The organism is Streptomyces sp. NPDC029139 (assembly GCF_055564335.1).
The window spans coordinates 1-57671 of record NZ_JBVHWN010000012.1 but is presented as its reverse complement, the minus strand read 5'-3'; the positions used below and the strand labels follow the sequence as shown (position 1 = coordinate 57671).

Annotated in this window: 45 protein-coding genes (1 of these 45 running past the window's edge); 29 read left to right on the top strand and 16 right to left on the bottom strand. The window is 72.6% G+C overall.

From position 1 onward, the window contains the following. Positions 1–118 carry the 3' end of a bifunctional DNA primase/polymerase gene (locus ACZ4VW_RS24460; protein WP_467965845.1) on the top strand. The gene continues 350 nt to the left of window position 1, outside the view, so 118 of the gene's 468 nt are visible here — the last part of the coding sequence; the start codon falls outside the window, past its left edge; it ends in the stop codon at positions 116–118. A 67-nt stretch (positions 119–185) separates the two neighbouring features. Further along, entirely contained in the window at positions 186–2003 is a 1818-nt protein-coding gene (locus ACZ4VW_RS24455) for a chitinase (protein ID WP_467965842.1), read from the top strand. Here the strand turns inward: ACZ4VW_RS24455 and ACZ4VW_RS24450 are convergent. Both ACZ4VW_RS24450 and gabT read right to left on the bottom strand, forming a co-directional pair. Continuing rightward, complete coding sequence (locus ACZ4VW_RS24450; RefSeq protein ID WP_467965840.1) at positions 1969–2418, bottom strand: phosphatase PAP2 family protein; 450 nt, start codon at positions 2416–2418, stop codon at positions 1969–1971. The two genes, ACZ4VW_RS24455 and ACZ4VW_RS24450, sit on opposite strands and share 35 nt — an antisense overlap. Before the next feature lie 409 nt (positions 2419–2827). Then, positions 2828–4162 (bottom strand): 4-aminobutyrate--2-oxoglutarate transaminase, encoded by a 1335-nt coding sequence (gabT, locus tag ACZ4VW_RS24445; RefSeq protein WP_467965838.1) that lies wholly within the window; start codon positions 4160–4162, stop codon positions 2828–2830. A gap of 217 nt (positions 4163–4379) precedes the next feature. Between gabT and ACZ4VW_RS24440 the strand changes: the two genes are divergently transcribed. The 12 genes from ACZ4VW_RS24440 (at position 4380) to ACZ4VW_RS24385 (ending at position 22526) form a co-directional block, all read left to right on the top strand. Further along, positions 4380–6854: an ATP/GTP-binding protein gene (locus tag ACZ4VW_RS24440; RefSeq protein WP_467965836.1), complete on the top strand. Its 2475-nt coding sequence runs from the start codon at positions 4380–4382 to the stop codon at positions 6852–6854. A gap of 81 nt (positions 6855–6935) precedes the next feature. After that, positions 6936–8495 carry a PucR family transcriptional regulator gene (locus ACZ4VW_RS24435; protein WP_467965834.1) on the top strand — a complete coding sequence of 520 codons (1560 nt, stop codon included), beginning with the start codon at positions 6936–6938 and terminating at the stop codon, positions 8493–8495. A 103-nt stretch (positions 8496–8598) separates the two neighbouring features. Beyond that, the gene (locus ACZ4VW_RS24430; RefSeq protein WP_467965832.1) at positions 8599–9558 is read left to right on the top strand and encodes an EamA family transporter; all 960 of its coding nucleotides are present in this window, start codon (positions 8599–8601) and stop codon (positions 9556–9558) included. A 349-nt stretch (positions 9559–9907) separates the two neighbouring features. Beyond that, on the top strand, positions 9908–11353 hold the full coding sequence (locus ACZ4VW_RS24425; RefSeq protein WP_467965830.1) for an aldehyde dehydrogenase family protein: 1446 nt from the start codon (positions 9908–9910) through the stop codon (positions 11351–11353). Positions 11354–11541: 188 nt separating this feature from the next. Then, positions 11542–13467, top strand: a complete 1926-nt coding sequence (locus ACZ4VW_RS24420; protein ID WP_467965828.1) for an acyl-CoA dehydrogenase family protein — start codon at positions 11542–11544, stop codon at positions 13465–13467. A 265-nt stretch (positions 13468–13732) separates the two neighbouring features. Further along, positions 13733–15112: a 3-phosphoshikimate 1-carboxyvinyltransferase gene (gene aroA / locus ACZ4VW_RS24415; RefSeq protein ID WP_467965826.1), complete on the top strand. Its 1380-nt coding sequence runs from the start codon at positions 13733–13735 to the stop codon at positions 15110–15112. Positions 15113–15137: 25 nt separating this feature from the next. Continuing rightward, entirely contained in the window at positions 15138–16406 is a 1269-nt protein-coding gene (gene dxr, locus ACZ4VW_RS24410; RefSeq protein ID WP_467965824.1) for a 1-deoxy-D-xylulose-5-phosphate reductoisomerase, read from the top strand. After that, positions 16403–17707, top strand: a complete 1305-nt coding sequence (locus ACZ4VW_RS24405) for a M50 family metallopeptidase (protein ID WP_467965822.1) — start codon at positions 16403–16405, stop codon at positions 17705–17707. The genes dxr and ACZ4VW_RS24405 overlap by 4 nt, the downstream gene beginning before the upstream one ends. Before the next feature lie 113 nt (positions 17708–17820). Continuing rightward, positions 17821–18978, top strand: coding sequence for a flavodoxin-dependent (E)-4-hydroxy-3-methylbut-2-enyl-diphosphate synthase (ispG, locus tag ACZ4VW_RS24400; protein ID WP_467965820.1), 1158 nt, complete (start codon positions 17821–17823; stop codon positions 18976–18978). A 189-nt stretch (positions 18979–19167) separates the two neighbouring features. Further along, positions 19168–20013, top strand: coding sequence for a GNAT family N-acetyltransferase (locus ACZ4VW_RS24395; RefSeq protein ID WP_467965818.1), 846 nt, complete (start codon positions 19168–19170; stop codon positions 20011–20013). 28 nt (positions 20014–20041) lie between these two features. Further along, the gene (locus tag ACZ4VW_RS24390) at positions 20042–20596 is read left to right on the top strand and encodes a GNAT family N-acetyltransferase (RefSeq protein ID WP_467965815.1); all 555 of its coding nucleotides are present in this window, start codon (positions 20042–20044) and stop codon (positions 20594–20596) included. Between the two features lie 229 nt (positions 20597–20825). Beyond that, complete coding sequence (locus tag ACZ4VW_RS24385; RefSeq protein WP_467965813.1) at positions 20826–22526, top strand: proline--tRNA ligase; 1701 nt, start codon at positions 20826–20828, stop codon at positions 22524–22526. Between the two features lie 164 nt (positions 22527–22690). Here the strand turns inward: ACZ4VW_RS24385 and ACZ4VW_RS24380 are convergent, their stop codons facing one another. The 4 genes from ACZ4VW_RS24380 to ACZ4VW_RS24365 are packed head-to-tail and all read right to left on the bottom strand — an operon-like array spanning position 22691 to position 25678. Then, positions 22691–23698 carry a slipin family protein gene (locus ACZ4VW_RS24380; protein ID WP_467965811.1) on the bottom strand — a complete coding sequence of 336 codons (1008 nt, stop codon included), beginning with the start codon at positions 23696–23698 and terminating at the stop codon, positions 22691–22693. Positions 23699–23751: 53 nt separating this feature from the next. Then, positions 23752–24651 (bottom strand): aminoglycoside phosphotransferase family protein, encoded by a 900-nt coding sequence (locus ACZ4VW_RS24375; protein WP_467965809.1) that lies wholly within the window; start codon positions 24649–24651, stop codon positions 23752–23754. 32 nt (positions 24652–24683) lie between these two features. After that, entirely contained in the window at positions 24684–25100 is a 417-nt protein-coding gene (locus ACZ4VW_RS24370) for a ferritin-like domain-containing protein (protein WP_467965807.1), read from the bottom strand. Beyond that, positions 25097–25678: a hypothetical protein gene (locus ACZ4VW_RS24365; protein WP_467965805.1), complete on the bottom strand. Its 582-nt coding sequence runs from the start codon at positions 25676–25678 to the stop codon at positions 25097–25099. Before ACZ4VW_RS24365 ends, ACZ4VW_RS24370 begins: the two co-directional genes overlap by 4 nt. Positions 25679–25831: 153 nt before the next feature. Between ACZ4VW_RS24365 and rimP the strand changes: the two genes are divergently transcribed. The 9 genes from rimP to ACZ4VW_RS24320 all read left to right on the top strand — a co-directional run bounded on the left by rimP (position 25832) and on the right by ACZ4VW_RS24320 (position 37760). Next, positions 25832–26338, top strand: a complete 507-nt coding sequence (gene rimP / locus ACZ4VW_RS24360; protein WP_467965803.1) for a ribosome maturation factor RimP — start codon at positions 25832–25834, stop codon at positions 26336–26338. A gap of 2 nt (positions 26339–26340) precedes the next feature. After that, complete coding sequence (nusA, locus tag ACZ4VW_RS24355; RefSeq protein ID WP_467965801.1) at positions 26341–27348, top strand: transcription termination factor NusA; 1008 nt, start codon at positions 26341–26343, stop codon at positions 27346–27348. A gap of 119 nt (positions 27349–27467) precedes the next feature. Next, on the top strand, positions 27468–27731 hold the full coding sequence (locus tag ACZ4VW_RS24350; protein ID WP_467965799.1) for a YlxR family protein: 264 nt from the start codon (positions 27468–27470) through the stop codon (positions 27729–27731). A gap of 147 nt (positions 27732–27878) precedes the next feature. After that, on the top strand, positions 27879–30980 hold the full coding sequence (infB, locus tag ACZ4VW_RS24345) for a translation initiation factor IF-2 (protein ID WP_467965797.1): 3102 nt from the start codon (positions 27879–27881) through the stop codon (positions 30978–30980). 147 nt (positions 30981–31127) lie between these two features. Beyond that, positions 31128–31421, top strand: coding sequence for a DUF503 domain-containing protein (locus ACZ4VW_RS24340; RefSeq protein ID WP_355116172.1), 294 nt, complete (start codon positions 31128–31130; stop codon positions 31419–31421). A gap of 29 nt (positions 31422–31450) precedes the next feature. Next, positions 31451–31903, top strand: a complete 453-nt coding sequence (gene rbfA / locus ACZ4VW_RS24335; RefSeq protein ID WP_467965795.1) for a 30S ribosome-binding factor RbfA — start codon at positions 31451–31453, stop codon at positions 31901–31903. Further along, positions 31900–32799 (top strand): tRNA pseudouridine(55) synthase TruB, encoded by a 900-nt coding sequence (gene truB, locus ACZ4VW_RS24330; protein ID WP_467965793.1) that lies wholly within the window; start codon positions 31900–31902, stop codon positions 32797–32799. The genes rbfA and truB overlap by 4 nt, the downstream gene beginning before the upstream one ends. 286 nt (positions 32800–33085) lie before the next feature. Then, entirely contained in the window at positions 33086–36772 is a 3687-nt protein-coding gene (locus tag ACZ4VW_RS24325) for a serine protease (protein ID WP_467965791.1), read from the top strand. Positions 36773–36803: 31 nt separating this feature from the next. Next, a complete protein-coding gene (locus tag ACZ4VW_RS24320; RefSeq protein WP_467965789.1) occupies positions 36804–37760 on the top strand; it encodes a bifunctional riboflavin kinase/FAD synthetase in 957 nt (318 codons plus the stop codon). Between the two features lie 113 nt (positions 37761–37873). Here ACZ4VW_RS24320 and ACZ4VW_RS24315 read toward each other — a convergent pair whose 3' ends face one another. After that, positions 37874–39094, bottom strand: coding sequence for a cytochrome P450 (locus ACZ4VW_RS24315; protein WP_467965786.1), 1221 nt, complete (start codon positions 39092–39094; stop codon positions 37874–37876). 249 nt (positions 39095–39343) lie between these two features. On the opposite strand from ACZ4VW_RS24315, the gene ACZ4VW_RS24310 reads away from it, so the two are divergent. Then, entirely contained in the window at positions 39344–40477 is a 1134-nt protein-coding gene (locus ACZ4VW_RS24310; protein ID WP_467965784.1) for a type III polyketide synthase, read from the top strand. Between the two features lie 45 nt (positions 40478–40522). Further along, the gene (locus ACZ4VW_RS24305; RefSeq protein WP_467965782.1) at positions 40523–41656 is read left to right on the top strand and encodes a hypothetical protein; all 1134 of its coding nucleotides are present in this window, start codon (positions 40523–40525) and stop codon (positions 41654–41656) included. A gap of 32 nt (positions 41657–41688) precedes the next feature. Here ACZ4VW_RS24305 and ACZ4VW_RS24300 read toward each other — a convergent pair whose 3' ends face one another. From ACZ4VW_RS24300 to eccE, 8 genes are all read right to left on the bottom strand, one after another. Further along, positions 41689–42732 (bottom strand): ABC transporter ATP-binding protein, encoded by a 1044-nt coding sequence (locus tag ACZ4VW_RS24300; protein ID WP_467965779.1) that lies wholly within the window; start codon positions 42730–42732, stop codon positions 41689–41691. Beyond that, positions 42729–43694, bottom strand: a complete 966-nt coding sequence (locus ACZ4VW_RS24295; RefSeq protein WP_467965777.1) for an ABC transporter ATP-binding protein — start codon at positions 43692–43694, stop codon at positions 42729–42731. Before ACZ4VW_RS24295 ends, ACZ4VW_RS24300 begins: the two co-directional genes overlap by 4 nt. Next, positions 43691–44581 (bottom strand): ABC transporter permease, encoded by an 891-nt coding sequence (locus ACZ4VW_RS24290; protein WP_467965775.1) that lies wholly within the window; start codon positions 44579–44581, stop codon positions 43691–43693. The genes ACZ4VW_RS24295 and ACZ4VW_RS24290 overlap by 4 nt, the downstream gene beginning before the upstream one ends. Beyond that, positions 44578–45639 carry an ABC transporter permease gene (locus ACZ4VW_RS24285; RefSeq protein ID WP_467965773.1) on the bottom strand — a complete coding sequence of 354 codons (1062 nt, stop codon included), beginning with the start codon at positions 45637–45639 and terminating at the stop codon, positions 44578–44580. The genes ACZ4VW_RS24290 and ACZ4VW_RS24285 overlap by 4 nt, the downstream gene beginning before the upstream one ends. A 4-nt stretch (positions 45640–45643) precedes the next feature. Beyond that, positions 45644–47497 (bottom strand): ABC transporter substrate-binding protein, encoded by a 1854-nt coding sequence (locus tag ACZ4VW_RS24280; protein ID WP_467966125.1) that lies wholly within the window; start codon positions 47495–47497, stop codon positions 45644–45646. Between the two features lie 180 nt (positions 47498–47677). Further along, complete coding sequence (locus ACZ4VW_RS24275; RefSeq protein ID WP_467965771.1) at positions 47678–50818, bottom strand: SCO5717 family growth-regulating ATPase; 3141 nt, start codon at positions 50816–50818, stop codon at positions 47678–47680. A gap of 238 nt (positions 50819–51056) precedes the next feature. Next, on the bottom strand, positions 51057–51878 hold the full coding sequence (locus tag ACZ4VW_RS24270; RefSeq protein ID WP_467965769.1) for a hypothetical protein: 822 nt from the start codon (positions 51876–51878) through the stop codon (positions 51057–51059). Further along, positions 51878–53191 (bottom strand): type VII secretion protein EccE, encoded by a 1314-nt coding sequence (gene eccE / locus ACZ4VW_RS24265; protein WP_467966123.1) that lies wholly within the window; start codon positions 53189–53191, stop codon positions 51878–51880. The genes ACZ4VW_RS24270 and eccE overlap by 1 nt, the downstream gene beginning before the upstream one ends. A gap of 190 nt (positions 53192–53381) precedes the next feature. Between eccE and eccB the strand changes: the two genes are divergently transcribed. The 4 genes from eccB to ACZ4VW_RS24245 all read left to right on the top strand — a co-directional run bounded on the left by eccB (position 53382) and on the right by ACZ4VW_RS24245 (position 57089). Beyond that, entirely contained in the window at positions 53382–54938 is a 1557-nt protein-coding gene (gene eccB, locus ACZ4VW_RS24260) for a type VII secretion protein EccB (protein ID WP_467965767.1), read from the top strand. A gap of 13 nt (positions 54939–54951) precedes the next feature. Then, entirely contained in the window at positions 54952–56202 is a 1251-nt protein-coding gene (gene mycP, locus ACZ4VW_RS24255; protein ID WP_467965765.1) for a type VII secretion-associated serine protease mycosin, read from the top strand. Positions 56203–56395: 193 nt separating this feature from the next. Beyond that, positions 56396–56737 carry a WXG100 family type VII secretion target gene (locus ACZ4VW_RS24250; RefSeq protein WP_467965762.1) on the top strand — a complete coding sequence of 114 codons (342 nt, stop codon included), beginning with the start codon at positions 56396–56398 and terminating at the stop codon, positions 56735–56737. Between the two features lie 58 nt (positions 56738–56795). Beyond that, on the top strand, positions 56796–57089 hold the full coding sequence (locus tag ACZ4VW_RS24245) for a WXG100 family type VII secretion target (protein ID WP_467965760.1): 294 nt from the start codon (positions 56796–56798) through the stop codon (positions 57087–57089). A 69-nt stretch (positions 57090–57158) separates the two neighbouring features. Here the strand turns inward: ACZ4VW_RS24245 and ACZ4VW_RS24240 are convergent, their stop codons facing one another. Continuing rightward, positions 57159–57404 carry a DUF397 domain-containing protein gene (locus ACZ4VW_RS24240; RefSeq protein WP_467965758.1) on the bottom strand — a complete coding sequence of 82 codons (246 nt, stop codon included), beginning with the start codon at positions 57402–57404 and terminating at the stop codon, positions 57159–57161. Between the last annotated feature and the right edge of the window lie 267 nt (positions 57405–57671).

The following is a 57671-nucleotide window of genomic DNA, read 5'->3' as shown; positions in this document are numbered from 1 at the left end:
GCGCTGGCTGATCCCGCCCGACGGCAGCGGGACGCTCACGGACAGCTCGCTCCTTGAGCTGGCGATGCACGAGGCGGCGGGCCGACTGGCGCGCGGTCAGGGGGAACAGAGGTCTTGACCACTTGATTGGTCTGGACCATGCTGTGGCGCGCTCCACCTCGATTCCCCCACCCCCGGAGGCAGTTGTGGACCGCGGCCCCTCACGCACCAGATCCCTCGTCCTCGCGCTGGCGGGCGTCCTCGCCGCCGGCGGAATCGTCGCCCTCACCCCCGCGGCCCAGGCGGCCGACACCGACCTCGCACGCAACGGCGGCTTCGAATCCGGAATGGACGGCTGGAGCTGTACGGCGGGCAGCGGAGCCGTCGTCGCCTCGCCCGTGCACGGGGGGACGAAGGCGCTGCGGGCGACACCCGCCGGCAGCGACCACGCCAAGTGCTCCCAGACCGTCACTGTCCGGCCGAACTCCACGTACACGCTGAGCGGCTGGGTGCGCGGCAGCTACGTGTACCTCGGCGCGTCCGGGACCGGCACCACCGACGTCTCCACCTGGACGCAGTCCGCCCCCGACTGGCAGAAGCTGAGCACCACCTTCACCACCGGGGCCTCGACGACCTCCGTGACGATGTACACCCACGGCTGGTACGGCACGGGCGCCTACCACGCGGACGACCTCTCGCTCACCGGCCCGGGCGGTACCCCCGTCGAGATTCCCGCGGCCCCCGCCGGGCTCACCGTGGCCGGCTCCCCGACCTCCTCGTCGGTGGCGCTGAGCTGGGCCCCGGCCTCCGGCGCGACCTCGTACCGGCTGTACCGGGACGGCCTCCCGACGGCGACGGTCACCGGCACCTCGGCCACCGCGACGGGCCTCGCGCCCTCCACCTCGTACACCTTCCGGGTCTCGGCCGTGAACAGCGCGGGCGAGTCGCCGCCGTCACCGCCGGTGACGGCGACCACGGCGGCCGGCGGCGGGAACCCGGGCGGCGGACTCCCCGCCCACGCGCTCGTCGGCTACCTCCACGCGAGCTTCGCCAACGGCTCCGGCCACACCCGGATGGCCGACGTCCCCGACTCCTGGGACGTCATCAACCTCGCCTTCGGCGAACCGACCTCGGTGACCTCGGGCGACATCCGCTTCAGCCTGTGCCCACGCACGGAATGCCCGACCGTGGAGTCACCCGAGGAGTTCAAGGCGGCGATCAAGGCCAAGCAGGCCGCCGGCAAGAAGGTCCTGATCTCCATCGGCGGCCAGAACGGCCAGGTGCAGCTCTCGACCACGGCCGCCCGGGACGCCTTCGTCTCCTCCGTCTCGAAGATCATCGGCGAGTACGGGCTCGACGGCCTGGACATCGACTTCGAGGGCCACTCCCTGTCCCTCCAGACCGGCGACACCGACTTCCGCAACCCGACCTCGCCGGTCGTCGTCAACCTGATCTCGGCGGTGCGGACCCTCAAGGCGAAGTACGGCTCCGGCTTCGTCCTGACCATGGCCCCGGAGACCTTCTTCGTCCAGCTCGGCCACCAGTACTACGGCTCCGGCCCCTGGGGCGGCCAGGACCCGCGCGCCGGCGCCTACCTCCCGGTCATCCACGCCCTGCGCGACGACCTCACCCTGCTGCACGTCCAGGACTACAACTCGGGCCCGATCATGGGCCTCGACGGCCAGTACCACTCCATGGGCGGCGCGGACTTCCACATCGCCATGACCGACATGCTCCTCGCCGGCTTCCCGGTCGCCGGCAACACCGACCGCGTCTTCCCGCCCCTCCGCCCGGACCAGATCGCCATCGGTCTCCCCGCCTCCCCCCAGGCGGGCAACGGCCACACGACCCCGTCCGAGGTGAACAAGGCCCTGAACTGCCTCACGAAGAACACCGACTGCGGCACCTACCGCACCCACGGCACCTGGCCGGGCCTGCGCGGCCTGATGACCTGGTCGATCAACTGGGACCGGTTCAACGGCGGGGAGTTCAGCCGGAACTTCGACGCGTACCGCTGGAGCTGAGGGCCAGGAGCGGCAACCCCAGGCAGAGGCCGGCCAGTACGTCCAGGGGCCAGTGGTAGCCGCGCAGGATCAGGCCGGTCCCCGTCAGTGCCGTCAGGACGGCCGCGACGGGGATCAGCCGGTTCGAGACCAGGAAGGCCGCGCCGAAGTAGGCGATCATCGCCGTGGCCGTGTGGCCCGACGGGTAGTAGCCCGCGGCCCACGGCTCCAGCGGGCCCGGACGGGCCGTCCACTCCTTCATGGGGATGACCAGCGCCGGTACGAGAACCATCGCGAGGCCCGCGTACAGCGCCTGGGCGCGACGGCCGCGGAAGACCGCGTACGCCATCGCGCAGCCGAGAACGGGGAGCGCGACCGTCAGATTGCCGAGATCGGCGCCGAGTTCGGAGAGCCGGCGGGGGACCGTGTCCACCACGGCGCGCGAGACGCGCTCGTCCAGCCGGGCGAGCGGCCCTTCGACGAGGACCTGCCAGGTGACGACGGCGAGCAGAACGACCGCCGAGAAGACAGCCGGCCTCCCCGGAACAGGGGGGGTGGTTCCGGGGAGGCCGCCTTGACCGGGCTGCCGCGCGCCCCGGGGGGTGTGGGGCGGGCGGCCATCCGATCGGTGAGGAGTTCCGGAGCCAGAGGCTCCAGCGGTGTGCGCGAAGGCACGGCCAAGGCGGGGCTGGGGAGGCTCCGCCCTGGAGTCGCCTGCAGTTTCCTGCGAGCGGGGTGTTTCTCTCATCTGCAGAAACCGTACGGCAGAGAAAGGGGGACCGACAGCCGGATCTCCATCCCGCCATCGGCCCCCCACAGCTTCTTCACACCGTGTGCCGTACGCCTCAGATTCCGGCGAACGCGTTCTCGATGATGTCGAGGCCCTCGTTCAGCAGGTCCTCGCCGATGACCAGCGGCGGCAGGAAGCGCAGCACGTTGCCGTAGGTGCCGCAGGTCAGGACCAGCAGGCCCTCGGCGTGGCAGGCCTTCGCCAGCGCGCCCGCGGCCTCCGGGTTCGGCTCCTTGGTGGCGCGGTCCTTGACCAGCTCGATGGCGATCATGGCACCGCGCCCGCGGATGTCACCGATGGCGTCGAACTTCTCGGCCATCGCCGACAGGCGGGCCTTCATGACCGACTCGATCTTCTTCGCCTTGGCGTTGAGGTCGAGCTCCTTCATGGTCTCGATGGAGCCGAGCGCACCGGCGCAGGCCACCGGGTTACCGCCGTAGGTGCCGCCCAGGCCACCACCGTGGACGGAGTCCATGATCTCGGCGCGGCCGGTGACGGCGGCGAGCGGCAGGCCGCCCGCGATGCCCTTGGCGGTCGTGATCAGGTCGGGGACGATGCCCTCGTCCTCACAGGCGAACCACTGGCCGGTACGGCAGAAGCCGGACTGGATCTCGTCGGCGACGAAGACGATGCCGTTGTCGTTGGCGAACTTCACGATCGCCGGCAGGAAGCCCTTGGCCGGCTCGATGAAGCCGCCCTCGCCGAGGACCGGCTCGATGATGATCGCGGCGACGTTCTCGGCGCCGATCTGCTTGGTGATGTTGTCGATCGCCTGGGCGGCGGCCTCGGGGCCGCAGTTCTCCGGGCCGGTGGGCCAGCGGTAGCCGTAGGCGACCGGCACGCGGTAGACCTCGGGCGCGAACGGACCGAAGCCGTGCTTGTACGGCATGTTCTTCGCCGTGAGCGCCATGGTGAGGTTGGTGCGGCCGTGGTAGCCGTGGTCGAAGACGACGACGGCCTGGCGCTTGGTGTACGAGCGGGCGATCTTGACCGCGTTCTCGACGGCCTCGGCGCCGGAGTTGAACAGCGCGGACTTCTTGGCGTGGTCGCCCGGGGTCAGCTCGGCGAGCGCCTCGCAGACCTCGACGTAGCCCTCGTACGGCGTGACCATGAAGCAGGTGTGCGTGAAGTCGGCGAGCTGCGCGGCGGCGCGGCGGACCACGGCCTCGGCGGAGGCGCCGACGGAGGTCACGGCGATGCCGGAGCCGAAGTCGATGAGGCGGTTGCCGTCGACGTCCTCGATGATGCCGCCGCCGGCCTTCGCGGTGAAGACGGGCAGCACGGAGCCCACGCCGCCGGCCACGGTGTCGAGGCGGCGGGCCTGAAGCTCCTGCGACTTCGGACCGGGAATGGCGGTGACGACGCGCCGCTCCTGCGGGACAGCGTTCATGCGGGGCTCCTGGGGGTGTTCTGGACGCACTTGTGGGTTTCTTCCGCAGGCTAGGCGCGGGGGAGGGGCGCGGGCATGCGCCGATCGGGAGTGTTGGGGGGTGTGTCGTTGTCCGCGATGGACATGGCGACGCGGAAACCGCTCCGGGGCGGCCCGTGCCGACTAGATTGACGGTGGCACAGACGCGGCGACCTGGCTGGTCAGGGGGCAGGGGTTCATGGAGACCGAAGGCACGTACGAGTCACGCGACGCGCTCGGCGGAGCGGCGCCGCGTCCGGCACCCGGGTCCCCGCCCTCCGTCCCTCCGCACGTCCCACCCGTTCCCCCGCACGTCCCACCGGCCCCGCCCGTTCCGGGTCAGACCCCGCCGGTTCCGGCTCAGGCCCCGCCGGCCCCCCTCGCTCCGCCCTCGCCCCCGGCGTCGCAGGCGCCCGCCCGCCCGCCCGTCGTCGCCTGGCTGGACGCGCCGCGCACCGAGGCGGGCCTCGGTATCTGGCGGTACCGGCACGTGCCCGCCGAGCCGCCCCGCGAGCCGACGCGCCTGGCGCCCATCACCATCGCCGGGCTGCTGATCCCCCTCGCCCTCGGACTCTTCCTGTGGTCCGCCTACCGGCGCGGCACCGTCCCGTACCTCTGGGTCCCCCTGCAGACGCTCACCCCCGAGGACTGGTGGTACGCGGGCACCACCTCCCCCCGCGACTGGCACGGCGCCGAGGCGCACGTCGTCTACAGCGGCGTCTTCTTCGGCCTGCTCGTGTTCGCGATCGCCCGGCTCGGCTCGTGGGGCGCGGTGACCCGGCACTTCCTCGACCGGTTCCGTCCGCCCGTCCGGGCCGCGCTCACGGCCGCGGGAGCCCTCGTCGCCCTCGCCTTCGTCTGGCCGGAGGCCTTCGGCGCGGGCTGGGAGCCGCTTCCGGTCGCCAAGCCCGTGCTCTCCCTCGCCGCCCTGCTCGGGGGCGGGTACGACACGCTCACCTCACCGTTCCTCGTGTACCTCCTGTACACGCTGATCACCGCGGCCGTGGTGTGGCCATTCGCCCGGATCGGCGGCTGGGCGGCCTTCGTCCGCCAATGGCGGAGCCGCTCCGCCGACACCGCGCCCTCCCCGAGCGCCGCCCCGCAGACCCCCCGTTCCCAGTGGCCCCGGCTCCGCGCCGTCGGGGAACAGCGCGCGGCCGATCTGCTCACCGGCGAACTGCTCTCCGGCCGGATGAACGACGTCGACTGCGCCCGGGTGCGCCGGGCCTGGCGGCAGGCGGAGAACGACGCCCGGCGCCGCGCCTCCTTCGTCGACACCGTGCTCCGCCAGGGCGCCGCCGCCGGAGCACACCCCTCGGGCGCCCGTGACCTGCCGCACCGGGCGTCCACCCATGACCTGCTCGCCGGCCAGGTCAGGATCGGCCGGTACGTCGCCGAGGAGCGCAACCCGTTCGCCTACCACGGCGCCGGCCTGGCCCTCGACCCCGAACTGCTCGGCACCTCGTTCCTCGCGGTCGGGCCCTCCGGCGCCGGCAAGACCCGCTGCCTCACCGGGCCCGTCGTCGAGTCGCTCACCCTCCAGGCCCTCACCGGCGGCTGCGCCGTCGTCGCGGTCGGCGCCGCCGGGGCGCCGCTCGGCCCGGACGAGGCGTACGACGTCGTGGTCCGCCTCGGCGACCCGGCCTCCCCGTACGACCTCGACCTCTACGCGGGCGCGAGCGACCCCGACGAGGCCGCCGCCTTCCTCGCCGAGGGCCTCGTCGGCGACGTCGAGGGCGTCGAGACCCGGCGCGCCGCCACCGCGCTCGCCCAGCTGATCGGCCCCTACCGGGCCGCGTACGGCCACTTCCCGACCGTCCCGGCGCTGCGCGAGCTGCTCGAAGCGCGCCCCGAGACGCTCCGGGCGCTGCTCGACCTGCTGCCGCCGGACGGTGCGGAGGGGATGCGCCGCGAACTGGACTCCCGTATCCGGCAGGTGGGAACCGCCACCGACGTGGGCCCCGCGCTCGCCGACCGGCTCGCGTCCCTCGACCGGCCCGCGTTCGCCGACTTCTTCGGCGCCGGCAGCGACGTACGGCCGCTGTCCCTGCGTGCCGTCGCCCAGCACCCGCTCCGCGTGCGGGTCATGCTGCCGGAGGGCGGGCACGAGGAGGCCTCACGGCTGCTCACCCGGCTGCTCCTGGCCCAGTTCCAGACGGTCACCCGGACCGACACCGGACGCGCGCACTTCGTCTGCCTGGTCCTCGACGACGCGGCGGGCGCCCTCACCGCCGGCACCGTGCGCGGACTCCAGCACCTGCGGCCGCGCAACGCGGGCGTCGTCCTCTCGCTGCGCACCCTCGCGGAGGTGCCCGAGGCGCTGCACGGTCCACTCCTCGCCGTGGTCGGCTGCCGGATGGCGTTCGCCGGCATCACCACCTGGGACGCCCGGGCCTTCGCCGAGACGTGGGGCACCGAACGGGTGGAGGTCACCGAGGTGGCCCGGCACACGGTCTTCGCGGACCAGCCGATGACCCGTGCCTTCCACGCCCTGCGCAAGCTCGTCACCGGAAAGGCCGTGACCACCGACGCCGTCACCGTACGAGAGGTCGAACGCGAACGCTGGTCCGCCTCCGACCTCGCCCACGCCGTCCCCGCCGGCCACGCCGTGCTCTCCCTCACCCATGTGCGCGGCGAGCACACGCCACCGCTCCTCGTGGACCTGCGGAGCTGACGCGGGACGTGGTGGGCCCTGGCACAATCGGGGGCGCCGTTCGTCGGAGCGGCCTCCCTCCGCTCAAAGGTACGACGGTCCATGCCGCCCACCCTCGCCTCCCTCGTCCAGCACTCGGCCCTCAAACTCACCGTCCGCGCGGGTGAGGACCGCCTCGACACCCCCGTGCGCTGGGCCCACGTCAGCGAGCTCGCCGACCCCGTCCCGTACATGGAGGGCGGCGAGCTGCTGCTCACCACCGCGCTGACCCTGGACGCGGAGGACTCCGAGGCGATGCACCGCTATGTCCGGCGGCTGCTCGCCGCGGGCGTGGTCGGGCTCGGCTTCGCGATCGGCGTCAACTACGAGGACATCCCGCCGGCCCTCGTCGAAGCGGCGCGGGCCGAAGGGCTGCCGCTCCTCGAAGTGCCCCGGCGCACACCGTTCCTGGCCATCAGCAAGGCCGTCTCCGCGGCGATCGCGGCCGATCAGTACCGGGCCGTGACGGCCGGGTTCGAGGCTCAGCGCGAGCTGACCCGCGCCGCGCTCGCCGAGGGCCCGGACGCGGTGGTCGCCCGGCTCGCGGCGCACGTCGACGGCTGGGCGGCGCTGTACGACACCTCCGGCACCGTCCTCGCCGTGTGGCCCGAGTGGGCGGCGCGCCGGGCCGCCCGGCTGACCCCGGACGTCGAACGGCTCCGCGAGCGGCCCGCCCCGGCGAGCGCGGTGGTCGGTGGCACCGAAGACCGGGTCGAGCTGCAGTCGCTGGGCACCGGGCGGCGGGTCCGTGGCGCGCTGGCGGTCGGGACCGGAGCGCCGCTGGGCACGGCGGAACGGTACGCCGTGCACTCCGCCATCGCCCTGCTGACGCTGACCACCGAGCGCTCGCGCTCCCTGCAGGCCGCCGAGGGGCGGCTCGGCGCGGCGGTGCTGCGGATGATGCTGTCGGGCCAGCCGGACCACGCCCGGGCCGTGGCCGGGGATCTGTACGGCGGGCTCCTCGACGCGCCCTTCCGGCTGCTGATCGCCGAACCCGCCGCGGGGGAGCGGGAGGGCGAACCGCCGCTGCCGGTGCTGGCCGAGGGACTGGAGGCGGCCGCCGCCCGGGCGGGCGAGACCGTGCTGACCGTCCCGGAGGGCGAGGAACGGCTCCTCGTCCTGGCCGGCGACGGCGGCGCTGTCGTCGCGGCCTGCCAGGGGTACGCGGAGCGGGACGCGGAGGAGGCCGGTGTCGTCGTCGGCCTCTCGGCCCCCGCGGGGCCGATCGCGGCGGCGGCCGCGTACAAGCAGGCCGAGCAGGCGTTGTCGGTGGCCCGGCGGCGCGGGCGCGCACTGGTCGAGCACGAGGACCTGGCGGCCGGCTCGGTCCTTCCCCTGCTGGCCGACGACGCGGTCCGCGCCTTCGCCGACGGCATGCTGCGCGCCCTGTACGAGCACGACGCCACCGGACGCGGCGACCTCGTGGCCTCCCTGCGGGCCTGGCTCTCCCGCCACGGCCAGTGGGACGCGGCGGCGGCGGACCTCGGCGTCCACCGCCACACCCTGCGCTACCGGATGCGCCGCGTGGAGGAGATCCTGGGCCGGTCACTGGACGACGCCGACGTCCGGATGGAGCTCTGGCTGGCCCTCAAGGCCACGAGCACGGACACGGAGGAGCGCTGAGCGGCCGGGAAGGCCCCGCCATCCGCTCCGAACACGCCACTTCCTGCCCGATCACGGGCAAAAACATTGATCACTCGCCGCGGAACTCCTTACTCTCCAGGACATGACACACCCCGCGGCCGATCCCGCCTCCGACCGACGCGTCTCCCACCCCGCACCCGCCGCCCGCACCCCCCGCCGGATCTCCGGCGCCGTCTGGGCCGCCCTCGGGATCGTGTACGTCGTCTGGGGTTCCACCTACCTCGGGATCCGGATCGTCGTCGAAACCATGCCGCCGTTCCTGTCCGCCGGACTCCGCTTCGTCGTCGCCGGCCTCCTCCTCGCCGGGCTGATCGCCTGGCGTCAGGGCCCGTCCGCGCTCCGGATCAACCGCGCCCAGCTCGGCTCCGCCGCACTCGTCGGACTGCTCCTCCTCCTCGGCGGCAACGGCCTGATCGTCCTCGCCGAGACCTCCGTCCCCTCCGGTCTCGCCGCCCTGCTCGTCGCCGTCGTACCCGCCTGGGTCGTCGTCCTCAAGGCCGTCTTCGGACAGCGCCCCACCGCGGGCGGCGTCGCCGGCGTCCTCCTCGGCCTCGCCGGGCTCGCCGTCCTCACCCTCCCGGGGCTGAGCGGCGACGTCCGCATCAGCGGCGTCCTGCTCGTGATCGTCGCGACCCTGCTGTGGTCGGTGGGCTCGTTCTCGTCCGCCCACATCCCGATGCCCGCCAACCCCTTCACCGCCAGCGCGTACGAGATGGTCGCCGGCGGCCTCGGCTGCGCCGCGCTCGGACTGCTCCGCGGCGAGCAGCACGGCCTCGACCTCGCCGCGATCTCCACCCGTTCCTGGACCGCGCTCGCGTACCTGATCGTCTTCGGCTCGGTGATCGCCTTCACCGCGTACGCCTGGCTGCTGCAGACCGCTCCGCTCTCCCTCGTCGCCACCTACGCGTACGTCAACCCCGTCGTCGCCGTCCTCCTCGGCGCCCTCGTCCTGAGCGAGGCCCTCACCTGGCCCATCGCGATCGGCGGCGCCGTCGTCGTGGCCGGCGTCTGGCTGATCGTCTCGACGGAACGCAGAGGCTGACGCGGGGAAGGGTCCGTCGCCCGGCGCACAGGTGACGTACGAAAGGTCCGTCGCCCGGCGCACAGGTGACGTACGAAGGGCCCGGCAGTCGGCGCCAGGTGACGTACGAAGGGCCCGGCAGTCGGCGCCAGGTGACGTACGAAGGGTCCGACCCCCGACGCACCGGACGATCCGCCACCTGACGTCCGGGAACCCGGTTCGCTCGGCCGAGGAACCACTCCGCTTCGGCCAATCCGGCGAGACGGGCACGCCCACCACTCCACACCGGACAAACGACCGCACGCCCCCTCGGCCCTACCGTGGTGGCACCGAGACATTCGATCGATCGACACGAAAGGGCCGGGACGCAATGACTGCCACCCACGCCTTCTGGCTCGCCGGCCGCGAGGCCACCGGCGAGGACACCTTCGACGTCACCTCCTCCTGGGACGGCCGGCTCGTCGGCAGGGTGAGCGTGCCCACCGAGGCCCAGGTCGAGGAAGCGGTCGCCGCCGCGCACGCCGTCGTCGACGAGTTCGCCGCCACCCCGGCGCACGTCCGCGCCGCCGCCCTGGACCACGTGTCGAAGCGTCTCGCCGAGCGCACCGAGGAGATCGCCCAGGTGATCTCCGCCGAGAACGGCAAGCCCATCAAGTGGGCCCGCGGCGAGGTCGGCCGCGCCGTCTCCGTGTTCCGCTTCGCCGCCGAGGAGGCCCGCCGCTTCAACGGCGGCGAGGCCCAGCGCCTCGACACCGAGGCCGGTGGCGTCGGCCGTCTGGCGATCACCCGCCGCATCCCGAAGGGTGTCGTCCTCGGCATCGCGCCGTTCAACTTCCCGCTGAACCTCAGCGCCCACAAGGTCGCCCCGGCCATCGCCGTCGGCGCCCCCATCATCCTCAAGCCGGCCCCGGCCACCCCCATCTCGTCCCTGATCCTGGGCGAGCTGCTGGCCGAGACCGACCTGCCCGCCGGCTCCTGGTCCGTCCTGACCGTGCCGAACGACCGGATGCCCGCCCTCGTCCAGGACGAGCGCCTCCCGGTGATCTCCTTCACCGGCTCCGACAAGGTCGGCTACGCCATCCAGGAGTCCGTGCCGCACAAGCACTGCACCCTGGAGCTCGGCGGCAACGCCGCCGCCGTCGTCCTCGGCGACTGGGCCTCCGAGCAGGACCTGGACTGGGCGGCGAGCCGTATCGCCACCTTCTCCAACTACCAGGGCGGCCAGTCCTGCATCTCCGTGCAGCGCGTGATCGCCGACGCCTCGGTCTACGACCGGCTCGTCCCGAAGATCGTCGCCGCCGTCGAGGCCCAGGTCACCGGTGACCCGACCGACGCCACCACCGACGTCGGCCCGCTGGTCGACGAGAACGCCGCCAAGCGCGTCGAGTCCTGGGTCGACGAGGCCGTCCAGGCCGGGGCGAAGCTCCTCACCGGCGGCAAGCGCGAGGGCGCGACCTACGCCCCGACCGTCCTCACCGACCTCCCGGCCGACGTCACCCTGGCCCGCGCCGAGGTCTTCGGCCCGGTCCTCACCATCGCCAAGGTCGACGGCGAGGCCGAGGCCTTCGCCGCCGTCAACGACTCGGACTTCGGCCTCCAGGCCGGCGTCTTCACCCACGACCTGCAGACCGCCTTCCGCGCCCACCGCGCGCTGGAGGTCGGCGGCGTGATCATCGGCGACGTCCCGTCCTACCGCGCCGACCAGATGCCGTACGGCGGCGCCAAGAAGTCCGGCGTCGGCCGCGAGGGCGTCAAGTACGCGATGGACGACTACACGTACGAGCGCGTCCTGGTCCTCACGGGCCTCGCGCTGTAACACGTACGGACCATCCGTACGCCGCCACATGAGGAGCGGCGTACGGATCCGCGAGACCGGCGGCCGGAGCCCACTGTGCGGGGGCTCCGGCCGTCTTCGCGTTCCTGGTCGTCTATCGGTACGCGCGGAAATCGGGTACCACGGACGAGTAGCCACAAGCCCCCATCAGCGGCGAGGTGAGTTGGTTCATGTCCGCACCCACCCAGCGGCCCAAGGTCACGGAACGAGAAGCGCGTCAGGTCGCCGAGGCCGCGCGCGAGCAGGACTGGCGCAGACCCAGCTTCGCCAAGGAACTCTTCCTCGGCCGCTTCCGACTGGACCTCATCCACCCGCACCCGCTCCCCTCCGAGGAGGACGTACGGCGCGGCGAGGGCTTCCTCGCCAAGCTGCGGGAGTTCTGCGAGACGCGCATCGACGGGCGGCTGATCGAGCGCGAGGCCCGCATCCCCGACGAGGTCGTCGCCGGACTCAAGGACCTCGGCGCGTTCGGGATGAAGATCGACCCCAAGTACGGCGGGCTCGGCCTCACCCAGGTGTACTACAACCGCGCCCTCGCCCTCGTCGGCTCCGCGAGCCCCGCGATCGGCGCGCTGCTCTCGGCCCACCAGTCCATCGGCGTACCGCAGCCGCTGAAGATCTTCGGCACCCAGGAACAGCGCGACACCTACCTCCCGCGCCTCGCCCGCACCGACATCTCCGCCTTCCTCCTCACCGAACCCGACGTGGGCTCCGACCCGGCCCGGCTCGCCACGACAGCGGTCCCGGACGGCGACGACACCTACGTCATCGACGGGGTGAAGCTCTGGACGACCAACGGCGTCGTCGCCGACCTGCTCGTCGTCATGGCCCGGGTGCCGAAGTCCGAGGGCCACCGGGGCGGCATCACCGCCTTCGTCGTCGAGGCGGACACGCCCGGCATCACGGTCGAGCACCGCAACGCCTTCATGGGCCTACGGGGGCTCGAGAACGGCGTCACGCGCTTCCACGGCGTACGAGTTCCGGCGGCGAACCGCATCGGCCCCGAGGGCGCGGGCCTCAAGATCGCACTCACCACCCTCAACACCGGCCGGCTCTCGCTCCCCGCGATGTGCGTCGGGGCCGGCAAGTGGGCGCTGAAGATCGCCCGCGAATGGTCCGCCGTACGGGAGCAGTGGGGCAAGCCGGTCGCCCACCACGAGGCGGTCGGCACCAAGATCTCCTTCATCGCGGCGACCACGTTCGCCCTGGAGGCGGTCGTCGACCTCGCCTCGCAGATGGCCGACGAGGACCGCAACGACATCCGCATCGAGGCCGCGCTCGCCAAGCTCTACGGCTCCGAGATGGGCTGCCTCATCGCCGACGAACTGGTCCAGATCCGCGGCGGACGCGGGTACGAGACGGCGGACTCGCTGGCGGCCCGGGGCGAACGGGCCGTACCCGCCGAACAGCTCCTGCGCGACCTGCGGATCAACCGGATCTTCGAGGGCTCGACGGAGATCATGCACCTGCTCATCGCCCGCGAGGCGGTCGACGCGCACCTCGCCGTGGCCGGCGACATCATCGACCCGGAGAAGTCGCTGGGCGACAAGGCGAAGGCGGGGGCGCGGGCGGGTGGCTTCTACGCCCGCTGGCTGCCGAAGCTCGTCACCGGGCAGGGTCAGGTGCCGGGTGCCTACCGGGAGTTCGGTGAGCTGGCGAGCCATCTGCGGTACGTCGAGCGGACGTCGAGGAAGCTCGCCCGCTCGACCTTCTACGCCATGTCGCGGTGGCAGGGCCGGATGGAGCTGAAGCAGGCGTTCCTCGGACGGATCGTGGACATCGGCGCGGAGCTCTTCGCGATGAGCGCGGCGTGCGTACGGGCGGATCTGATGCGGTCGACGGGGGACCACGGCCGCGAGGCGCAGGCGCTCGCCGACGCGTTCTGCCGTCAGGCACGGCTTCGGGTGGAGGAGCTCTTCGGCCGCCTCTGGTCCAACACGGACGACCTCGACCGGAAGGTGGTGGACGCGGTCCTCGCGGGCCGCTTCGAGTGGCTGGAGGAAGGTGTGGTGGACGCGAGCGACGACGGCCCCTGGATCGCGGACGCGACCCCTGGCCCCTCGACGACGGCCGACGTCCACCGCAAGATCCCCTGACCCGGGGAGGCCGGGCACCCCGCGCGTGCGGTGCGGGGTGCCTCCTCCGTGGGGGCGACGTCTCCGCTGGGACGGTGCCCTTTCCGGGCCCGGGCTCCCCGTGCCTCGGGTGTCCACGGGTGCGGCGCCGTCGTGGGGTGTGCCCACCCGTTCCGCCCTGCGGAACGCCTGCCCACAACCAGGTGGATCGGCAACCGCCCCGGCGAGGACGTCCACGGGGCGGATGTGCGAGACCCGGCGCCCCGCCGCACGGCAGGATGGTCCCGTGACCGTCATAGACATCCCCGGCTCCAAGTCCGTCACCGCCCGCGCGCTCTTCCTCGCCGCCGCCGCCGACGGAACCACCACCCTCCTCCGGCCGCTCGTCTCCGACGACACCGAGGGCTTCGCCGAAGGGCTCAAGGCCCTCGGCTACGAGGTCCGCCAGGAGCCGGGGGCCTGGCACATCGAGGGCCGGCCGGAAGGGCCGCCCGTCGACACCGCCGACGTGTACTGCCGCGACGGCGCCACCACCGCCCGCTTCCTCCCCACCCTGGCCGCCGCCGGCCACGGCACCTTCCGCTTCGACGCCTCCCCCCAGATGCGCCGCCGCCCCCTCGGCCCCCTCAGCACCGCCCTGCGCACCCTCGGCGTCGACCTTCGGCACCAGGAGAACGAGGGCCACCACCCGCTCACCGTCACCGCCCGCGGCATCAAGGGCGGTGCGCTCACCCTCGACGCCGGCCAGTCCTCCCAGTACCTGACCGCGCTGCTCATGCTCGGCCCGCTCACCGCCGAGGGCCTCGCCATCACCGTCACCGACCTGGTCTCGGAGCCGTACGTCGAGATCACCCTCGCGATGATGCGGGCCTTCGGGGCGCGGATCACCCAGGACGGCCGCACGTACAGCGTCGAGCCCACCGGATACCGGGCGACGACGTACGCGATCGAGCCCGACGCCTCCACGTCCTCCTACTTCTTCGCCGCGGCCGCCCTCGAAGCCGGCCGCACCGTCACCGTCCCCGGCCTCGGTACCGGCGCCCTCCAGGGCGACCTCGGCTTCGTCGAGGTCCTGCGCCGGATGGGCGCCGACGTGGAGATCGCGGACACCGCCACCACCGTCCGTGGCACGGGCACCCTGCGCGGCCTGACCGTCAACATGCGCGACATCTCGGACACGATGCCGACGCTCGCCGCCCTCGCGCCCTTCGCCGACGGACCGGTCCGCATCGAGGACGTCGCCAACACCCGCGTCAAGGAGTGCGACCGTCTCGACGCCTGCGCCGAGAACCTCCGCCGCCTCGGCGTCACGGTCTCCACCGGCCCCGACTGGATCGAGATCCAGCCCGCCGCCCCGGCAGGACCGGCCGAGATCGCCACCCACGGCGACCACCGCATCGTCATGTCCTTCGCGGTCACCGGCCTGCGCACGCCCGGCATCACGTTCGACGACCCCGGCTGCGTACGGAAGACGTTCCCGGACTTCCACCGCGTCTTCGTGGCGGCCTTCCCGACGGACCCGGGAACGGACTCCGCGACGGACCCCGGTACAGATCCCGAAACGGGCCCCGGTACGGACTCCGCGACGGACCCCGGTACCGACCCCGAAACGAACTCCGGTACGGACTCAGGCACTGCCGACGGCGGGTTCAGCCGTACCCCGTGAGGACCACACGGTCTTTGCGGCAAGAATGGGGGGCATGAGCGACCGCCCCTCTCCTCTCGCCGACCCGCACATCGTCTTCGCACCGGTCGAAGGCCGCCGGGACATCGTCGTCCTCGGCTCCACGGGATCCATCGGCACCCAGGCCATCGACCTCGTCCTGCGCAACCCCGACCGCTTCCGGGTCACCGCCCTCGCCGCCTCCGGCGGCCGGGTCGGGCTGCTCGCCGAGCAGGCACACCGGCTGAAGGTCGCGGCGGTCGCCGTCGCCCGCGAGGACGTGGTGCCCCAGCTGCGCGCGGCGCTGCGGGAGCGGTACGGCGTCGAGCCCCTGCCCGAGATCCTCGCGGGGGCCGACGCCGCCACCCAGCTCGCCGCCTCCCCGTGCCACACCGTGCTCAACGGCATCACCGGCTCCATCGGCCTGGCGCCCACGCTCGCCGCCCTCGAAGCGGGCCGCACCCTCGCCCTCGCCAACAAGGAGTCGCTGATCGTCGGCGGCCCGCTGGTCAAGGCGCTCGCCAAGCCCGGCCAGATCATCCCGGTCGACTCCGAGCACGCCGCCCTCTTCCAGGCGCTCGCCGCCGGCACCCGCGCCGACGTCCGCAAGCTGGTCGTCACCGCCTCCGGCGGCCCCTTCCGCGGCCGTACGAGGGAGGAGCTGGCCCACGTCACCCGCGAGGACGCGCTCGCCCACCCCACCTGGGCCATGGGACCCGTCATCACGGTCAACAGCGCCACCCTGGTGAACAAGGGCCTGGAGGTCATCGAGGCGCACCTCCTCTACGACATCCCCTTCGACCGCATCGAGGTCGTCGTCCATCCCCAGTCGTACGTCCACTCGATGGTCGAGTTCACGGACGGCTCCACCCTCGCCCAGGCCACCCCGCCCGACATGCGCGGCCCGATCGCCCTCGGCATCGGCTGGCCCGAGCGGGTCCCCGACGCGGCCCCCGCCTTCGACTGGACCAAGGCGTCCAGCTGGGAGTTCTTCCCCCTCGACACCGAGGCGTTCCCGTCCGTCGGTCTGGCCCGCCACGTCGGCGCGCTGGGCGGCACCGCGCCCGCCGTCTTCAACGCGGCCAACGAGGAGTGCGTGGAGGCGTTTCTCGCCGGAAGGCTGCCGTTCAACGGAATCATGGATACGGTCACGGCAGTCGTCACCGAACACGGCACTCCCGCCACGGGAACCTCGCTCACGGTGTCGGACGTCCTCGAAGCGGAGACCTGGGCCCGGGCCCGGGCCCGCGAACTGGCAGAACTCGCAGCGAAGGCAACCGCGGAGGCGCGCGCATGACCGTACTTCTGACGCTCCTCGGCATCGTGCTGTTCGCGCTGGGGCTGCTCGTCTCCATCGCCTGGCACGAACTCGGCCACCTCTCCACGGCCAAGCTCTTCGGCATCCGCGTGCCCCAGTACATGGTCGGCTTCGGCCCCACGCTCTGGTCCCGGAAGAAGGGCGAGACGGAGTACGGCATCAAGGCCATCCCGGCCGGCGGCTACATCCGCATGATCGGGATGTTCCCGCCCGGCAAGGACGGCCGCGTCGAGGCCCGCTCCACCTCACCCTGGCGCTCCATGATCGAGGACGCCCGCGAGGCATCCTTCGAGGAGCTCCAGCCCGGTGACGAGAAGCGGCTCTTCTACACGCGCAAGCCGTGGAAGCGCGTCATCGTGATGTTCGCCGGCCCGTTCATGAACCTGATCCTCGCCGTTCTGCTGTTCTTCGGCAGCGCCATGGCCGTCGGGTTCGAGACGCAGACCACCAAGGTCGCCGGCGTCACCAACTGCGTCATCGACCAGAGCCAGAAGCGCGACACCTGCCAGAAGGGCGACCCCGCGTCGCCCGCCAAGGCCGCCGGACTCCTCAAGGGCGACCGGATCGTCGCCTTCAACGGCGAACGCGTCTCGGACTGGAACACCCTCTCGGACCGCATCCGCGCCACCACCGGCCAGGCGACCGTCACCGTCCAGCGTGACGGCAAGGAGCTCGACCTGCGGGCGACGCTCCTCGAGAACAAGGTGCTCAAGAAGGACGCGGACGGCAGGGTCGTCCAGCCCCCGCAGTACGTCACCGCCGGTTACCTGGGCTTCGAGTCCGGCCGCGAGGTCGTCCCGCTCACCTTCGGCGAGTCCGCCTCCCGCATGACCGACCAGCTCCAGGCCGGCGCCGCGGCCGTCCTCGCCCTGCCCGGCAAGATCCCGGACCTGTGGGACGCCACCTTCGGCGACGGCGAGCGCAAGCAGGACTCCCCGGTCGGCGTCGTCGGCGCCGCCCGGATCAGCGGCGAGCTCATGAACATCGACGCCCCGCCGCAGACCATTCTGGTCTTCTTCCTGCAGCTGGTCGTGATGTTCAACGTCTCGCTGTTCCTGTTCAACATGCTGCCGCTGCTGCCGCTCGACGGCGGGCACATCGCCGGCGCTCTCTGGGAGTCCGTACGCCGCCACACGGCACGGATCTTCAGGCGCCCCGACCCGGGCCCGTTCGACGTCGCCAAGCTGATGCCGGTGGCCTATGTGGTGGCGGGCGTCTTCGTCTGCTTCACCCTGCTCGTCCTGGCCGCCGACATCGTCAACCCGGTGAAACTGACGTGACGCAGGGGTGACGCAAGGGCGGCCGGCCCCCCGGGGTGTCCGGCCGCCCGCCGCCGGGGCGGTAATCTCGAAGACCTGAGCCCGATGAACCACACCTTGGGGTTGTACAGCTGATGACCGCGATTTCTCTCGGTATGCCGTCCGTTCCGACGAAGCTCGCAGAGCGGCGCAAGAGCCGTCAGATCCAGGTCGGATCGGTCGCGGTGGGCGGCGACGCACCCGTCTCGGTGCAGTCGATGACGACGACCCGTACGTCCGACATCGGCGCCACGCTCCAGCAGATCGCCGAGCTGACCGCCTCCGGCTGCCAGATCGTCCGCGTGGCCTGCCCGACCCAGGACGACGCCGACGCGCTCGCGACGATCGCCAGGAAGTCGCAGATCCCGGTCATCGCCGACATCCACTTCCAGCCGAAATACGTCTTCGCCGCCATCGACGCCGGCTGCGCCGCGGTCCGCGTCAACCCCGGCAACATCAAGCAGTTCGACGACAAGGTCAAGGAGATCGCCAAGGCGGCCTCCGCGGCCGGCACCCCGATCCGGATCGGCGTCAACGCCGGCTCGCTCGACGCCCGGCTGCTGAAGAAGTACGGCAAGGCCACCCCCGAGGCGCTCGTCGAGTCCGCCCTCTGGGAGGCGTCCCTCTTCGAGGAGCACGGCTTCCAGGACATCAAGATCTCGGTCAAGCACAACGACCCGGTCGTGATGGTCAACGCCTACCGCCAGCTGGCCGCCCAGTGCGACTACCCGCTGCACCTCGGCGTCACCGAGGCCGGCCCCGCCTTCCAGGGCACCATCAAGTCCGCCGTCGCCTTCGGCGCTCTGCTCTCCGAGGGCATCGGCGACACCATCCGCGTCTCCCTCTCCGCCCCGCCGGCCGAGGAGATCAAGGTCGGCATCCAGATCCTGGAGTCGCTCAACCTCCGCCAGCGCCGCCTGGAGATCGTCTCCTGCCCGTCCTGCGGCCGCGCCCAGGTCGACGTCTACAAGCTCGCCGAAGAGGTCACCGCGGGCCTGGAGGGCATGGAGGTGCCGCTGCGCGTCGCCGTCATGGGCTGCGTCGTCAACGGCCCCGGCGAGGCCCGCGAGGCCGACCTCGGCGTCGCCTCCGGCAACGGCAAGGGCCAGATCTTCGTCAAGGGCGAGGTCATCAAGACCGTCCCCGAGTCGAAGATCGTCGAGACCCTCATCGAGGAGGCGCTGAAGATCGCCGAGCAGATGGAGAAGGACGGCGTGATGTCGGGCGAGCCGACCGTCGCCATCGGCGTCTGACCCGTCCGTACGTGACGAGGCCCCGGCGCTCCGAGCGCCGGGGCCTCGCGCTGTCTCCGCCGGTGCCCCGCAGGGGGCCCTGAGAGCTGCCCAGGGCGTCGGCCGGGGGTTCCGCCGCACCACCCGACACCCCGGCGACGGGCCAGGTAAAGTGCGGAAATCAGCAGACCGCATGGTGAGGCCCCCTCAGTGTTGACGCAGACCACCACCCGGGTCCTCGAACCCGCCGACCTCGGCGCCGCGCTCGCCGTCCTGGAGAGCGCCCCCGTCGAGAACGCCTTCGTGGCCGCCCGCGTCCAGGCCGCCGGGCTCGACCCCTGGCGCCTCGGCGGCGAGATGTGGGGCTGGTACACCGACGGGCACCTGCGTTCCCTCTGCTACTCCGGCGCCAACCTCGTCCCCATCTGCGCCACCCCCGACGCCGTCCGCGCCTTCGCCGACCGCGCCCGCAGGACCGGCCGCCGCTGCTCCTCCATCGTCGGCCCCGTCGAACCCACCACGCAGCTCTGGAGCCTCCTCGAACCCAGCTGGGGCCCCGCCCGCGACGTCCGCGCCCGCCAGCCGCTGATGGTCACCGAGGAACCCTCCGCCACCGTCGAGCCCGACCCCCTCGTCCGCCGCATCCGCAAGGACGAGATGGAGGTGATCATGCCCGCGTGCGTGGCCATGTTCACCGAGGAGGTCGGCATCTCGCCGATGTCCGGCGACGGCGGACTGCTCTACCAGGCCCGCGTCGCCGAACTCGTCGGCAGCGGCCGCTCCTTCGCCCGCATCGAGGACGGCAAGGTCGTCTTCAAGGCCGAGATCGGCGCCGCCACCCGTCAGGCCTGCCAGATCCAGGGCGTCTGGGTCGCCCCCGAATTCCGCGGCCGCGGCCTCTCCGAGACAGGCATGGCCGCCGTCCTGCGCTACGCCCTCGCCGACGTCGCCCCCGTCGTCAGCCTGTACGTCAACGACTACAACACCCCCGCCAGGGCCGCCTACCGCCGCGTCGGCTTCCGCGAGGTCGGCGCCTTCATGAGCGTGCTGTTCTGAGGCACGGACCGGCTTATAAGGTCGGCGCATGGATGACGCAGAGATCGCCGAGGTCACGATCGGACCGGTCAACCTCGCCGCGCGGGTGGACGACGCCCTCGCCGTCCAGGCGCTCGCCTTCGGACTGAGCGAGGACGAGATCGTCGTACGACGCCACATCGTGCTCCGCCATCTGCTCAACCCCGGCGCTTGCGCGTACGGCGCGACCACCGCCGCCGGCCGGCTGGTCGGCTTCGTGTACGGCATGCCCAACGACCGCACCCACTGGTGGTCCGGCGTCGTGGAGCCGTACCTCCGAGCCACCGGCACCGCGGACTGGCTCGACGAGTCGTTCGTGATCACCGAGCTGCACGTCCACCCGTCCTACCAGGGCCGGGGTCTCGGCCGCGGGCTGATCACCACCATCACCGACCAGTCGGACCTGCCCCGCTCGATCCTCTCCGCGATCGACACCGAGAGCCCGGCCCGCGGCCTGTACCGCTCCCTCGGATACGTCGACCTGGCCCGCCGGGTCCACTTCCCCAGCGCTCCCCGCCCCTACGCCGTGATGGGCGCCCCGCTGCCGCTGCCGCGCCCGAACTGATTTCTCCGAGCAGGGGCCGCCCGGCTAACCTCCTGGGGGGTGTCTCGCCGACCAGGCCGGGCTCGCGCCGCCCTGCGGCCCCGCTTCCCGCGTCGTCGTCGGTCGCCATGGCTCCGCCAGGTCTCCCTCCTCGGCCTCGGGTCCGGGGGCGCTCGTCGCCGCTCGCTGATCCGGCCCGGCCGGCGAGACACCCCAGCCATCACCCTTACCCGGCAGGAGTACGAGAACCATGGCCAACGCACCGGTCCAGCGCATGTCCCAGTTGATGGCGAAGACGCTGCGCGACGACCCGGCGGACGCCGAGGTCCTCAGCCACAAGCTCCTCGTCCGCGCCGGTTACGTCCGCCGCACCGCCGCCGGCATCTGGAGCTGGCTGCCCCTGGGCAAGAAGGTCCTCGCCAACGTCGAGCGCATCGTCCGCGAGGAGATGGACGCCATCGGCGCCCAGGAGGTGTCGCTCCCCGCCCTGCTGCCGCGTGAGCCCTACGAGGCGACCGGCCGCTGGGACGAGTACGGCGCCGAGCTCTTCCGCCTCCAGGACCGCAAGGGCGGCGACTACCTCCTCGGCCCGACGCACGAGGAGATCTTCACCCTGCTGGTCAAGGACCAGTGCTCGTCCTACAAGGACCTGCCGGTCATCCTGTACCAGATCCAGACGAAGTTCCGCGACGAGGCCCGCCCCCGGGCCGGCATCCTGCGCGGCCGCGAGTTCCTCATGAAGGACTCGTACTCCTTCGACACGGAGGACGAGGGCCTGGCCCAGTCCTACGCCCTCCACCGCGAGGCCTACCAGCGCGTCTTCGAGCGCCTCGGCCTCGACTACCGCATCGTCGCCGCCACCGCGGGCGCGATGGGCGGCTCGAAGTCCGAGGAGTTCCTCGCCCCGGCCGGCGCCGGCGAGGACACCTTCGCCGACTGCCCGAACTGCGACTTCGCCGCCAACACCGAGGCGATCACCTACGAGCTCCAGCCGGTGGACGGCTCCGCCGTCCCGGCCGCCGAGGAGATCCCCACCCCGGACACCCCGACCATCGAGACCCTCGCCGCCTCCCTCGGCGTCCCGGCCTCCGCGACGCTGAAGAACCTTCTGGTCAAGGTCGACGGCGAGATCGTCGCCGTGGGCGTGCCCGGGGACCGCGAGGTCGACCTGGGCAAGGTCGAGGCGCACTTCGCGCCCGCGACCGTCGAGATGGTCACCGAGACGGACTTCGCCGGGCGCGGGGACCTGGTTCGCGGCTACGTCGGCCCGCAGGGCCTGGACAAGGTGAAGTACATCGCCGACCCGCGCGTGGCGCCGGGCACGGCGTGGATCACGGGTGCCAACAAGGAGCACACCCACGCCAGGAACGTCGTCGCGGGCCGTGACTTCGAGGTCGACGAGTACGTCGACGTCGTGGTCGTCCTGGAGGGCGACCCGTGCCCGAAGTGCGGCACCGGCCTGAAGCTGGACCGCGCCATCGAGATCGGCCACATCTTCCAGCTGGGCCGCAAGTACGCCGACGCCCTCAAGCTCGACGTCCTCGGCCAGAACGGCAAGCCGGTCCGCGTCACGATGGGCTCGTACGGCATCGGCGTCTCCCGCGCGGTGGCGGCTCTTGCCGAGCAGTCCGCCGACGACAAGGGTCTGTGCTGGCCGGCCGAGGTCGCGCCGGCGGACGTCCACGTCGTGGCGGCGGGCAAGGCCCTGCAGATCGAGCTGGCGCTGGAGGTCTCCGACAAGCTGTCGGCGGCGGGCCTGCGGGTCCTGGTCGACGACCGCGCGGGCGTCTCCCCGGGCGTGAAGTTCACCGACGCGGAGCTCATCGGCGTCCCGAAGATCCTGGTCGCAGGCCGCCGCGCGGCAGAGGGCGTCGTGGAACTGAAGGACCGCAGGACGGGCGAGCGCGAGGAACTGACGGTCGCCGAGGCGATCGCCCGCCTCGGCGCGTAGCGCATCCGGGAGGGGACGGCCGAGGCCCGCGAGGCCCGGCCGTCCCCTCCGCCATGCTGGGCACGCGGGACGACTCCCGTGCGTGTGGTGACCACGGGCGCGGCGCCGTCGTGGGGTTGTGCCCACCCGTTCCGTCCTGCGGAACGCCTGCCCACAACCAGTTCTCAGGGCGTGTCGTCGCGTGGGGGGTCCGCGGGGGCGCCCAGGAGCGTGTCCTCCGGGAGGTCCGGGAGGTCGCCCAGGTCGGGAAGGTCATCCGTCGAGCGCGACTCCGCGGGGAGGCCCGGCACGGGGTCCTGGAAGGTCTCCGGCAGAGCCACCGGCGGGGGAGTCGCGGCCCGCTCGTCGGCCCGCTCGTCGCCCCGCTCGTCGGCCCGCTCGTCGGACGCCCGGCCCCCCGCCCCGCCCCCCGGCTGCGCCGCCCGCTCCAGGAACCGCAGCAGCTCCACCGGGAACGGCAGCACCAGCGTCGAGTTCTTCTCCGCCGCCACCGCCACCACCGTCTGCAGCAACCGCAGCTGCAGCGCCGCCGGCTGCTCCGACATCACCGCCGCCGCCTCCGCCAGCTTCTTCGACGCCTGCAGCTCCGCGTCCGCGTTGATCACCCGCGCCCGCCGCTCCCGGTCCGCCTCCGCCTGCCGCGCCATCGACCGCTTCATCGTCTCCGGCAGCGAGACGTCCTTGATCTCGACCCGGTCGATCGCGACGCCCCAGCCCATCGCCGGGCTGTCCAGCATCAGCTCCAGACCCTGGTTGAGCTTCTCCCGGTTCGACAGCAGGTCGTCCAGATCGCTCTTGCCGATGATCGACCGCAGCGAGGTCTGCGCCATCTGCGAGACCGCGAACCGGTAGTCCTCCACCCGCACCAGCGCGTCCGCCGCGTCGACCACCTTGAAGTACACGACCGCGTCCACCCGCACCGTCACGTTGTCCCGCGTGATGCCCTCCTGCGCGGGGACCGGCAGCGTCACGATCTGGAGGTTCACCTTGTGCAGCCGGTCGATGACCGGCACGATCATCGTGAAACCGGGCTGGCGGACATCGCGCAGCAGCCGCCCGAAGCGGAAGACCACGCCCCGTTCGTACTGCTTCACCACACGTGCGGCCGCCGCCGTGTACACCGCCGCGGCCGTCGCGACACCTGCCGCCGCTGTCAGCAGCTCCTCGACCATGACGGCCCCCTGAGGTCCGAGTCCGAGCCGAGCGTTACAGCAAGGTTATTCCCTCACAGCCATCCCGCGAACTCCAGCAGCAGCTCCGCGTCCCTGCGACGGCCCGCCGTCATCGCCCTCACACCCGACTCGACCGCCCGGAAGAGCGTCCAGCCCCGCAGCCGGTCCCGGTCCACCTCCAGCGAGTCCGCCAGCTTGTTGACCCGGCGGCGGGCCGACGAGGCACCCGCCGAGGAGGCCACGAGGTCCTCCACCCGGTCCCGTACGAGCCGCGCCAGGTCGTAGGCGCGCTCGCCGACCAGCGGCTCGGGCCCCACGGCCAGCCAGGGCGCGCGGTCCCCGGCCAGCACCTTGCCCTGCCGGAAGCACCCGTGCAGCAGCAGCGTCTCGGGGGAGTCGGCGACCAGCTCCTCGCGCGCGGCCAGCGCGGCCGTCGTCAGGACGCCCGTCTCGGCGTCCTCGCGGGAGGACTCCATCGCCGCCGCCTGCCGGGCCGTGCGCTCGGCGACCGACTCGAACCCGTGCTGCGCCGGCGGCTCCACCCACAGCTTCCGTACCGTCCCCGCCGCCTCCAGCAGTGCCTTCGCCTCGGGCAGGGACCGCAGCGAGACCTCGGGGTGCAGCCGTTCGAGGATCAGCGAGCCGTCCTCGACCGTGTCGAGCAGCCGTGCCGCTCCCCAGCCGTTCCAGTGGGCCAGCGCGTCCCGCTCCAGATCGGGCCGCGCGGGCGCGGGCGCGATCTTCAGCGCCGCGGGGGAGCCGTCCGGGCGCCGCACGAGGACGACGAGGCTGCTGCGCCCGCCGGGAGCCGTCACCCGCTCGGTCTCCAGGGACGCCTGCTCCAGCGCACCTCGCGCCAGCTCGGGCAGCCTCCCGAGCCACTCGGCCGCGACAGCGTCCCCGTACCTCTCGCCGAGCGTCCGCACCAGTAGCTGCGGCGGTTCGAAACCCATGCGTGCGTTGTTCCTTCTGGTCAGGGAAGGACTCACAGCCGCTCGGCGAGCCCAGGAAAGGTTACGTCGGTGCCGCGCCAGCGAACGGCCCGTACCGCCGCCTCGCGCAACGCGGCGGCCGCGTCCCGCCGCAGCGGTCCGCCGGCGGCGCGCACCAGATCGGAGTACACCCCGGCGACCCGGTCCTCCAGGACCGCGGCGAGCCGTACGGCGGCGGCCGTGTCGGGCACGGCGAACGGCAGTTCGTAGCCGGCCGCGGCGGCGACCGGTTCCCCGCCGAGGTCCCGCACGGTCCTGCGCAGCGCGTCCCGTCGTGCCCGGTGAGCCTCGTACGCGGAGGTGGCCTCGGCGCGCCGCTCGGCACCGATCCGGCCGCCGACGACCCCGTACCCGTACACCGCGGCGTGCTCGGCGGCGAGCGCGGCCTGCGCCGCGTCGAGGGCGCTCATGCCCGGCCTCCTTCGGTGAGCAGATACGCGTGGGCCGCTCCGGCGGCCGCCACCGAGGCGAGCAGGCGGGCGTATTCGGGCGGCGCGTCGAGGAGCGTGGCCGCGTGCGCGTCGGCGGTCGTGCGTGCGGCGGCGGCCAGTTCCTTGAGCGCGGCCGCCGGATCGGCGGAGACGGGGGCGGGCGCCGGGACGGACGCGGTGGCCGGAGGAGTGACACTCTCCGCCGACCGGGTGCCCGCCGAAGGAGCGGCGTTCGCCGGCGTGGGCGAGGCGGGAGAGGGGCTCGGTGCCACGCCCTCGCCCAGGGCGGCGGCGTGCGCGGCCGCCGCGCGCCGCAGGGGGGCCAGTCGTGTCGTCAGCGAGGGATGGGCGGCGAGCACCGCGTCGTAACGTTCCAGCAGGGAGCGGCTCGTCGCCGCGGAGCGGCGGCGCAGGGCCGCCTCGGCGAGCGCCGCCCGTTCGGCCGCCGTCCGCTTCCCCGGCCGCCCGCCGTCGGCGCGGTCCGTGGTGCAGCCGGCCAGTGTCACCGCCCCGGCCGCCAGGAGCGCCCGCCTGCCCAGGGTCCCCGTGCGCCCCACATCCACTCCCTCGGCCTCGGTCGAAGATCACCGCAGGCGAGCGTACCCGCGGCCCTCCGGCCCGTGGACGGCAACACCCCCCGGGACCGGATACCCTTTGGTCTGACACGCGACGAAACCCACAACAGCACACGCGGCCGAGGAGTCACCCGGATGAGCACCACCCAGAGCGACAGGCTGCGAGCACTCCTTGAGCCGCTCATCGCCGCGCAGGGACTCGATCTCGAAGAGCTCGAGGTGGCTTCCGTGGGACGCAAGCGAGTGCTGCGGGTCGTCGTGGACTCCGACGAGGGAGCCGACCTGGACCAGGTCGCCGATGTGAGCCGCGCGCTCTCGGCGAAGCTGGACGAGACGGACGCGATGGGCGAGGGCGAGTACACCCTCGAAGTCGGCACCCCGGGCGCGGAGCGCCCGCTCACGGAGCACCGCCACTACGTGCGCGCCACCGGCCGCCTGGTCAAGCTGCAGCTGACGGACGAGGCCGGGGCCGACGTGCTGGTCGCGCGGATCCTCACCGTGGACGACGCCGGCGTGGACCTCGAAGTGCCGGGCGTGAAGGGGCGCAAGCCCACCGCCCGCCGGGTCGAGTTCGGCGACATCGCCAAGGCGCGTGTCGAGATCGAGTTCAACCGCAAGGACAAGAAGGAAGAGGAGGCGTAGCCGTGGACATCGACGTGAAGCTCCTGAAGGGCTTGGCACAAGAGAAGGAGATCTCCTTCGACCTGTTGGTCGAGGCGATCGAGTCGGCCCTCCTCATCGCCTACCACCGCACGCCCGACGCCCGTCGTCACGCGCGCGCGGAGCTGGACAAGCACACCGGGCACGTGACGGTGTGGGCGAAGGAAGACCCCTCCGAGCTGGAGGAGGGCCAGGAGCCCAAGGAGTTCGACGACACCCCGTCGGACTTCGGCCGGATCGCGGCGAGCACCGCCCGACAGGTCATCCAGCAGCGGCTGCGTGACGCCGAGAACGACGTCACCTTCGGCGAGTACGCCCGCCGCGAGGGCGACATCGTCGCCGGCCAGGTGCAGCAGGGCAAGGACCCGAAGAACGTCCTCGTCAAGCTGGACGACAAGCTGGAAGCCATCCTTCCGGTGCAGGAGCAGGTGCCGGGCGAGGAGTACACGCACGGTCTGCGGCTGCGCACGTACGTCGTCCGGGTCGCCAAGGGTGTCCGCGGTCCGTCCGTCACCCTGTCGCGCACCCACCCCAATCTGGTGAAGAAGCTGTTCGCGCTGGAGGTCCCCGAGATCGCGGACGGTTCCGTCGAGATCGCGGCGATCGCCCGTGAGGCGGGTCACCGCACCAAGATCGCCGTACGGTCCACCCGTTCGGGCCTGAACGCCAAGGGCGCCTGCATCGGCCCCATGGGCAGCCGGGTGCGCAATGTCATGGCGGAGCTGCTCGGCGAGAAGATCGACATCGTCGACTGGTCCGACGACCCGGCCGAGATGGTCGCCAGCGCGCTCTCCCCGGCCCGGGTCTCCAAGGTCGAGATCGTCGACCTGGCCGCCCGCTCCGCCCGGGTGACCGTGCCGGACTACCAGCTGTCGCTGGCGATCGGCAAGGAGGGGCAGAACGCCCGCCTGGCCGCCCGCCTCACCGGCTGGCGCATCGACATCCGCCCGGACACGGAGCAGCAGCCGGGCGACGAGCGCGACGACCGCTGACCCCGTCCCGGGGAATGAATCACGCTGTGGTGACGTTCTGCTACAGCGAGATCACGACAAACGACCGTTCGATTTTTGCCCCGCACGGGTGAGGTCGTTACGGGGAGGTAGACTTAACCGTGTCTGGCCGGACGCAAGCCCGAGCGTGCCCTGAGCGAACCTGTGTGGGATGCCGGGAGCGAGCGGCCAAGAGCGATCTGCTGCGCATCGTGGCGGTCGAGGGCGAATGCGTCCCCGATCCTCGCGGTACGCTGCCCGGCCGGGGTGCGTATCTGCACCCCGCCTCGGTCTGTCTCGACCTGGCGGTCCGCCGCCGGGCGTTCCCGAGGGCCTTCAGGGTCCAGGGGTCGCTGGAAACGGCGGCAGTGCGCCAGATCTTGTAAGAAGAAGTACGGCACGGAACACCGTGCGGTCAGGTACCTCGCGAGTTGGAAGTAGGTCGAGATTGCGATGAGCACTCGATGAGTACGCGATGAGTACGCCCATGAAGTAGCGACGGTCCGGCGGTAACCGGACCTAAAAGGAGCGAAGTGGCTAAGGTCCGGGTATACGAACTCGCCAAGGAGTTCGGTGTGGAGAGCAAGGTCGTCATGGCCAAGCTCCAAGAACTCGGTGAATTCGTCCGTTCGGCGTCCTCGACGATCGAGGCGCCGGTCGTGCGCAAGTTGACTGATGCACTGCAGGGGCCCGGCGGCAACGCCGGCAAGTCCGCTGCCAAGCCGGGCGCGCCTCGCAAGGCCGCCCCCTCGAAGCCCTCAGCGCCCTCCCCGGCCGCCGGGGCACGTCCCGCTGCCCCGAAGCCCGGCGCCCCGGCTCCTAAGCCGGCCCCCGCCGCGCCCGCGGCGCCGGCCCCGGTCACTCCGGCCGCCCCGGCGAGCAGCACCCCTTCTCCGGCTCCGGCCGCCTCGGGCCCCCGCCCGGGCCCGAAGCCCGCGCCCAAGCCGGTCACCCCGGCTCCCGCCGCCCCCGAGTTCACCGCACCTCCGTCGGCCCCGGCCGCCGGTCCGCGTGCCGGTGGCGGTGCCCAGGGTCCGCGTCCCACCGGCGAGCGTCCCGCCCGTCCGGGTCAGGGCGCGCCGCGTCCGCAGGGCCAGGGTGCCCCGCGCCCCCAGGGCCAGGGCGCCCCGCGTCCCGGTGGCGCACGTCCGGCGGGTCCCCGTCCGGGCAACAACCCCTTCACCTCGGGTGGCTCCACCGGAATGGCGCGCCCGCAGGCGCCCCGTCCGGGTGGCGGCGCTCCCCGTCCCGGCGGCGCCGGTGCCGTTCCGGGCGCCCCGCGTCCGCAGGGTGGCCCCGGTGGCGCCCCGCGTCCGCAGGGTCAGGGCGGCGCGCGTCCCACCCCCGGTGGCATGCCTCGTCCGCAGGCTCCCCGTCCGGGCGGCGCGCCCGGCGGTAACCGTCCGAACCCGGGCATGATGCCGCAGCGTCCCGCTGCCGGCCCGCGTCCCGGTGGTGGCCCCGGCGGCCGTGGCCCCGGTGGCCCCGGTGGTCGTCCGGCAGGCGGCGGCGGTCGTCCCGGCGGCGGCGGCTTCGCCGGCCGTCCGGCCGGTCCCGGCGGTGGCGGCGGCGGCTTCGCCGGTCGTCCCGGTGGTCCCGGTGGTGGCGGCGGCGGTCGTCCGGGTGGTCCCGGCGGCGGTGGCGGCGGCTTCGGCGGTCGTCCCGGTGGCTTCGGTGGCCGTCCCGGCGGTCCGGGTGGCCGTGGTGGCACGCAGGGCGCCTTCGGTCGTCCCGGCGGTCCCGCGCGTCGTGGTCGCAAGTCGAAGCGGCAGAGGCGCCAGGAGTACGAGGCCATGCAGGCCCCGTCGGTCGGCGGTGTGATGCTGCCTCGCGGCAACGGTGAGACCATTCGCCTGTCGCGCGGTGCGTCCCTCACCGACTTCGCCGAGAAGATCGGCGCCAACCCGGCGTCGCTCGTCGCGGTGATGATGAACCTCGGCGAGATGGTCACGGCCACGCAGTCCGTCTCCGACGACACGCTGACGATGCTCGGCGAGGAGATGAACTACACGGTTCAGATCGTCTCCCCGGAGGAGGAGGACCGCGAGCTTCTCGAGTCCTTCGACATCGAGTTCGGCGAGGACGAGGGCGGCGAAGAGGCTCTGGTCTCCCGTCCGCCGGTCGTCACCGTCATGGGTCACGTCGACCACGGCAAGACCCGACTTCTCGACGCGATCCGCAAGACGAATGTCGTCGCGGGCGAGGCCGGTGGCATCACCCAGCACATCGGTGCCTACCAGGTGGGCACCGAGGTCAACGGCGAAGAGCGTCGCATCACCTTCATCGACACCCCGGGTCACGAGGCGTTCACCGCCATGCGTGCCCGTGGTGCGAAGTCGACCGACATCGCGATCCTCGTGGTCGCGGCCAACGACGGCGTCATGCCGCAGACGATCGAGGCGCTGAACCACGCCAAGGCCGCCGGCGTCCCGATCGTCGTCGCGGTCAACAAGATCGACGTCGAGGGTGCCGACCCGACCAAGGTCCGCGGTCAGCTGACCGAGTTCGGTCTGGTGGCCGAGGAGTACGGCGGCGACACGATGTTCGTCGACATCTCCGCCAAGCAGGGTCTGCACATCGACTCCCTGCTGGAGGCCGTCGTCCTCACCGCCGACGCCTCGCTCGACCTGCGGGCCAACCCGAACCAGGACGCGCAGGGTATTGCGATCGAGTCCCACCTCGACCGCGGTCGCGGTGCCGTCTCGACCGTCCTGGTCCAGCGCGGAACGCTGCGCATCGGCGACACCGTGGTGGTCGGCGACGCGTACGGCCGCGTCCGGGCGATGCTCGACGACAAGGGCAACAACGTCGAGGAGGCGACCCCGTCGACTCCCGTCCTGGTGCTCGGTCTCACCAACGTGCCGGGTGCCGGCGACAACCTCCTGGTCGTCGACGAGGACCGTACGGCCCGTCAGATCGCCGAGAAGCGCGCGGCGCGTGAGCGCAACGCCGCCTTCGCCAAGCGCGTTCGCCGGGTGTCCCTCGAGGACCTCGACAAGGTGCTCAAGGCCGGTCTGGTCCAGGAACTCAACCTCATCATCAAGGGCGACGCGTCCGGTGCGGTCGAGGCTCTCGAGGCCTCGCTGCTCCAGCTCGACGTCGGTGAAGAGGTCGACATCCGGGTCCTGCACCGCGGTGTGGGTGCGGTCACCGAGTCCGACATCGACCTGGCGATGGGCTCCGACGCCATCGTCATCGGCTACAACGTCCGTGCGGCCGGCCGTGCCGCGCAGATGGCGGAGCGCGAGGGCGTCGACGTCCGGTACTACTCGGTGATCTACCAGGCCATCGAGGAGATCGAGGCGGCCCTGAAGGGTCTCCTCAAGCCGGAGTACGAAGAGGTCGAGCTCGGCACGGCGGAGATCCGCGAGGTCTTCCGCTCGTCCAAGCTGGGCAACATCGCCGGTGTCCTCATCCGCTCCGGCGAGGTCAGGCGCAACACCAAGGCGCGTCTGGTCCGCGACGGCAAGGTCATCGCCGAGGACCTCACGATCCACGGTCTGCGCCGCTTCAAGGACGACGTCACCGAGATCCGCGAAGGCTTCGAGGGTGGTATCAACCTCGGAAACTTCAACGACATCAAGATCGACGACGTCATCGCGACGTACGAGATGCGCGAGAAGCCGCGCGCCTGATCGCGTCCGATCGCAGCGTTGAGTCGGGGCCGGTCGGCGGAAGTTATTCCGTCGATCGGCCCCGGCCGTTGCGTGTACGGTTCTGGTGTCCCTGCCAAGCCCTTGGCGGGGCCACTGACCCCGAACCGGCGGGACATCCGGACATCCATGTATGTGGGGACTCTGTCCTTCGATCTGCTCCTCGGCGACGTCCATTCGCTGAAGGAGAAACGCTCCGTCGTCCGGCCCATCGTCGCCGAGCTCCAGCGCAAGTTCTCCGTGAGCGCGGCCGAGGTGGGCGACCAGGACCTCCATCGCAGAGCCCGGCTAGGGGTGACGCTGGTGTCCGGGGACCCGGGGTTCGTGTCGGACGTGCTCGACCGCTGTGAACGGCTGGTCGCCGCGCGGCCCGAAGTGGAACTGCTGTCAGTGCGACGCAGGCTCCACACTGATGAAGACTGATTGAGCAAGGCAAAGAAGGAGAAGGACCAGTGGCCGACAACGCGCGGGCGAAGAAGCTGGCGGACCTCATCCGGGAGGTGGTCGCCGAGAAGCTGCAGCGCGGCATCAAGGACCCGCGCCTGGGTACGCACGTGACCATCACGGACACCCGCGTCACCGGGGACCTGCGGGAGGCCACGGTCTTCTACACGGTCTACGGCGACGACGAGGACCGGGCCAGCGCCGCGGCGGGCCTGGAGAGCGCCAAGGGCGTGCTGCGCTCCGCGGTGGGCCGGGCGGCGGGGACCAAGTTCACGCCGACCCTGACCTTCGTCGCGGACGCCCTCCCGGAGAACGCCAAGACCATCGAGGACCTTCTCGACAAGGCCCGGGCCTCCGACGCCCAGGTGCGCGAGGTGTCCTCGGGCGCGAAGTACGCCGGCGAGGCCGACCCGTACCGCAAGCCCGGTGACGAGGACGAAGAGGGCACCACCGCCGAATGAGCACCGCAGGGAAGACGCCCGACGGCCTTGTCATCGTCGACAAGCCGTCGGGCTTCACTTCGCACGACGTCGTGGCCAAGATGCGCGGGATCGCCAAGACCCGCAGGGTCGGCCACGCCGGCACGCTCGACCCCATGGCCACCGGCGTCCTCGTCCTGGGCGTGGAGCGGGCGACCAAGCTCCTCGGCCACCTCGCGCTGACCGAGAAGGAGTACCTCGGCACCATCCGCCTCGGCCAGACGACGATCACCGACGACGCCGAGGGCGAGATCACCGCCTCCGTGGACGCCTCCAAGGTGACCCGCGAGGGCATCGACGCGGGCGTGGCGGAGCTGACCGGCGCCATCATGCAGGTGCCGTCGAAGGTCTCCGCCATCAAGATCGACGGCAAGCGGTCGTACGCGCGCGTGCGCGGCGGCGAGGAGTTCGAGATCCCGGCCCGGCCGGTCACGGTCTCGTCCTTCCAGGTGTACGACGTCCGGGAAGCGGTCGCCGAGGACGGTACGGCTGTCGTCGACCTCGTCGTCTCGGTCGTCTGCTCCTCCGGTACGTACATCCGGGCCCTCGCCCGCGACCTCGGCGCCGGACTCGGCGTGGGCGGTCATCTGACCGCGCTGCGCCGGACCCGGGTCGGCCCGTACAAGCTGGACTCGGCCAGGACCCTGGACCAGCTCCAGGAGGACCTGACGGTCATGCCGGTCGCCGACGCGGCCACGGCGGCGTTCCCCCGCTGGGAGGTCGACGAGAAGCGTGCCCGGCTGCTCCTGAACGGCGTCCGCCTGGAGATGCCGTCGTACCCCGCCGGTCCTGTGGCCGTCTTCGCGCCGGACGGGCGTCTGCTGGCGCTCGTGGAGGACCAGAAGGGCAAGGCCAAGAGCCTGGCCGTCTTCGGCTGAGCCGCCCTGCTCATGGTGGAGGGGGGGGGGGGGGGGGGCCCCCCCCCCCCCCCCCCCCCCCCCCCCCCCCCCCCCCCCCCCCCCCTCCCCCCCCCCCCCCCCCACCCCCCCCCCCCCCCCCCCCCCCCCCCCCCCCCCCACGATCCCCCTCCGGGAACTGTCTATCCACTCCGATCCGCTCCTTCACCCCTTTGGGCAGGCGCTCGGAGTGAATGGGGGAGTGCCGGGGGGCGCGTTCGTCCGGCGCGCTTCTCGGAGTGATCACCGGCGACCTACCGTCGACGGCATGGGACGCGGGGACCTGGCGACGCTGGTACGGATCTGCGATCCGGCGGGCCGGCCGCGCGGGACGGGTTTCCTCGCCGACGACCGGGGGACCGTCGTCACCAGCCACGAGGCGGTGGACGGGCTCGTACGGATCGAGCTGCACGCGCCCGGCGAGCGGATGTTCCTCGCCGAGGCCGATGCCATCACGGCGCTGCCCGAGGCCGGTCTCGCGCTCGTACGCACCGAGGGCCTCGGGCTCCGCCCGCTGCCGGTCTCGGCCCGGACGGAGATCGAGGCAGGGACCTACGTACGGATCGCCGCCCACGGCTGGCGTGAGGCGCGGGTCCTGGGCGGCGCCTCCGTCACGTACACCGCCTCCGACCGCTGCCACGCCCTCGGCCACGCCGTGGAGCTGGCCATCGGCACCGAGGGCGCGGAGGCCCTGCGCCGCGGCGGGCAAGCCGCGGGCGGACCCGTCGTGGATCCGGCGACCGGCGCCGTGGTCGCCGTCCTCGGCACCGCGCTGCACGGCGACCACCGCGACGCCGCCGGATACGCCCTCTCCCTCGCGGCCGTGGAGCCGCTGGCGGCCCTGCTGCGACGCAACGGCGCCACCGCGCCCTGCTACGGCAGCGACCTCAACCTGGCGGGCGTCCTGGAGCTCACCGCCACCTCCACCGGCTCCGCCGGCGGCCCCGGGGCGTGGGCCGAGCCCGTCCGACGGGCGGACTGCCGCCGGGAGTTCGCCGCCTTCGCGACGGGAGAGGCGGTGGTCCTCGCGCTCGTCGGCACCCCCGGCACCGGCCGCACCACCGCGCTCGCCGCCCACTGTGCCGACCGTGCCCGGGGCGCCGAGCCCGCCCCCACCGTCTGGCTGCGCGGCGCCGACCTGGACGCGGGGGACACCTCGGTCGCCGCAGCCGTGGCCCGCGTCCTGCGCCAGGCGGGCCGGATCGTGGCGGCCACCGGCGCGCGCGGTGACGCCACCGCCGCCACCCCGGAACGGGCCGCCGCCCTCGCGCGGGAGGCGGGCCGCCCCCTGCTGCTGATCCTCGACGGACCGGAGGAGATGCCCCCGGAGCTGGCTCACCGGCTCGACGTGTGGACGGCGGGCACCCAGACCTGGCTGCGCACCCACGGGGTCCGTCTCATGCTCGGCTGCCGCCCCGAGCACTGGGAGCAGGCGAGCGCGCTGTACGGCCCGGGGGCGGCCACCGCCGTGCGGCTCGGGGACCTCACCGAGGACGAGGCCGCGCTCGCGCGGGCGCGGTACGGGCTGCGCGGCGCCGACCTCGGGGCCGACGACGCCCGGCACCCGCTCGCGCTCCGGCTGCTCGCCGAGGTGTGCGAGGCGCTGCCCGGCGGGGTGCCCGGACGGCCCGGGCGGGAGGAGATCTTCGGCGCCTACCTGGATCTGATGTGCCTGCGGATCGCGGTACGGATCGCCGCCGGATCCCGCCCCCTCCCGCGCGGCACCGCGGTCCGGCGGCTCGCGGCGCGCGTCGCCGGCCAGGTCCACGAGGCCGCCCGCCGATGTCTCGGACCCGGACAGGGGGAGCTGGACCGGGCGTCCTTCGAGGAGATCTTCCCGTGGCGGACCGGCTGGGCCTCCGCCGTCCTCACCGAGGGCCTCGTCGTCCCCGCCGGATCCGGATACCGCTTCGGTCACGAGGAACTGGCCGACTGGATCCAGGGCGCGCACCTCGACGTCGACGGCGCCCTGCACGCGCTCGTCCACCGCTGGCACGAGGGCGCCCCCGTCCGGCTCCCGTCCCGCCCGGACGCCTCCCGCCCGGACGCCTCCCGCGCTGACGTCTCCCGCGCTGACGTCTCCCGCGCTGACGCCTTCCGCGCCGGGGCCTCGCACGCCCTGCCGGCCGGCGGACACGGCACGGACGGCACGGCCGTGGAGCCCGCGCCTTCGCTCCCGGTGCCCCGTCACCGGATCGGCCCCGTCGTCCAGGCCCTGCTCCTTCTGGACCGCGAGCAGGGCCCCGTCGCGCTCGGGCGGCGGCTCACGGCACTCTCCGACGCCCTCGGCCGGCTCTCCGACACGGGCGGCGAGGCCACCGACGCCGCCTGGTGGGGCTCCCGGCTCCTGGCCCAGACACTGCCGCGCCTCCCGGACCTCAAGCCGTACCTCCCGGTCCTCCGCCACCTCGCCGACCACATCGGCGCCGCCCCGTTCCGGCGACCCGCCCCGTCGGACCCCCTTCCGCTGCCCGCCCAGCGGGCCGCCGCCGGGAGCGCGGGCCCCGGGGCGGTTCCCGGACGGCAGGCCGCGTGCGCGGGCCGGGGGGCCCTTCCCACCCCCGTCCCCCCGCGGCTCGGCGCCTTCACGATCTTCGGGCCCGCCTTCTGGGAGGCCCTGCGGATCGGGGAGGACGAGCGGATGGACCTGCTGCGACGCCTCGTACCCGCCGACGCCGCGCCCGGGACCGACGCGACACCCCGGTTCCTCGACGCGGTCGCCGCCCGGCTGGTCGCCGAGCCCCGTGGCGTACAACCGCTGCTGTGCCGCTGGTTCGGCGACGGACGGCCGCTGGCCGCTGCCCCGCACGCCACCGTCGCCACCGCCGCGCAGGCGCTGCTCCACACCCACCGGAACCTGGCCGTCGACGACCTCTGCGAGGCACTCGTCGCCACCGCCCATCCGCTCGCCGACGGGCTGCTCGCCGCCCTCGCCGAGGAGGAGCCCCCCGCCCTGTGCCGGGCCGTCGACCGCTGGGCGCACGACGACGGACGGCCGGGACGGCGGGCCGCGGCCGCCGCGTACGGGTGCCTCGTCGCCGAGCACGCCACGACCGGGCCCGACCGCGAACTCCTGCGCTACACGGCCCTCGCCCTGCTCGCCCGCCCCGGCGACGCGGCCCTGCACGGCCGCGCCCTCGGCCTCCTCGTCCGCGACCCGCACACCCGCGCCCGCCACCTGCCCCGGGCCCTGACCGACCCGCGGGTCCCCGCGAGCGCGCTCGCCGCCGCGCTCACCACCCACCCCGAGCCGGTCCTCGCCGCCTTCCAGGCCCGGCTGCGCGGGCCGGGGGAGACCGCGGGCGAAGCGCTCCGGGCACTCGCCGAGATCACCACGCCCGCCCTGGCCCGCCGGGCCGCCGCCCTCGTCCGCGAGTACGCCGACGACCGGCCCTCCGACCCCGCCGCGGCCGAGCACGTCGCCGCCTTCGTCGACCGCCGCCTCGAACACGGCCCGGCGGCCCGGGCGATCCTCCATCCGCTCGTCACCGGCCTGCTCCGGAGCCGGTCCGTGCGGATCCGCGCCGCCCTCGCGCCCGTACTCGCCGCACCCGGCACCGGCGCCTCCCGCCTCCTGCGGACCGAACTCCTCGACGTACTCCTCGACCACGAGCGGTACGAGTCCCGGGACCTGGCCGTCCTCGACACCCTGCTGCGCGCCGCCGCCCTCGGCTGCGAGCGGCGCTCCGACGTCCGCACCCGCGACCTCGTGCACCGCGCCGGCCTGCTCCTGGTCCGCACCCCCGAGGGCGCCACCTGCCTCGACCGGCGGCTCGTCGAGCTCGCCCGCGAAGTCCCCGCGTTCGCCGCCCGCCTGGCCGACTGGCTGACGGATGCCCCGGACGAATGGGCCACCGTCGTCGGTCCGAGCACTCTCCGTACGCTTCTGCGTATGGGCAGTTCCATGCCGATGCGAGGCGACGGCCGTGGGCATGGCAGTCTTAGACCTGCGTAATCGGCGAACAGGCGGACGAGGAGCGGTCACAGTGCAGCGCTGGCGTGGCTTGGAGGACATCCCCCAGGACTGGGGGCGCAGCGTCGTCACCATCGGCAGCTACGACGGTGTGCACCGCGGGCACCAGCTGATCATCGGGCGGGCGGTGGAGCGCGCCCGTGAGCTGGGCGTCCCCTCGGTCGTCGTCACCTTCGACCCCCACCCCTCCGAGGTCGTGCGGCCCGGCAGCCACCCGCCCCTGCTCGCCCCGCACCACCGGCGCGCCGAGCTGATGGCCGAACTGGGCGTGGACGCGGTGCTGGTCCTCCCGTTCACGGCCGAGTTCTCGCAGCTCTCGCCGGCGGACTTCATCGTGAAGGTCCTCGTCGACAAGCTGCACGCGAAGGCCGTCATCGAGGGTCCCAACTTCCGCTTCGGGCACCGGGCCGCAGGCAACGTCGCCTTCCTGACCGAGCTCGGCGCCACCTACGACTACGAGGTCGAGGTCGTCGACCTCTATGTGAGCGGCACGGCGGGCGGCGGGGAACCGTTCTCCTCCACGCTCACCCGCCGACTGGTCGCCGAGGGCGACATCGAGGGCGCGGCCGAGATCCTCGGCCGTCCGCACCGCGTCGAGGGCATCGTCGTCCGAGGCGCCCAGCGCGGCCGCGAGCTCGGCTTCCCGACCGCCAACGTCGAGACCCTGCCGCACACCGCCATCCCGGCCGACGGCGTGTACGCCGGCTGGCTCACGGCCGCGGGGGAGCGGATGCCGGCCGCGATCTCGGTCGGCACCAACCCCCAGTTCGACGGCACCGAGCGGACCGTCGAGGCGTACGCCATCGACCGCGAGGGACTCGACCTGTACGGCCTGCACGTGGCCGTCGACTTCCTCGCGTACGTCCGCGGGATGCTGAAGTTCGACACCCTGGACGACCTGCTGGTGGCGATGGCGGCGGACGTGAAGCGCTGCCGCGAGCTGACCGAGGCGTACGACCGGAAGAGCTGACCGGCCGGACCGACCGGTGGAACCGGCCGGACCGACCGGTGGAACCGGCCGGACCGACCGGTGGAACCGGCCGGACCGACCGGTGGAGCCGGCGTGACGAGCCGGCCGGCCCGTCACCAGGTGACGATCAGTTCCTTCGGGCCGCGGATCAGGCCCTTGGACTGGAACACGGTCTCCTCGGGCGGGCCCGCGAGGCGCAGCTCCGGGTAGCGCCGCAGGAGGGTGGAGAGCATCACCTCGGACTCCATCCGGGTCAGCATCGCGCCCATGCAATGGTGCGGCCCGTGCCCGAAGGACACATGGCCGGTGCCCTCCCGGTCGAAGTCGACCGTGTGCGGATCCTCGAAGACCGACGGATCGCGGTTGGCGGCGAGGTACGACGCGTAGACGGCTTCACCCGCCCGGATCAACACCCCGCCGACCTCCACGTCCTCGGTGGCGATCCGCGGCAGCCCCACGCCGTTGCGGTGCGGGATCCAGCGCAGCAGCTCGTCCACCGCCTGGGGCAGCAGCTCCGGCTCCGCCCGCAGCCGGGCCATCAGATCGGGCCGCGTCAGCAGCAGGTACACCATGTTGGCGCTGTTGTTCCGGACCGCGTGCGCACCGCTGATCAGGATCGCCATGGCCAGCGAGACGGCCTCGTCGACGCTGATCCGGCCCTCGGCCAGGGACTGCGCGAGCTCACCGGCCAGATCGTCCTGCGGCTCGGCGCGCCGCCGGTCGAGCAGCCGGGTGATGTAGCCGTGGATCTGGGCCTTGGCCGCCCTGCTGCTCTCCGGACCGGGTCCCGAGGACAGGATCAGATCGGGCCAGGACGCCAGCTCCGCCCGGTCCTCCTCGGGGATCCCGAGCAGGTCGCAGACCACCGACATCGGCAGCGGACCGTGCAGGTGCCTCATCAGATCGGCGGGCCGGCCCGCCCGCTCCATCGCGTCGAGCAGCCGGTCCGTGCTCGCCTGCGCCATCGGGCGCAGCCGCTTGGCGTTCTGCCCGGTGAACGTCTTGGTCACGGCCTTGCGCAGCTGGGTGTGGTACGGCGGATCGGCGTAGTTCAGGGCCGCCTTCGAGGCGACCATGTGACCCGTCATCCCGGTCACCATGCGGTCGAGCAGGGCCGTTCGGCTGAAGCGCGGATCGGAGGTCACCTTACGGACGTCCTCGTACCGCGTGACCAGCCACGCCTCGTTCTCGGCGGCGAACGGCAGGCGGACGCGGGCCACGGGCTCCTCGTGGAGCAGCTCGATGAGCAGGGGGTCGAAGTCCAGCGCGGGGAGGTCGTCGACCGCCCAGGTGCGGACCGGGCGGGGCCCGGCGGCCGTCGGTCCGGGGGGCATCGAGGGAATCGTCCCGGAGGGTGGCTCAGCGGTCGTCTCAGCGGTCGTCTCGGAGGTCATGAGGAGGCTGTTCCCGGCCGGAGGCGGCGCCGACACGCCGGGTGGCGACTGCCCCCTGAACGGAGGACGGCGCCGCCCAGGCGCCGGTCACCCTGCGTGTCCCTCCGGACGCTCGCGGTTGCGGGGTGGCGTCCCCCGGGTGAGTGTGGGCGGCAGTTCGCGGTGTACGAGAACGAAGGAGCGACTGTCGTGGTGACTCTGTGCAAGCCCGCGGTGTCCGTACCCGAGTACGTGATCACAAGGGAGGAGACGCTCTCCCTCGCCCGCTCGCTCCATGCCGATCACCCTCAACTGCCCCTGGCGCTCCGGCTGATCGAGAACACCGGCGTCACGCAGCGGCACATCGTCCAGCCCATCGAGGAGACCCTGCGCCACCCCGGCTTCGAGGAGCGCAACGCGCTCTACGAGAAGGAGGCGAAGGCCCGGGTCCCGAAGGTCGTCGAGGAGGCCCTGCGCAACGCGGGGCTGCGCCCGGCCGACATCGACATGATCGTCCTGGTGTCGTGCACGGGCTTCATGATGCCCTCCCTGACCGCCTGGATGATCAACACGATGGGCTTCCCCAGCCACACCCGGCAGATGCCCATCGCCCAGCTGGGCTGCGCGGCGGGCGGCGCCGCCATCAACCGGGCCCACGACTTCTGCGTCGCCTACCCCGAGGCCAATGTCCTCATCGTGGCCTGCGAGTTCTGCTCGCTCTGCTACCAGCCCACCGACCTCGGCGTCGGCTCGCTGCTCTCCAACGGTCTCTTCGGCGACGCGGTCGCCTCGGCGGTCGTACGGGGCAGGGGCGGCACCGGCATCGCCCTGGAGCGCAATGACTCGTATCTGGTTCCCGACACCGAGGACTGGATCGCGTACAGCGTCCGGGCGACCGGCTTCCACTTCCTGCTCGACAAGCGGGTGCCGACCACCATGGAGCCGCTGGCCCCCGCGCTCCGCGAGATCGCGGGCGCGCACGGCTGGGACGCGGGCGAGCTCGACTTCTACATCATCCACGCCGGTGGCCCCCGGATCCTGGACGACCTCAGCCGTTTCCTGGAAGTGCCGCCCGAGGACTTCCGGTTCAGCCGGGCCACCCTCACGGAGTACGGGAACATCGCCAGCGCCGTCGTCCTGGACGCGGTGCGCAGGCTCTTCGAGGCGGGCGGCCTGCCCGAGGGGGCCCGCGGCATCATCGCCGGATTCGGGCCCGGCATCACCGCGGAGATGTGCCTGGGGAGATGGACGACGGCCGCCGTGCCGTCGCTGGAGCCCGACCTGAGGACGCGCAGGATCGTGGGCTACAAGGCCCCCGTCCAGCCGGCGCACTCGACCACCTGACCCTCCTTCGGCTTCCCCCACCACCGTTCCGTAAAGGAGACCCGTATGCCCGTCACGCCACCCTCCCCCCGCAGAATCGTGCGCGGCCCGGCCGCCCTCACCGCGCTGCTCGCCGGTGTGGCCGCCGCCTCGCTCGCCGGGGCGCCCGCCCAGGCCTCCGGTCCGGCCCAGGGCAAGGTGCCCATGCACCAGTGCTGGGTCAACGGCGTCTCGGCGCCGCCCGGCGACAAGGTCAGCGGCACCGAGAAGAACGACCACATCTTCTGCGACAGCGACCTGGAAGGCGTCACCATCTGGGGCGGCGCCGGCGACGACATGATCGAGGTCCGCGGACTCGTCATCGACTCGGCCATCAGCGGCGGTGACGGGCACGACGTCATCCGCGCCAAGCACCTCGTGCCCCAGACCACCTTCAGCATGGTCCGGGGCAACCGCGGCAACGACGTCATCAAGGTGGCCACCGTGCGCGGCGACGGGGCGAAGCTGGGCGCCGTCGTCCACGGCGACGACGGCGACGACAAGATCACCACCGGTTCGGTGTCCGGGGCACCCGGACAGTTCAACCGGGGCGGCGGAATCGTCACCGGCAACGACGGCGTCGACACCATCAAGACCGGTGTCATCGACTTCTCCGGCCGGGTCCTCGGCGGCAGCGAGAACGACACGATCGAGGCCGAGGCCCTCGGCCCGGAGTCGGGCGGTCTCATCCAGGCGGGCCCCGGCAACGACAGGATCAGCGGCCCGGAGGGCAGGATCCTGATCGTCGGCGAGCACTGGGGGAACGTGGACGGCGGCGTCGGCAAGGACGACTGCAAGGTGAAGTCCGTGTCGACGCGGACGGCGATCACCAGCTGCGAGATCCTTCCGCCGAAGACCCCCGACACCGGGCAGAAGCCGCCGAACGCCCCTGACACCGCGGGCCAGAAGCCGCCGCACGCCGAGGACGCCGGTCAGAAGCCGCCGAACGGCCAGGACCAGGGCCAGAAGCCGCCGCACGCCGAGGACGAGGGCCAGAAGCCGCCCCACGCCGAGGACCAGGGCCAGAAGCCGCCGCACGCCGAGGACGAGGGCCAGAAGCCGCCGCACGCCCAGGTCCCGGGCCAGCCGCCGCACGGCGACCTCGCGTACAAGCCGGCCGAGCCCGTGATGAAGCCCGTGGGCCCCGGCCCCGGCCGCTGACGTCCCGTACGACGCGTACCGCCGCCCGGCGGTCAGCGCCCGCTCGTGACCTCCGCGCCCCCGTTCACCCAGTGGCAGGCCACGTCCCGCGCACCGCTGCCGCCGAGCACCGGCAGGTCCTGGCCCCGGCAGCGGTCCGCGACAGCCGCCGCCTCGCCCGAGGCCAGGACCTGACACCGGGCGTGGAAGCGGCACCCGGACGGGACGCGCGCCGGGTCCGGGGGCTCGCCGGTCAGTACCACCGGCTCGCCCTCGGACTCCGGCAGGACCGACAGCAACGCCCGTGTGTACGGGTGCTGGGGCGAGGTCAGCACGGACTCCACCGTGCCGGTCTCCACGATCCGCCCCAGGTACATCACCGCCACCCGGTCCGCGATGTTCCACGCGAGCCCCAGATCGTGCGTCACGACCAGGGCCGACAGCCCGAGTTCGTCCCGCAGGCGCAGCAGCAGCGCCAGGATCTCGCCCCGCACCGAGGCGTCCAGCGAGGCCACCGGCTCGTCCGCGACGATCAGCTCGGGCTGGAGGACCAGCGCGCCCGCGATGACGACCCGCTGGCGCTGCCCGCCGGACAGCTCGTGCGGATAGCGCAGGAAGAAACGCTCCGGCGGACGCAGACCGGCCCGCGACAGCGCCTCCGCGACGGCGGCCCGCTCGTCCCCTCCGTGACCGTGGATCCGCAGCCCCTCGGCCACCGCGTCGTACACCGTGTGGCGCGGGTTCAGGGAGCCACTGGGGTCCTGGAGGACCAGCTGCGCCCGCTTCCGGTACGCCTTGAGGGCACGGGGGGTGTACGACAGCGGCGTCCCGTCGAAGGTGACGGACCCGGACGTGGGCGGCACCAGACCGAGCAGCGACCGGGCCAGCGTCGTCTTGCCGCACCCCGACTCACCCACCAGGGCCACGATCTCGCCCGCGCCGATGTCCAGGTCCACGCCGTCCACCGCGCGTGCGGCCGGCGCGCCCCGCCGCCCGGGAAAGGCGACCCGCAGGCCCTTCGCCGACAGCAGCGGCCCGGCCGCGGTCGCCGGGCCGGCCGACGCCCCCGCCCCGTCCTGAGTCAACGGTGGTTTCACGAGCCGCTCCCCACGTGTACGCAGGCCGCCCGGCGCCCCGCGCCCGCGTCCCGCAGTTCCTGGTCCTGCTCACCGCACACCTCCACCGCCGCCGGGCAGCGCGGGTGGAAGGCGCAGCCGCCCGGCAGGTCCGCCGGGTCGGGGGGATCACCCGGGAGCCCGCGCGGCGCCCGCCGGGACGCCGGGTCACCGATCCTCGGGAAGGCCGAGGACAGCGCCCGCCCGTACGGGTGCTCGGCCGCTTCGTACACGGCCCGCGCCGGGCCCTCCTCCACCACCCGCCCGGCGTACATCACCGCGAGCCGGTCGCAGGTGTCGGCGAGGACCGCCAGATCGTGACTGATCATCAGCAGACTGATGTCCTCGTCGGCCACCAGGCGCTCGATCAGCCGCAGGATCTGCGCCTGGATCATCACGTCGAGCGCCGTCGTCGGCTCGTCCGCCACGATGAGCCGCGGATCGCACGCGAGGGCCATCGCGATCATCACCCGCTGGCGCTGCCCGCCGGAGAGTTCGTGCGGATGGGCCGCCGCCCGCGCCGCCGGCAGACCGACCTGCTCCAGGAGCTCCCCGACCCGCTTGCGGGCCGCCGCCGGGGTGGCGCGCCCGTGCACGAGCAACGGCTCGGCGATCTGGTCCCCGATCCGGTGCACCGCGTTCAGCGAGTGCATCGCCCCCTGGAAGACGATCGACGCCCCCGCCCAGCGCACGGCCCTCAGCCGCCCCCACTTCATGGTGAGGACGTCCTCGCCGTCGAGCAGGATCCGCCCGGTCAGCCGGGCGGACGGCGGCAGCAGGCGCAGCAGCGCCAGCGCCATCGTCGACTTCCCGCAGCCCGACTCGCCGGCGACCCCGAGCTTCTGCCCGGCCGCCAGGGTGAGGTCGACGCCCCGTACGGCGGGGACGGCCGTCGCCCCCGCCCCGTACGTCACGCTCAGGTTCCGTACCTCCAGCAGGCTCATCGGCCCACCCCCAGTTTCGGGTTCAGCACCGACTCGACCGTGCGCCCGCACAGGGTGAACGCGAGCGCGACGAGCGCGATCGCGATCCCGGGCGGGGCGAGGTACCACCAGTGACCCGAGGAGACCGCGCCCGCCTCCCGCGCGTCCTGGAGCATGCCGCCCCAGGACACCACCGTGGGGTCGCCGAGGCCGAGGAAGGCGAGGGTCGCCTCGGTGAGGATGGCGGCGGAGATGCCGAGCGTGGTCTGGGCGAGCACCAGCGGCATCACGTTCGGCAGCACGTGCCGGCTCATGATGTGCCCGTGCCCGCCGCCCAGCGCGGTGGCCCGCTCGATGTACGGCCGGGACTCCACCGCGATGGTCTGCGCCCGTACGAGCCGGGCGGTGGTCGGCCAGCTGGTGACGCCGATCGCCAGGATCACCGTCCACATCGAGCGGGACAGCACGGTCGCCAGGACGATCGCGAGGACCAGCGCCGGCATGACCAGGAACCAGTCGGTGATCCGCATGACGACGGTCGAGAACCAGCCGCCGTAGTGGCCCGCGAGGATGCCGACGAGCGTGCCGATGGCGACCGAGAGCGCCGCCGCGAGCAGACCGACGAGCAGCGAGATCCTGGCTCCCCAGAGCAGCAGGCCGAGCAGGGAGCGCCCGAACTGGTCGGTGCCGAGCGGGAACCGGGCGCTCGGGGACTCCAGGGCCGTACCGGGCGCGTTCGTCACCGACTGCACGTCGGAGCCGACGATCAGCGGGGCGGCGAGCGCGAGCAGGCCGATCAGCGCGAGCCCCGCCAGACCGAGGAGACCGGCGCGGTGCGAGCGGTACTGCAGCCAGAAGCGGGACACGGCGTTCTTGCGCCGCGTCCAGGTCAGAGAGGAGGTCGTCATCGGCCCACCCGGGGGTCGAGCAGCGGATAGAGCAGGTCGGCGATCAGGTTCATCACGATCATCGCGCCGGCGAAGACCACGAACAGGCCCTGCACCAGCGGCAGATCGGGCACGCTGAGCGCTTGGTAGAACAGCCCGCCGAGCCCCGGCCAGGAGAACACCGTCTCCACCAGGATCGAGCCGGCCGCCACATGGCCCAGGTTGATGAAGACCATGGTCACGGTCGGCAGCAGCGCGTTCGGCACGGCATGCCGACGCCGTACGGAGTCGTCGCGCAGCCCCTTGGCCCGCGCCGTCGTCAGATAGTCGCTGCCCATCTCGTCGAGCAGCGAGGAACGCATCACGAGCAGGGTCTGCGCGTAGCCGACGGCCACCAGGGTGAGGACCGGCAGCACCATGTGGTGCGCGACGTCGAGGACGTACGCGAACCCGGTCTCACCCGTGCCCGACTCCATGCCGCCCGTCGGGAAGAGCCCCGGGACCGGGCCGATGCCCACCGAGAAGACGATGATCAGGAGCAGCCCGAGCCAGAACGACGGCACCGACCACAGCGTCAGCGCGACCCCGGTGTTCAGCCTGTCGCCGAGGCCGCCGTGGTTCCAGGCCGAGCGGGTCCCGAGCCACAGACCGAGCGCCGAGTAGATCACCACGGCGACGCCGGTGAGCAGCAGGGTGGCCGGCAGCTTCTGGGCGATGAGGTCGCCGACCGGCGCATGGAACTGGTACGAGGTGCCCAGATCCCCGCTCAGCGCCTTCGCGCAGTAGTCGGTGAACTGCTGCCAGAGCGGCAGGTCGAGCCCGAACTGCCGGCGCAGCGTCGCCAGCTGTTCGGCCGAGGTGGGCACCCCGTGCGTCATCGCCTTGACCGGATCGCCCGGGATGATGCGGAAGAGGAAGAAGCTGGTGACGAGCACGGCGAGCAGCGAGACGGCCGCGCCGGCCAGCTTGCCCGCCACATAGCGGAGGTAGGAGAGGGCCGTACCGGTGCGGGCGCCGCCGTCCGTGGCGCGGACCTCGTCGGTCCGCACCACGTCGGCGGGCGTGTGTGCCGTCGTCAACGGACTACTCGCGGTCGTCGGCGGTGGAACGGCGCCGGAGGACGGTCCAGACGCCCACCCCGACGAGGACCAGCGCGACGGGGCCGAGGATCAGCCAGAGGTTCGACGAGCCGCCGTCGGAACCGGACTCGGATCCGGCGGCGGAGGTGGCCGGCTCGGCCGACCACCAGCTCCAGTAGCCGTCCTGCCCCCAGAGATTGCCGGCGGCCGCCGGCATCGTCGTGATCGACCTGATCTGGTCCGTGCGGTACGCCTCGAGAGCGTTCGGGTACGCCATGATGTTCATGTACCCGGTGTCGTACAGCCTGGACTGCATCCGCTTGACCAGATCCGCCCGCTTGGCCGCGTCGTACTCCACCGCCTGCTGCGCGTACAGGGCGTCGAACTCCCGGTCGCAGATGAAGTTGTCGGTGGCGCCGGTGTCCCTCGGGGTCGCGGGCAGCGTGCCACAGGTGTGGATCGACAGGACGTAGTCCGGGTCGGGGTTGACCGACCAGCCGTCGAAGGCGAGGTCGTAGTCGCCCTTCGTCCACGGGTCACCCACGTTGTCGAGGCATTCCACCTTCAGCCCGATGCCGAGCGCGCCCCACCACTCCTGGAGGTACTTGCCGACCGCCTTGTCGTTCGGGTCGGTGGCGTGACACAGGATCCGGAAGTCCAGCGGCCTGCCGTCCTTGCCGACGCGCTTGCCCTCGCCGTTCTTCCTGTACCCGGCCCGGTCGAGGACCTGTGCGGCCTTGGCCGGGTCGTAGGCCAGCTTCTGCCCGGCGGCCGGCTTCCAGAAGTACGTGTCGAACCGCGGCGGGATGTAGCCCTCGCCCTCGACGGCGTGGCCCTGGAAGACCTTCTCGACGATCGTGGCGCGGTCCACGGCGAGGAAGAGCGCCTTGCGGACGGCCGGGTCGAGCAGCGCGGGGTGTCCGTTGCCGAAGGTCTTGCCGTCCTTGGCCTTCGCCCCCGGGTTGGTGGCGAGCGCGAAGAAGCGACGGCCGGGGGCGTCGTTGACCTTGATGTTCTTCGCGGATTTCAGCGCGGCGGCCTGGGCGGGCGTCAGGTTCGGAACGAAGGACACCTCGCCCTTCCGCAGCGCGGCGACGGCCGCGTCGCCGTCCTTGTAGTACTTGAACACCAGCTCGTCGAACTTGGGTGCGCCGCGCCAGAAGCTCTTGTTCGGCTTCAGCTTGATGTACTGGTCGACCTTGAAGTCCGTGATGACGAACGGACCGTTGCCGACGATCGGGAACTGCTGGTCGTTGTTGAACTTCGAGAAGTCGCCGACCTTCTCCCAGACGTGCCTGGGCACGATCGGCACGTCCAGCGCCGTCATCGTGGCCTGCGGCTTCTTCAGCTCGATGACGAGCGTCCGCGGGTCCGGGGCGGTGACCTTCCTGAAGTTGGCCGTGAAGCTGCCGTTGGCGGTGGCGGCGTTCTCGTCCGTCATCATCTTGTTGAACGTCCAGGCGGCGTCCTCGGCGGTGGCCTGCTTCCCGTCGGACCACTTCGAGTCCGTGCGGATCGTGTACGTCCAGGTCAGCTTGTCCGGGGAGGACTTCCACTCGGTCGCCAGACCGGGGATCGGCTTGGCGTCCTTCGCGTCGTAGTTCGTCAGGTACTCGTAGGCCAGCCGGTGGATGCTGGTGGAGACGAGCTTCTGGGCGAGGAAGGGGCTCAGGGAGTCGACGCTCTGCGAGACGGCGACGGTGAGGGTGGTGCCTCCGGACGTGCCGTCGCCCTCGGCGGGCGGGGCCGCCTGAGCGGCCGTCGGAACCGCCAGGGCGCTGGCGGTGACGCCGGCGGCGAGGAGAAGGCGGAGGGCTCTGCGGGGGGCGACCGGGCGGGGTGGAACCTTCGTGACCATGACCATGGGACGTGACCTCGCGTCGTGGATCTTGGGGCGCCAACTGGTGAAGCGAAGGTCTATCAGCGGTGGACGAGCGGCGTCAACGATGTGTCAAACCCCTTGTGGGCTGCGGGAATACCAAGAGGCTCCGCACCGGAGAGCCGGTGCGGAGCCTCATTGGTCTATTCCTGTGACGCCTTACTGATGAGGGGCTGGCGGTGCCTGCGGAGGCGTCTGCGGGGGCTGCTGCCAGCCCTGCGGCATCCCGGGCTGACCCGGCTGCTGGGGGTACGGCTGCGGCTGGGCCTGCGGATACGGCTGCTGGCCCGGCTGGCCACCGTACGGCTGACCCGGCTGCGGGGCCTGGGGCGCGTACGGCTGACCGGGCGCCGGCTGACCTCCGTACGGCTGACCCCCGTACGGCTCACCGGGCACCGGCTGACCGGGCTGGCCCTGCTGGCCGGGCATCGGCGGGGCCATGTGCGGCGGAAGGCCGCCCTGGCCGTCCCCGGTCCACAGCCCCTGCGCCTGCTGCGCCCGCACGAAGTCCTCGGCGACCATCGCCGACAGGTTGAAGTACGCCTCGCGCGTCTTCGGCCGCATCATGTCGAGGTCGACCTCGGCGCCGGCCGACAGGTGCTCGTCGAACGGCACGACCACGACTCCGCGGCAGCGGGTCTGGAAGTGCTGCACGATGTCGTCGACCTTGATCATCTTTCCGGTCTCGCGGACCCCCGAGATGACCGTGATCGAGCGCTGCACCAGCTCGGCGTAACCGTGGGCGGAGAGCCAGTCGAGCGTCGTCGACGCGCTGGAGGCACCGTCCACGGACGGGGTGGAGATGATGATCAGCTGGTCGGCGAGGTCGAGCACGCCGCGCATCGCGCTGTAGAGCAGACCGGTGCCGGAGTCGGTGAGGATGATCGGGTACTGCTTGCCCAGGACGTCGATCGCGCGCCGGTAGTCCTCGTCGTTGAACGTCGTCGAGACGGCCGGGTCCACGTCGTTGGCGATGATCTCCAGACCGGAGGGCGCCTGCGAGGTGAAGCGGCGGATGTCCATGTACGAGTTCAGGTACGGGATCGCCTGCACGAGGTCACGGATCGTCGCCCCGGTCTCGCGGCGCACCCGACGGCCGAGCGTGCCGGCGTCCGGGTTGGCGTCGATCGCCAGGATCTTGTCCTGCCGCTCGGTGGCCAGGGTCGCGCCCAGCGCGGTGGTCGTCGTGGTCTTGCCGACACCGCCCTTGAGGGAGATGACCGCGATCCGGTAGCAGGACAGGACCGGCGTACGGATCAGGTCGAGCTTGCGCTGCCGCTCGGCCTCCTCCTTCTTGCCGCCGATCTTGAAACGGGCGGAAGCACCCGGGTTCCGGCTGGACTTGGCCTTCTGCTTGTTGTTGCGCAGCAGGCGGTCGGAGGAGAGCTCCACGGCCGCGTTGTACCCGAGGGGGGCACCGGGCACGGAACGTTCGCGCTGGTCGTGCATGACCGGCGTGGGCCAGGCGGCCCCGGTCCGCGGATCGACGGGCGGCTGCGACGGGTGCGGCTGCTGACCGGCCTGCGGCGGTACGGGCGCCTGATGGGGCGGCACCTGGTGATCCAGGTGCGGCTGCCCGGGCACCTGCGGGGCCTGGGGCGCGGGCTGGGCACCGGGGTGCGGGAAGCCGTAACCGCCCTGCGGAGCCGGGGCGTCGGCCTGGGGCGCCTGCGGGGCCTGGGGCGCGGGCTGGGCACCGGGGTGCGGGAAGCCGTAACCGCCCTGCGGGGCAGGGGCGTTGACCTGGGGAGCTTGCGGGGCCTGGGGCGCGGGCTGGGCGCCGGGGTGGGGGAAGCCGTAACCGCCCTGCGGGGCAGGGGCGTTGGCCTGGGGAGCTTGCGGGGCCTGCGGGGCCTGGGGCGCGGGTTGGGCGCCCGGGTGGGGGAAGCCGTAACCGCCCTGCGGCGCGGGCTGCACGGCCGGGTGCGGGAAACCGTAGGCACCTTCCCCCTGCGGGGGCACGGGCGCGGGCAGCGGCTGGCCGGGGTGCGGGAAGCCGTAACCGCCGGGGGCGCCCTGCGGCGGCACGGGAGCCTGAGGGGTCGGGTGCGCGGGGGCCTGCGCCGGGTCCTGCGCCGGCCAGGAGGCGGCGGGCGGCAGCGGGGCGGCCGGCGGCGCCGGCTGGTCGCCCTGAGGGGCCGGGGCGGGCCACTGCGGCGCCGCCGCCGGAGCCGCCGGCTGGAACGACGGCGGAAGCGGAGGCAGGCCGGCGCCGCCCTGCGGCGGGGCGGGGCTCCACGGCTCGGGCGCCGAGGGCTGCGCCGGGGGCAGCGCGGCGGGGGCCGCGTCCCGGGGCGCGTCGGAGGGGGCGACGGCCTCGGCGGAGCCGTCCGCGGCGCCGGGAGCACCCGGCCCGGAGGTCTCGCCGGCGGCCGTGGTGTCGGACGTGGTGGCCTGCGTGTCGGAGTCCGGCGTCTCCGCCGTGGCGGAACCGGTCGCGGCGTCGTCCGAGGGCTCCGACGCCGTGTGGCCGTCCGCCGCGGCGTCCGTGCTCTCGGCCGCCGGCAGCTCCGCCGGGGCGGAGCCCTCCGGGGACGGTGCGACGGCGGGGTCCACGGTGCCTTCGGCTCCGGCGGCAGGCTCCGGCGTGTCCACCGAGGCCGGTTCAGGGGTGCCGGCGCCGACGGAGGGAGCCCCGTCCACGGACTCCTCCACGGCCCCGGCCGGGTCATGGCCGGGCACGGCGGGGGCGCCGGGGGTGTCCGGCGCGGGGGGCTGCTCGGCCGACGAGCCGTCACCGGCGGCGGCCGCCGCGGCTCCTTCCACGGCCGGGGTGCCGGGCGCGGCATCGGCCTGTGCCGCCGCGCGCTCGGCGATCTCCGTCATCTCGCGCTTCAGCGCGGCGGGGGAGAAGCGCATGGTCGCGCCGCTCTCCAGATCGCCACCACCCAGCGACCCGCCGTCGGCGGGCGCCGCGGCCACAGAGGGCGCGGCAGGGACAACGGGCGCCGCGGGGACGGCAGGCGCGGGAACGCCGGGCGCGGCCGGGGCGGGCGCGGCCGGCGAAGGGGCGGCCGGCGTCGGCGGTACCGGCGCCTGAGGCGCCCAGTTGGGCTCGTAACCGCTCCCCGCCGGAAGCCCCGGGACGGCGACGGGCGCACCGGTCGGCGGCGGTGGGGTCGCACCACCGGATCCCCCGGCACCACCCGTACCGGCCGATCCCGACGCGTTCTGCGTGTACCAGGCCGGAGGGGTGTAGTCGATGGTGAACTCACCCGTCATCTCGGCGGGATCCGCGTCGGACTGATCATCGGCGGGTGGATTCCAACCCCCGTGGATCTCGTCCCGATCGCCGTTCACTTTGCCTCCTGGTGTGGTCGCGCACCCTTGTGCTGTCGTGGGCGGGCCCTCCCACCCTAAACGCCAACCGTGTCCGGCGGGCAGGCCCGGCCGCCCGCCCCCGTCGGCCCCCTCGGTCACGTTTCGCCCCCAAGTGACCTACCCGCACCGCAGAGTGAACCCCCAGGTGACCAGGTGGCGATCCACATCCGTACATAACCCGCACATAAATGGACGGGAGGGGACATCGTCCGCGCCGTCAGTCCATCCGGCGCGCGCTGCCCAACAATCCGGTCTCGGCGTCCGTCGCCTGCGTCATCACGAACTGCCGGTCACTGGGCGTGCACCACAGGGTCACACCGTCCGCGAGCGTCGACAACGCCTCCGACTCCGCGCGCGGCAGCCCCATGATCCGGCCGATCTGCGCGGCCTCGTCGGGGGACACCCGCTGCACGCCGACCAGCGAGGACTTCTCCAGGAGGCGGGGCGCCACCGGGCTCAGATACGGCAGCAGCGTCACCACCGACTGCCAGGGACCCGACACGACCCGGCCGCGCGGCGGGCGCATCCCGCAGTCCCGCACCACGACGACCGGACTGCCGGCCGACGCGCCCTGCGGCGGCACACGGCCGACGTCGTGCAGCGTGATGCACGGCTGACCCCCGCCCGCGGCCTGCGCGAGCGCCGTCCACGCCGGAGCCCGGCCGGTCTCGACCGCCACGCGGGCCCCCGTCGCCGCCGCGCGCAGCGCCATGATCTGCGCCGTCCACAGACCGCCGATCAGCGTCACGTCGTACGGAGCGGGGCGGTTGATGCCGAGCACCGCGGGCCGGCCCTCGGCGTCCACGCCGATGACCATGCCGTCGTCGCCGACCGGGAGGCTGAGCGCGCCGAGCTGTTCCAGCGGTACGGAGTGCCGGTCCCGGCGCGGTCCGACGAGCCCGAAGCCGAACCGGGGCCGCGCGCCCCGGCCCGTCCCGCGCGCGGACCCGCCGCGCCGGCCCGTGCCGGCGGAGGCGGCCGGACCCAAGCCCTGGGGCCCGGGAGACGGTGAGGAAGAAGGCGAAGTGGAGAAGGACATCAGCGCGCACCCCCGAGCGGCAGCGAAGCCAGCATGGCCGGAACCTGTTCGCGGTCGAGCCGCACCAGACCCGTCTTCACCCCGCGCGCCGCGCGCTCCAGTTCGTGCCGCGCCGCCACGAGCTCCTCGTCGCTGCGGCCGGTGATCCGTACGTGCCCGGCCACCGTCACCTCCTGACGGTCACCGCCGCTCAGCGTCAGGCTGAACGTCGTCGCCAGCGCCGGGAGCGAGGTCAGCAGCGCGATCAGCTGCGGCATCGACGCCCCCGCGCCACCCGCGCCGCCCAGTTGGGGCCAGCGCCCCACCCAGTACGTCGTGTGGCGACGGTCGTCGACCCGCCAGGTCCGCGCGGTCTCCTGCGTCCGCCGCGCCTGCGCCTGCCCCCGTCCCGCCTGCGCGATCGCCATCGGGCTCGCGCACGTCGACGTCGCCAGCGCGGCGATCAGCTCCTGCTCGGTGAGCACGGTCGCCCGGAACCCGGCGCCGGTCAGCCGGCTCGCCAGCTGGTCCGCCACCCGCACCACACACTTCTGGGCGCCCTCCAGGCCGCCGCCGCGCGCGGCGACCGCCTCCGGGCACAGCTCCGGGTCCAGCTTCAGCGCCACCCAGGTGATCCGCAGCGCCGGCGAACCCGTCTGCGCCTGCAGCGGCGCGTAGTTCCGCTTGGCCATCGACTGGTCGGGCAGATGAGGAGCGGGCGCCGGCTGGGTGTGCTGCACGATCTGCGCCGACTCCAGGCGGATCCCGTCGACGTCCAGGACGTCCCGGACGATCGCGACGGGCAGCGGCCGTGCCGCGCGGTCAGGACGGAGCGCCGTGGCCTCCGACTCGACCCGCACCAGCGCCGTCAGGAACGTGCCGTCGCCGACCATCCCGACCGGCCGCCGGTCCCGGTCGCTGTACGCGTAGGTGCGCAGCGCCGGATCGCACTCCACGACCGGCGCGAGGCCCGGCTCCGTACCCTCCGGCACGACGAGCGAGGCGGCCCGGCGCGTACGCGTGCGCAGGGCGAGATAGGTGGTGAGCCACTCCGGCATCGAGCGGCGGTGTCTGCGCACCACCGCGAGCAGGACGAGCAGCGTCGCCACGACACCGGCGGGAACCAGCAGCAACGGCTCGACGACCCACGCCACGAGCAGCAGCGCCGCCGCGACCTCGATCAGCACGAGTTGTTGCAGTCGGAACGATCCGAAGTGTCCCGGGCGCGCCTGAAGACGCGGTGAGACGGCCGGCGGCGCGCCCGCCGAGGAGTGCGCCGGAGGCGCGGAGGAGGGTGCGGCCGCCGCGGGCCGCGTCCGCGTCGCGGATGCCATCATGGAGAATCCCCCCAATTCGTCCCGATCACCCTGGCCCGCCAGGGCTTTGGCGGCCCGTTCACCCTACCCGCCCCACAAGCACCACCCGACAGCAGGCATAGTAGGGGGCCGGTCCGACAGCCGGAGTCCGGGTGCCATGCCCCCCGGACTCGTCGGTGAAGACTGCGCCTGACGAAAATGGGGACTCATGGCATCACGGCGGGATGAGCTCAACGCGTACACCTTTGCGAAGAAGCGCACGGTGGCCGCATTCCTCCAACCTTCGCCCTCGGGTACGGAGGAGGGGGCGCCGAGGCCGCTGCGCGCGGTCGTTCCCGGCCTGATCGTCGGTGCGCTGGTGCTCGCCGGGTTCGGCGCCTGGGGCATGTTCAGCCCCAAGGCCCCCAAGGGCTGGGACAAGCCCGGCGCCAAGGTGATCGTCGGAAAGCAGTCGACCACCCGCTACGTCGTGCTCACCACCGGCAAGGGCAAGGACAAGAAGACCCTTCTCCACCCCGTGCTCAACCTGGCCTCGGCTCGACTCCTGCTCAACCCGCAGGAGTTCTCGGTCATCCAGGTCGACGACAAGCTGCTGGACGCGGGCAAGCCGCCGCGCGGCCCGATCCTCGGCATCCCGTACGCCCCCGACCGGCTCCCGACCGCCGACGAGGCGGGCACCGCCAAGCGCTGGGCCGTGTGCGAGCAGCCCGGCGGCGGCAAGGGAGCCAGCGTCCAGAAGGCCACGTTCGTCTTCTCCAAGCGCGACTTCACGCGCACCGAGGGCGCCGGGCAGCTCAAGGACGGACAGATCCTGTACGTCAAGGGGCAGAAGGACAGCGCCCGCTACCTCGTCGACCACCGGGGCACGAAGTACCTGGTGCCCGGCTCCCCCACGGAGTCCGCCGGACTCACCACGGCGCTCGTCGGCCTCAACAAGGAGCCCCAGCAGGTCACGGACGACTGGCTGGCCACCCTGCACACCGGCAGCCCCGTCGAGTTCCCGCAGATCCCCGGCAAGGTCGGCGACCCGGCCGGCATCGGCGGCGGCAACCTCAGCCAGACCGAGGACCGGGTCGGCATGGTCCTGCTGGCCCAGACCGGTTCCGGGCCGCAGCACTACGTCGTCCTGCCCGGCAAGGTCCAGCCGGTCTCGGACTTCACCGCCTGGCTGCTCATCAACTCGCCGCAGACCGACGCCCTCGACATGGACGGCAAGGCGACCGCGGTCGACGCGGCCTCCTTCACCCCGGACTCCGCCACCTTCGGCGCCCAGTACCGCTGGCCGACCCGCAAGTCCGAGCAGGTCAACGCGGCCACCGGCGCGGGCGCCCGGGACACCGTCTGCAACGTGCTCAACCAGGTCGACGACAAGGGCCGCACGACACTGACCACCTGGGCCGGACCGAAGTACCCGGCCGAGATCACCGCCGGCGGCACCAGCACGTACGTCACCCCCGGCAGCGGCCTGCTCTACACCCAGGTCCAGGGCAACCAGACGAAGCCCGACGGCTCGCTCTTCCTCGTCACCGACACCGGACTGCGCTACGCCGTGCAGGCCAACGGCGACAGCGACGCGGCCCGCTCCGACATCGGCACGGGGGACCAGGACAAGCAGACCGACGGCCGCCCGGAACCGAGCGAGGCGCAGACCCGTCTCGGCTACGAGAAGGTCACTCCGCTCCTCGTCCCGATCACGTGGTCGGAGTTCCTGTCCAAGGGACCGAGGCTCGACACCAACAGCGCGCGTCAGCCGCAGGGTTCGTAAGGGGGTGGCAGTGGTGACGTACCGAACGGCGGCCCTGTTCGCCGCCACGGCCCTCACGGGTCTTCTCGCCGCACCGCCCGCGGCCGCGGCCGCGGAGCCGCACGAGGTCGTCCTCGACGGCAGCGGCGAGTGCACTTTCCCGATGAAGAAGCAGATCGAGGGCATCCCCTGGTCGCTCCAGCGGGTCCTGCTCGACGAACTGTGGCAGGACACCAAGGGCAAGGGCGTCCGCGTCGCGGTCATCGACACGGGCGTCGACGACGTCAACCCGCAGCTGAAGAACGTGGTGGACGCCAAGGCGGGCAAGGACTTCCTGAAGCCCGACAAGGAGAACCCGGGCGCCGGCGACGAGATGCGTGGCAAGACCGACGGCACCGTCGACGAGGTCGGCCACGGCACGAAGGTCGCCGGCATCATCGCCGCGCGCCCCCGCTCCGGCACCGGCTTCGTCGGGCTCGCCCCCGAGGCGACCATCATCCCGATCCGGCAGAACGACGAGAAGAACAGCGGCAAGTCCGACACGATGGCTCTGGCGATCGACCACGCGGTCGCCCAGAAGGCCAACGTCATCAACATCTCGCAGGACACCACCCAGCCGCTCGCCGTCGATTCCGCGATGGGCAAGGCGGTGGCCCGCGCCCTGGAGAAGGACATCGTGGTCGTGGCCTCCGCGGGCAACGACGGCATGGACGGCAAACTCAAGAACACCTACCCCGCGGCCTTCCCCGGCGTGCTCGCCGTCGCCTCGTCCGACCGCAACAACGAACGGGCCGTCTTCTCCCAGTCCGGCACCTTCGTGGGCGTGGCCGCGCCCGGCGTCGACATGGTCTCCACCGTCCCCGGCGGCGGCCAGTGCGTCGACAACGGCACCAGCTTCTCCGCCCCGTACGTCTCCGGAGTCGCCGCCCTGCTGCGCGCGAAGCACCCGAAGTGGACGGCGGCCCAGATCGTGGCCCGTATCGAGCAGACCGCCGTACGATCCATCAACGGACGTGACAATCACGTCGGTTGGGGAGTCGTCGACCCGGTCAAGGCGCTCGCCGACGGGCCCGAACCCCAGCCGGACATGCCGACGGCGGACCCCGGTCCGCCCAAGCCTCCGGCGCCCGAGGCGGCCCACCTGGCCCTCACGGAGACGCCGCAGGAGCGCACGGAACGGCTCGCCACCTACGCGTTGGGGATCGGCGGTGTGCTGGTGGCGGTGGTCGCCGGCACGGCCGTCGTGATCCGCGACAGCCGCCGCCGCCACGGGGCCGCCCGATGAACCGAAACAGTCATGTACCAGTTCGGTCCTTTGCAGTTGGAACTGTCGTACGGAATGGCTAGAGTGACCGTCGGGGGCACGGCAGTGAAGTGGCCCTGCACGGGGGCGGCATCAAGAGATACCCGTCCGCATCACGACCGGAAGGCCCGACGGCAGGGACCGTCGAGACGCCACCGAAGGAAGAAGGGGCAAGATGTCGAATCCAAACCTGAACGTAACCAGCGCCGAACAGACCAAGCTGGCCGGGCGCATCCAGGACTTCCACGACGAGATCCAGGCGCGCATCACCTCGCTGAACGGCGTCGTGGACCGCATTCAGGCCGGATGGCAGGGCGCGGCGCAGAAGGAGTTCGACCGGGTCCAGGGTGACCTGAACCTGCGTCTGAAGAACATGCGCGTCGAGCTGATCAAGCTCGAGGAGTACATGCGGATGAGCGCCGACGGCTTCACCCGCGAGGAAGAAGAGCGCATCCGCAGCTTCCGGAAGATGGACGACACCACCCAGGGCCAGAGCGCCATCCTCGGCATGGCCTGAGCCCCAGGGCTTCGTCCTCTCCAGTCTTCGCGTACCTCTCACTCCAGGAGCCAAGAACATGACGACTGCCGTCAATTACGACACCGTGACGCAGGCGGCCGGCGACGTCCGTCTCACCGCCTCCCAGCTCAACCAGAAGCTCTCCGACCTCATGGCCGAGGTCAACCGCGTCGCCTCCAACTGGGAAGGTGCCGCGAAGGAGGCGTACCAGGAGAGCCAGACCCGCATCGCCAGGGACCAGGCCGGCATCAACCAGGACCTGCAGCGCATCGCGCAGCTGCTCGACGAGTCCGTGATCGGCTACCAGGACACGGACAAGGGCAACGCGGCCCGGTTCCGCATGGCGATGTGAGACCACGCGCACACGCGTGAGGGGGTGGCCCGTTCCGTACGGGCCACCCCCTCACGCATGTCCGGGCGCCTAGCGGAGATCGAACTCCCCGTCGCGGGCGCCCAGGACGAACGCGTCCCACTCGGCCTTCGTGTACCGCAGCACGGTCTCCTTGTCGAGCGACGACCGCATCGCCACCGCCCCGTCGGGCAGATGCGCGATCTCCACCCGCTCCTCGTCCGGAGACGTCCCGGGCGCGCCCTGCCACTCGACGTCGGAGATGTCGAGCGCGTAGAGCTCTTCCTTCTGGCGTTCCTTCTCGCTGGCGTCGGCCATCGGCGCGATCCTTATCTGTGCTGTGAACGAGCCCGGTGCGGTGGACAAGCTAGTGGATCAGCCTAGTGGCCGAGCCGTCGCGCCGTGGCTCGTACGCCGCAGACGGGACGCGCCCGCGCCCCACGCGCCCCAGGCCCGACGCACGCCCTCAGAGGACACAGAGACGGCGGGGGGGGGGGTGGGGGGGGGACCACACCCCCCCCCCCCCCCCCCCCCCCCCCTGGCCTTTCCGTCACCAAACCCACCCTCCCCCCGGTGTTTCCCCCT

Excerpts from the sequence above, each read along its gene's own strand:
- eccB (WP_467965767.1), top strand. The coding sequence starts at position 53,382 with ATGGCATCACGGCGGGATGAGCTCAACGCGTACACCTTTGCGAAGAAG.
- ACZ4VW_RS24295 (WP_467965777.1), bottom strand. The coding sequence starts at position 43,694 with ATGAGCCTGCTGGAGGTACGGAACCTGAGCGTGACGTACGGGGCGGGG.
- dxr (WP_467965824.1), top strand. The coding sequence starts at position 15,138 with ATGGGGGGCATGAGCGACCGCCCCTCTCCTCTCGCCGACCCGCACATC.
- ACZ4VW_RS24250 (WP_467965762.1), top strand. The coding sequence starts at position 56,396 with ATGTCGAATCCAAACCTGAACGTAACCAGCGCCGAACAGACCAAGCTG.
- ACZ4VW_RS24380 (WP_467965811.1), bottom strand. The coding sequence starts at position 23,698 with ATGGTCGAGGAGCTGCTGACAGCGGCGGCAGGTGTCGCGACGGCCGCG.
- ACZ4VW_RS24280 (WP_467966125.1), bottom strand. The coding sequence starts at position 47,497 with ATGGTCACGAAGGTTCCACCCCGCCCGGTCGCCCCCCGCAGAGCCCTC.
- truB (WP_467965793.1), top strand. The coding sequence starts at position 31,900 with ATGAGCACCGCAGGGAAGACGCCCGACGGCCTTGTCATCGTCGACAAG.
- ACZ4VW_RS24430 (WP_467965832.1), top strand. The coding sequence starts at position 8,599 with ATGACACACCCCGCGGCCGATCCCGCCTCCGACCGACGCGTCTCCCAC.
- ACZ4VW_RS24340 (WP_355116172.1), top strand. The coding sequence starts at position 31,128 with ATGTATGTGGGGACTCTGTCCTTCGATCTGCTCCTCGGCGACGTCCAT.
- ACZ4VW_RS24290 (WP_467965775.1), bottom strand. The coding sequence starts at position 44,581 with ATGACGACCTCCTCTCTGACCTGGACGCGGCGCAAGAACGCCGTGTCC.
- ACZ4VW_RS24425 (WP_467965830.1), top strand. The coding sequence starts at position 9,908 with ATGACTGCCACCCACGCCTTCTGGCTCGCCGGCCGCGAGGCCACCGGC.
- ACZ4VW_RS24305 (WP_467965782.1), top strand. The coding sequence starts at position 40,523 with ATGCCCGTCACGCCACCCTCCCCCCGCAGAATCGTGCGCGGCCCGGCC.
- ACZ4VW_RS24405 (WP_467965822.1), top strand. The coding sequence starts at position 16,403 with ATGACCGTACTTCTGACGCTCCTCGGCATCGTGCTGTTCGCGCTGGGG.
- ispG (WP_467965820.1), top strand. The coding sequence starts at position 17,821 with ATGACCGCGATTTCTCTCGGTATGCCGTCCGTTCCGACGAAGCTCGCA.
- gabT (WP_467965838.1), bottom strand. The coding sequence starts at position 4,162 with ATGAACGCTGTCCCGCAGGAGCGGCGCGTCGTCACCGCCATTCCCGGT.
- ACZ4VW_RS24370 (WP_467965807.1), bottom strand. The coding sequence starts at position 25,100 with ATGAGCGCCCTCGACGCGGCGCAGGCCGCGCTCGCCGCCGAGCACGCC.
- ACZ4VW_RS24245 (WP_467965760.1), top strand. The coding sequence starts at position 56,796 with ATGACGACTGCCGTCAATTACGACACCGTGACGCAGGCGGCCGGCGAC.
- ACZ4VW_RS24440 (WP_467965836.1), top strand. The coding sequence starts at position 4,380 with ATGGAGACCGAAGGCACGTACGAGTCACGCGACGCGCTCGGCGGAGCG.
- ACZ4VW_RS24390 (WP_467965815.1), top strand. The coding sequence starts at position 20,042 with ATGGATGACGCAGAGATCGCCGAGGTCACGATCGGACCGGTCAACCTC.
- ACZ4VW_RS24315 (WP_467965786.1), bottom strand. The coding sequence starts at position 39,094 with ATGCCCCCCGGACCGACGGCCGCCGGGCCCCGCCCGGTCCGCACCTGG.
- ACZ4VW_RS24385 (WP_467965813.1), top strand. The coding sequence starts at position 20,826 with ATGGCCAACGCACCGGTCCAGCGCATGTCCCAGTTGATGGCGAAGACG.
- eccE (WP_467966123.1), bottom strand. The coding sequence starts at position 53,191 with ATGGCATCCGCGACGCGGACGCGGCCCGCGGCGGCCGCACCCTCCTCC.
- ACZ4VW_RS24435 (WP_467965834.1), top strand. The coding sequence starts at position 6,936 with ATGCCGCCCACCCTCGCCTCCCTCGTCCAGCACTCGGCCCTCAAACTC.
- ACZ4VW_RS24325 (WP_467965791.1), top strand. The coding sequence starts at position 33,086 with ATGGGACGCGGGGACCTGGCGACGCTGGTACGGATCTGCGATCCGGCG.
- ACZ4VW_RS24270 (WP_467965769.1), bottom strand. The coding sequence starts at position 51,878 with ATGTCCTTCTCCACTTCGCCTTCTTCCTCACCGTCTCCCGGGCCCCAG.
- ACZ4VW_RS24420 (WP_467965828.1), top strand. The coding sequence starts at position 11,542 with ATGTCCGCACCCACCCAGCGGCCCAAGGTCACGGAACGAGAAGCGCGT.
- ACZ4VW_RS24240 (WP_467965758.1), bottom strand. The coding sequence starts at position 57,404 with ATGGCCGACGCCAGCGAGAAGGAACGCCAGAAGGAAGAGCTCTACGCG.
- ACZ4VW_RS24375 (WP_467965809.1), bottom strand. The coding sequence starts at position 24,651 with ATGGGTTTCGAACCGCCGCAGCTACTGGTGCGGACGCTCGGCGAGAGG.
- rimP (WP_467965803.1), top strand. The coding sequence starts at position 25,832 with ATGAGCACCACCCAGAGCGACAGGCTGCGAGCACTCCTTGAGCCGCTC.